Origin of the sequence: Streptomyces sp. N35 (assembly GCF_016464295.1) — a bacterium.
In the GTDB taxonomy this organism is placed as follows: Bacteria; Actinomycetota; Actinomycetes; order Streptomycetales; family Streptomycetaceae; genus Streptomyces.
In genome coordinates, this window is record NZ_JAEIMH010000050.1 from 1 (window position 1) to 56,881 (window position 56,881).

At 67.7% G+C, this 56,881-nt stretch carries 57 protein-coding genes and 1 pseudogene; 8 read left to right on the plus strand and 50 right to left on the minus strand.

All coding sequences use genetic code 11. From position 1 onward, the window contains the following. The first annotated feature begins 1,543 nt into the window (after positions 1-1,543). Positions 1,544-2,074, plus strand: a complete 531-nt coding sequence (locus JAO81_RS25455; protein ID WP_199550255.1) for a hypothetical protein — start codon at positions 1,544-1,546, stop codon at positions 2,072-2,074. A gap of 312 nt (positions 2,075-2,386) precedes the next feature. On the opposite strand, the gene JAO81_RS25460 is transcribed toward JAO81_RS25455, so the two are convergent. Next, positions 2,387-3,622: a hypothetical protein gene (locus JAO81_RS25460; protein ID WP_199550256.1), complete on the minus strand. Its 1,236-nt coding sequence runs from the start codon at positions 3,620-3,622 to the stop codon at positions 2,387-2,389. Between the two features lie 729 nt (positions 3,623-4,351). On the opposite strand from JAO81_RS25460, the gene JAO81_RS25465 reads away from it, so the two are divergent. Beyond that, positions 4,352-4,741, plus strand: a complete 390-nt coding sequence (locus JAO81_RS25465) for a hypothetical protein (RefSeq protein ID WP_199550257.1) — start codon at positions 4,352-4,354, stop codon at positions 4,739-4,741. Positions 4,742-5,377: 636 nt separating this feature from the next. On the opposite strand, the gene JAO81_RS43440 is transcribed toward JAO81_RS25465, so the two are convergent. The 5 genes from JAO81_RS43440 to JAO81_RS25490 form a co-directional block, all read right to left on the minus strand. Continuing rightward, entirely contained in the window at positions 5,378-5,914 is a 537-nt protein-coding gene (locus JAO81_RS43440; RefSeq protein ID WP_199550258.1) for an NUDIX hydrolase, read from the minus strand. Between the two features lie 18 nt (positions 5,915-5,932). Further along, complete coding sequence (locus tag JAO81_RS25475) at positions 5,933-7,054, minus strand: adenosylhomocysteinase (protein ID WP_199550259.1); 1,122 nt, start codon at positions 7,052-7,054, stop codon at positions 5,933-5,935. A gap of 100 nt (positions 7,055-7,154) precedes the next feature. Next, positions 7,155-7,511, minus strand: coding sequence for a hypothetical protein (locus JAO81_RS25480; RefSeq protein WP_199550260.1), 357 nt, complete (start codon positions 7,509-7,511; stop codon positions 7,155-7,157). Further along, complete coding sequence (locus JAO81_RS25485) at positions 7,508-8,512, minus strand: serine/threonine dehydratase (protein WP_199550261.1); 1,005 nt, start codon at positions 8,510-8,512, stop codon at positions 7,508-7,510. The genes JAO81_RS25480 and JAO81_RS25485 overlap by 4 nt, the downstream gene beginning before the upstream one ends. 23 nt (positions 8,513-8,535) lie before the next feature. Beyond that, positions 8,536-9,327: a proline hydroxylase gene (locus tag JAO81_RS25490; protein ID WP_199550262.1), complete on the minus strand. Its 792-nt coding sequence runs from the start codon at positions 9,325-9,327 to the stop codon at positions 8,536-8,538. A 147-nt stretch (positions 9,328-9,474) separates the two neighbouring features. On the opposite strand from JAO81_RS25490, the gene JAO81_RS25495 reads away from it, so the two are divergent. Next, entirely contained in the window at positions 9,475-10,071 is a 597-nt protein-coding gene (locus JAO81_RS25495; RefSeq protein WP_307813679.1) for a TetR/AcrR family transcriptional regulator C-terminal domain-containing protein, read from the plus strand. Positions 10,072-10,273: 202 nt separating this feature from the next. Here JAO81_RS25495 and JAO81_RS25500 read toward each other — a convergent pair whose 3' ends face one another. After that, the gene (locus JAO81_RS25500) at positions 10,274-10,825 is read right to left on the minus strand and encodes a DNA-binding protein (RefSeq protein WP_199550264.1); all 552 of its coding nucleotides are present in this window, start codon (positions 10,823-10,825) and stop codon (positions 10,274-10,276) included. Between the two features lie 524 nt (positions 10,826-11,349). Between JAO81_RS25500 and JAO81_RS25505 the strand changes: the two genes are divergently transcribed. Next, positions 11,350-11,691, plus strand: coding sequence for an STAS domain-containing protein (locus JAO81_RS25505; RefSeq protein ID WP_199550265.1), 342 nt, complete (start codon positions 11,350-11,352; stop codon positions 11,689-11,691). A gap of 4 nt (positions 11,692-11,695) precedes the next feature. Here JAO81_RS25505 and JAO81_RS25510 read toward each other — a convergent pair whose 3' ends face one another. The 17 genes from JAO81_RS25510 to JAO81_RS25590 form a co-directional block, all read right to left on the minus strand. Continuing rightward, on the minus strand, positions 11,696-12,067 hold the full coding sequence (locus JAO81_RS25510; RefSeq protein ID WP_199550266.1) for a hypothetical protein: 372 nt from the start codon (positions 12,065-12,067) through the stop codon (positions 11,696-11,698). A gap of 412 nt (positions 12,068-12,479) precedes the next feature. Next, complete coding sequence (locus JAO81_RS25515) at positions 12,480-12,728, minus strand: hypothetical protein (protein ID WP_199550267.1); 249 nt, start codon at positions 12,726-12,728, stop codon at positions 12,480-12,482. Positions 12,729-12,744: 16 nt separating this feature from the next. Then, on the minus strand, positions 12,745-13,323 hold the full coding sequence (locus JAO81_RS25520; RefSeq protein WP_199550268.1) for a hypothetical protein: 579 nt from the start codon (positions 13,321-13,323) through the stop codon (positions 12,745-12,747). After that, positions 13,313-15,049, minus strand: coding sequence for a hypothetical protein (locus JAO81_RS25525; protein ID WP_199550269.1), 1,737 nt, complete (start codon positions 15,047-15,049; stop codon positions 13,313-13,315). Before JAO81_RS25525 ends, JAO81_RS25520 begins: the two co-directional genes overlap by 11 nt. A gap of 529 nt (positions 15,050-15,578) precedes the next feature. Further along, the gene (locus JAO81_RS25530) at positions 15,579-15,977 is read right to left on the minus strand and encodes a hypothetical protein (RefSeq protein WP_199550270.1); all 399 of its coding nucleotides are present in this window, start codon (positions 15,975-15,977) and stop codon (positions 15,579-15,581) included. Then, entirely contained in the window at positions 15,974-16,258 is a 285-nt protein-coding gene (locus JAO81_RS25535) for a hypothetical protein (RefSeq protein ID WP_199550271.1), read from the minus strand. Before JAO81_RS25535 ends, JAO81_RS25530 begins: the two co-directional genes overlap by 4 nt. A 242-nt stretch (positions 16,259-16,500) precedes the next feature. Beyond that, positions 16,501-18,216, minus strand: coding sequence for a DEAD/DEAH box helicase (locus JAO81_RS25540; RefSeq protein WP_199550272.1), 1,716 nt, complete (start codon positions 18,214-18,216; stop codon positions 16,501-16,503). Positions 18,217-18,533: 317 nt separating this feature from the next. Continuing rightward, positions 18,534-19,022, minus strand: coding sequence for a WhiB family transcriptional regulator (locus JAO81_RS44070; protein ID WP_199550273.1), 489 nt, complete (start codon positions 19,020-19,022; stop codon positions 18,534-18,536). Then, positions 19,019-19,465, minus strand: coding sequence for a hypothetical protein (locus JAO81_RS25550; protein ID WP_199550274.1), 447 nt, complete (start codon positions 19,463-19,465; stop codon positions 19,019-19,021). The genes JAO81_RS44070 and JAO81_RS25550 overlap by 4 nt, the downstream gene beginning before the upstream one ends. A gap of 48 nt (positions 19,466-19,513) precedes the next feature. Beyond that, positions 19,514-20,089 (minus strand): DUF721 domain-containing protein, encoded by a 576-nt coding sequence (locus tag JAO81_RS25555; protein WP_307813682.1) that lies wholly within the window; start codon positions 20,087-20,089, stop codon positions 19,514-19,516. 159 nt (positions 20,090-20,248) lie between these two features. Continuing rightward, positions 20,249-21,526 (minus strand): transcriptional regulator, encoded by a 1,278-nt coding sequence (locus JAO81_RS25560; protein ID WP_307813684.1) that lies wholly within the window; start codon positions 21,524-21,526, stop codon positions 20,249-20,251. A gap of 435 nt (positions 21,527-21,961) precedes the next feature. Then, positions 21,962-22,336, minus strand: a complete 375-nt coding sequence (locus JAO81_RS25565; protein WP_199550277.1) for a hypothetical protein — start codon at positions 22,334-22,336, stop codon at positions 21,962-21,964. Further along, positions 22,333-22,656 carry a hypothetical protein gene (locus tag JAO81_RS25570; protein WP_199550278.1) on the minus strand — a complete coding sequence of 108 codons (324 nt, stop codon included), beginning with the start codon at positions 22,654-22,656 and terminating at the stop codon, positions 22,333-22,335. The genes JAO81_RS25565 and JAO81_RS25570 overlap by 4 nt, the downstream gene beginning before the upstream one ends. Before the next feature lie 56 nt (positions 22,657-22,712). Beyond that, complete coding sequence (locus JAO81_RS25575; protein WP_199550279.1) at positions 22,713-23,582, minus strand: sortase; 870 nt, start codon at positions 23,580-23,582, stop codon at positions 22,713-22,715. Then, positions 23,579-24,019 carry a hypothetical protein gene (locus JAO81_RS25580; RefSeq protein WP_199550280.1) on the minus strand — a complete coding sequence of 147 codons (441 nt, stop codon included), beginning with the start codon at positions 24,017-24,019 and terminating at the stop codon, positions 23,579-23,581. The genes JAO81_RS25575 and JAO81_RS25580 overlap by 4 nt, the downstream gene beginning before the upstream one ends. A 214-nt stretch (positions 24,020-24,233) precedes the next feature. Next, positions 24,234-24,617, minus strand: coding sequence for an Lsr2 family protein (locus tag JAO81_RS25585; protein ID WP_199550281.1), 384 nt, complete (start codon positions 24,615-24,617; stop codon positions 24,234-24,236). A gap of 198 nt (positions 24,618-24,815) precedes the next feature. Next, positions 24,816-26,030: a SpaA isopeptide-forming pilin-related protein gene (locus JAO81_RS25590; RefSeq protein ID WP_199550282.1), complete on the minus strand. Its 1,215-nt coding sequence runs from the start codon at positions 26,028-26,030 to the stop codon at positions 24,816-24,818. Between the two features lie 361 nt (positions 26,031-26,391). Here JAO81_RS25590 and JAO81_RS25595 point away from each other — a divergent pair, with 361 nt between their 5' ends. Continuing rightward, positions 26,392-27,210, plus strand: coding sequence for a helix-turn-helix transcriptional regulator (locus JAO81_RS25595; protein ID WP_307813691.1), 819 nt, complete (start codon positions 26,392-26,394; stop codon positions 27,208-27,210). A gap of 125 nt (positions 27,211-27,335) precedes the next feature. Here JAO81_RS25595 and JAO81_RS25600 read toward each other — a convergent pair whose 3' ends face one another. The 6 genes from JAO81_RS25600 to JAO81_RS25625 all read right to left on the minus strand — a co-directional run bounded on the left by JAO81_RS25600 (position 27,336) and on the right by JAO81_RS25625 (position 32,142). Beyond that, entirely contained in the window at positions 27,336-27,965 is a 630-nt protein-coding gene (locus tag JAO81_RS25600; protein WP_199550284.1) for an HAD-IA family hydrolase, read from the minus strand. Between the two features lie 67 nt (positions 27,966-28,032). Further along, positions 28,033-29,259, minus strand: a complete 1,227-nt coding sequence (locus JAO81_RS25605) for an MAB_1171c family putative transporter (protein ID WP_199550285.1) — start codon at positions 29,257-29,259, stop codon at positions 28,033-28,035. Positions 29,260-29,263: 4 nt separating this feature from the next. After that, positions 29,264-29,767 carry a hypothetical protein gene (locus JAO81_RS25610; protein WP_307813685.1) on the minus strand — a complete coding sequence of 168 codons (504 nt, stop codon included), beginning with the start codon at positions 29,765-29,767 and terminating at the stop codon, positions 29,264-29,266. 346 nt (positions 29,768-30,113) lie between these two features. Further along, positions 30,114-30,692, minus strand: coding sequence for a Secondary metabolite protein (locus JAO81_RS25615; protein WP_199550287.1), 579 nt, complete (start codon positions 30,690-30,692; stop codon positions 30,114-30,116). Between the two features lie 707 nt (positions 30,693-31,399). Next, positions 31,400-31,768 (minus strand): helix-turn-helix domain-containing protein, encoded by a 369-nt coding sequence (locus JAO81_RS25620; RefSeq protein WP_199550288.1) that lies wholly within the window; start codon positions 31,766-31,768, stop codon positions 31,400-31,402. After that, a complete protein-coding gene (locus JAO81_RS25625) occupies positions 31,765-32,142 on the minus strand; it encodes a type II toxin-antitoxin system RelE/ParE family toxin (protein WP_307813686.1) in 378 nt (125 codons plus the stop codon). The genes JAO81_RS25620 and JAO81_RS25625 overlap by 4 nt, the downstream gene beginning before the upstream one ends. Positions 32,143-32,333: 191 nt before the next feature. On the opposite strand from JAO81_RS25625, the gene JAO81_RS25630 reads away from it, so the two are divergent. Beyond that, complete coding sequence (locus JAO81_RS25630; RefSeq protein ID WP_199550290.1) at positions 32,334-33,131, plus strand: helix-turn-helix domain-containing protein; 798 nt, start codon at positions 32,334-32,336, stop codon at positions 33,129-33,131. A gap of 49 nt (positions 33,132-33,180) precedes the next feature. Here the strand turns inward: JAO81_RS25630 and JAO81_RS25635 are convergent, their stop codons facing one another. The 9 genes and pseudogenes from JAO81_RS25635 to JAO81_RS25675 form a co-directional block, all read right to left on the minus strand. Continuing rightward, positions 33,181-33,417, minus strand: a complete 237-nt coding sequence (locus JAO81_RS25635) for a hypothetical protein (RefSeq protein WP_199550291.1) — start codon at positions 33,415-33,417, stop codon at positions 33,181-33,183. A gap of 12 nt (positions 33,418-33,429) precedes the next feature. Next, complete coding sequence (locus tag JAO81_RS25640; RefSeq protein WP_199550292.1) at positions 33,430-34,320, minus strand: LysM peptidoglycan-binding domain-containing protein; 891 nt, start codon at positions 34,318-34,320, stop codon at positions 33,430-33,432. A gap of 487 nt (positions 34,321-34,807) precedes the next feature. Then, positions 34,808-35,020, minus strand: a complete 213-nt coding sequence (locus JAO81_RS25645) for a hypothetical protein (RefSeq protein WP_199550293.1) — start codon at positions 35,018-35,020, stop codon at positions 34,808-34,810. Between the two features lie 16 nt (positions 35,021-35,036). Next, a pseudogene (locus JAO81_RS25650) lies at positions 35,037-35,432 on the minus strand (HNH endonuclease family protein); the annotation flags it as partial. Then, the gene (locus tag JAO81_RS25655; RefSeq protein ID WP_199550294.1) at positions 35,431-36,186 is read right to left on the minus strand and encodes a helix-turn-helix domain-containing protein; all 756 of its coding nucleotides are present in this window, start codon (positions 36,184-36,186) and stop codon (positions 35,431-35,433) included. The pseudogene JAO81_RS25650 and the gene JAO81_RS25655, both read right to left, overlap by 2 nt. Before the next feature lie 221 nt (positions 36,187-36,407). Beyond that, positions 36,408-36,827: a PIN domain nuclease gene (locus JAO81_RS25660; RefSeq protein WP_199550295.1), complete on the minus strand. Its 420-nt coding sequence runs from the start codon at positions 36,825-36,827 to the stop codon at positions 36,408-36,410. Continuing rightward, a complete protein-coding gene (locus JAO81_RS25665; RefSeq protein WP_199550296.1) occupies positions 36,824-37,072 on the minus strand; it encodes a type II toxin-antitoxin system VapB family antitoxin in 249 nt (82 codons plus the stop codon). Before JAO81_RS25665 ends, JAO81_RS25660 begins: the two co-directional genes overlap by 4 nt. A gap of 108 nt (positions 37,073-37,180) precedes the next feature. Continuing rightward, complete coding sequence (locus JAO81_RS25670; RefSeq protein WP_199550297.1) at positions 37,181-37,531, minus strand: hypothetical protein; 351 nt, start codon at positions 37,529-37,531, stop codon at positions 37,181-37,183. Further along, a complete protein-coding gene (locus JAO81_RS25675; protein ID WP_199550298.1) occupies positions 37,528-37,986 on the minus strand; it encodes a hypothetical protein in 459 nt (152 codons plus the stop codon). Before JAO81_RS25675 ends, JAO81_RS25670 begins: the two co-directional genes overlap by 4 nt. A gap of 1,473 nt (positions 37,987-39,459) precedes the next feature. On the opposite strand from JAO81_RS25675, the gene JAO81_RS25680 reads away from it, so the two are divergent. Then, positions 39,460-39,657 (plus strand): hypothetical protein, encoded by a 198-nt coding sequence (locus JAO81_RS25680; RefSeq protein WP_199550299.1) that lies wholly within the window; start codon positions 39,460-39,462, stop codon positions 39,655-39,657. A gap of 49 nt (positions 39,658-39,706) precedes the next feature. On the opposite strand, the gene JAO81_RS25685 is transcribed toward JAO81_RS25680, so the two are convergent. From JAO81_RS25685 to JAO81_RS42745, 11 genes are all read right to left on the minus strand, one after another. Continuing rightward, positions 39,707-40,843 carry a peptidase M23 gene (locus JAO81_RS25685; RefSeq protein ID WP_307813688.1) on the minus strand — a complete coding sequence of 379 codons (1,137 nt, stop codon included), beginning with the start codon at positions 40,841-40,843 and terminating at the stop codon, positions 39,707-39,709. Between the two features lie 44 nt (positions 40,844-40,887). Further along, complete coding sequence (locus JAO81_RS25690; RefSeq protein ID WP_199550301.1) at positions 40,888-41,796, minus strand: hypothetical protein; 909 nt, start codon at positions 41,794-41,796, stop codon at positions 40,888-40,890. Between the two features lie 162 nt (positions 41,797-41,958). Continuing rightward, positions 41,959-43,950 (minus strand): hypothetical protein, encoded by a 1,992-nt coding sequence (locus tag JAO81_RS25695; protein ID WP_199550302.1) that lies wholly within the window; start codon positions 43,948-43,950, stop codon positions 41,959-41,961. Beyond that, entirely contained in the window at positions 43,911-44,663 is a 753-nt protein-coding gene (locus JAO81_RS25700; RefSeq protein WP_199550303.1) for a hypothetical protein, read from the minus strand. The genes JAO81_RS25695 and JAO81_RS25700 overlap by 40 nt, the downstream gene beginning before the upstream one ends. A 227-nt stretch (positions 44,664-44,890) precedes the next feature. Next, positions 44,891-47,470 (minus strand): ATP-binding protein, encoded by a 2,580-nt coding sequence (locus JAO81_RS25705; RefSeq protein ID WP_199550304.1) that lies wholly within the window; start codon positions 47,468-47,470, stop codon positions 44,891-44,893. Continuing rightward, positions 47,470-48,390, minus strand: coding sequence for a hypothetical protein (locus JAO81_RS25710; protein WP_199550305.1), 921 nt, complete (start codon positions 48,388-48,390; stop codon positions 47,470-47,472). Before JAO81_RS25710 ends, JAO81_RS25705 begins: the two co-directional genes overlap by 1 nt. After that, on the minus strand, positions 48,387-48,968 hold the full coding sequence (locus JAO81_RS25715; protein WP_199550306.1) for a hypothetical protein: 582 nt from the start codon (positions 48,966-48,968) through the stop codon (positions 48,387-48,389). The genes JAO81_RS25710 and JAO81_RS25715 overlap by 4 nt, the downstream gene beginning before the upstream one ends. A gap of 14 nt (positions 48,969-48,982) precedes the next feature. Next, entirely contained in the window at positions 48,983-49,201 is a 219-nt protein-coding gene (locus JAO81_RS25720) for a TcpD family membrane protein (RefSeq protein WP_199550307.1), read from the minus strand. A gap of 104 nt (positions 49,202-49,305) precedes the next feature. Further along, positions 49,306-50,337, minus strand: a complete 1,032-nt coding sequence (locus JAO81_RS25725; RefSeq protein ID WP_199550308.1) for a conjugal transfer protein — start codon at positions 50,335-50,337, stop codon at positions 49,306-49,308. A 238-nt stretch (positions 50,338-50,575) separates the two neighbouring features. Further along, the gene (locus JAO81_RS25730) at positions 50,576-52,669 is read right to left on the minus strand and encodes a pRL2-11 (RefSeq protein WP_199550309.1); all 2,094 of its coding nucleotides are present in this window, start codon (positions 52,667-52,669) and stop codon (positions 50,576-50,578) included. 1,095 nt (positions 52,670-53,764) lie between these two features. Beyond that, positions 53,765-55,183 (minus strand): DUF2637 domain-containing protein, encoded by a 1,419-nt coding sequence (locus tag JAO81_RS42745; RefSeq protein WP_307813694.1) that lies wholly within the window; start codon positions 55,181-55,183, stop codon positions 53,765-53,767. Between the two features lie 327 nt (positions 55,184-55,510). Between JAO81_RS42745 and JAO81_RS25740 the strand changes: the two genes are divergently transcribed. Then, entirely contained in the window at positions 55,511-55,753 is a 243-nt protein-coding gene (locus JAO81_RS25740; RefSeq protein ID WP_199550310.1) for a hypothetical protein, read from the plus strand. Positions 55,754-56,881 lie beyond the last annotated feature (1,128 nt).

The window sequence follows — 56,881 nt, forward strand, 5'->3', positions numbered from 1 at the left end:
CACTTGCGCCCCTTTCGGGGCGCCGGCGCGCTGCTTCGCAGCCCGCCCCAGGGCGTATGGCCCTGGCGGCTCCGCCGCTGCGGGCGCAGAGAATGCTCGGATCGATCCTCTCCCCTTATAGGGGTGGAGGCAGAATCCGTGCACCCCCTCCGGGGCTGCTATTTGTGCAGGTCATAGGCGGTTCCTGGGGTAGAAGGAGTTAGGTGCAGGTTTCGTGCACCCCTGCCTGAGCTAGGAATTTGAGGGTGCACGGACACTGCCAGTAGGCCCTGAAGGTAAGGGCCTTGAAGCTGAGTGGAGGGTTACAAGCAGAAGCCGTGCACCCTCTTATCCACACAGACGCTACTCCCCACAGACACCCCGTACACCCGATTCGGCACTACCCACACCCCCAGCCCTCCGGGCCGGGGGTTGTCACACATGGTTACGAGGGCAGGGCCTTGATCAGCGATCAAGGAACACGGCCCGACAAACACGCTCCGTAACAAGCGTGAGAAGAACACGGCGAAACCAAGAGAGCACAACACGGAGCAACAGACACCGCACAAGCCTGAAGAAATACCGATAATGACCCCGGCGCAGGACTGGTCATCCACCCAACGCGCCCCTCCGGGGCGGCAGAGATGCCCCACCACCCCGGAGGACCCAACAGACAGCGAACTGCGCCAAGCAAGCGGGACACACCACCAACTCACCCCCACCACACCCCACTTCCCGCAGCCAGGCACCGATACTGAACCCAGCGCGGAAGCCATCTCCTGCGGACGCGCAACCCCTCCGGGGCGGCAGGACATCCACGCCGTCGACCTACCGCCCCGGAACCCCACCTACAGCAAGGCGCAGCCGAGAGCCGGCATCGGAACAAGACTCGATGCCCACCGGAATCCCCGCGTAACGAATCGCCACAGACAGCGTTAAACCGGCGAGCAGTACCCGGGGTGCTCGCCCCCGGACACAACCGAGCACCCCGGACGCTCCCCCAGAAACAGCTAGTACAACCCACCTGCTTACTCGCATGGGCACAGGCCGTACCAGCACCCCAGGGGGCACCGCAGACACCAGGCACACGCGTGAGCAAGCGCCACGCGGATACGCCAACCAGGCACAACCCGAACGCAACCCCCCGCCACCGCACAGCACTTCCGGCAGCGACACAGATACTGACAACGCGCGGAAGCCATCTCCTGCGGACGCGCAGCCCCCTCCGGGGCGGCAGGACTTCCACGTCGGCCAGCCGCCCCGGAACCCCGACTACGCGGCACGGGACAGAGGGCACCCTCGGCGGGCGGCAAAGGTTCGGCCGGTGCGGGCCACACCAGGCCGACGGCACCACCAGGGGGAGCATCTCCACCTGCCTCGGGACAACGGTCAGCTGCGTTCTTCATCGCGGGGCGCTCGGCGACGACCCGGAGATCCGCAGCGAGTGGGAGCGGATCGCAGCCGCTCACACCGCAGGCCAGCCGTATGGAGACCGCAACTGCGAAGCGTGCTTCAACGCCGCTATCGTCTGCGGCAGGCCGCGAGCGAGACGAAGGAGCAGCGAGTGAAGGTTGCCGTACGCCTCAGCGCGCACCGTACCGCCCGTCGGGTCGGCGCTCAGGAGGCCCGCCGGCTCGCCGAGGCGCTCACCCAGCTCAACATCCCCGGGCAGGTGCCAGAGGCGGTCGGTCACGCCTTCACGCACCCCTCATGGCGCTACCAACTGGTGTACTGCGCCGCAACGGTGATCCGGGAGTGCGCAGCCGCCCACCAGCACCACCTCGACACCAGCGGTGTCGCTGGTGACAGCCTGGACGGTGTCCGTGAAACGGCCCGCCCCGCCCTGGCCGCCCTCCACCACGTCCACTGGATGCGCGGGTCCATCTCCCGCCGCAGCCACCGCAACGCCCGCGTCCGCGCCCACAGGGGCCGGGTCATGAACCGCATGGAATGGGCCGGCCGCTCCCTGGACGCCGCCCCCGCGGCCAACCTGCCCCCGTACGCACACCGCTGGCTCACCATCGCCGACCGGTACATGACCTGCACTATCGGCCGGCTCCTCGACGACGTCGCCCCCTCCACCGCCCGGACATAACCGGCAGGCCCTCGGCGAGGAGCTGGCCGAGAACAGCTCGACGCCGGGGACGCGTACGACAACACCGGGCGTGCAGCTCAACGGCGACGGTACCGGTGCCGAACACCACCGAACGATCACGGACAACCCCGTACGCCGAACACTGGCGAACACCACCGGACAAGCCATCCCTGCCAGCGACGCACAGCACCTCCACAAAGGGCGGAGGGCGCCTTCAACGCCTGGTGGGGCTGCTCCCATCAGGGAGCATCGACATCACCTCGCGCACGCGGTCAGCGGGGCGCGCAGCCCCCAGCTGGGCAGATCGCCCGTTCAGTGGGCCGTTGCCAGGCGAGGTTCCTTCGGTAGAAAGAAGGGCAGGAACGCGATCTTGATCTCGCGGCTTGTGTCACCGTTCGTGTGGAACACGAAGTCGTGCCGCTCCTCCGTCGAGTGCCGGCCTTCACGCTTGTAGTTCGGATGCTCCTGAAACTTCGCGATCGCCTTGAGCATGACATCTCCTGGGGCACCCGACCGGATGAACAACAGCAGGGCAGCCTTGGTATCCCGCCAGGTCAAATAACCGAGCAGTTGATCAAGAGTGTCCGTGATCGTCTTCGGCCCCTTCCAGATCTTGCACTCACCAATGAAGATGTGGCGGTCCTCGACCCGGATGAGGATGTCCGTCTTGCCGGAGTTGTTAAAGACCTCGCCAGCAGCTTGGCCCTCAAAGTGGCTGTTCAGCCCAATGAGGAGGAGGTTCCGGATCTCCTCCTCCCCCATCTTCGCGCTCGTGCCCGGAGCCCGCTCCAGGGCATTGCGCTGGTTCCGCAGCACTTCCAGGGCCGCTTCATAGTGCGCTTCAGCCAGGGCCGGCTCAGGCTGAAACGGCTTGGCTGGGAACACTGTCTTCTGGGGAACAATCCTCTTACGGTTGATCGGGACGCTGTACGTTTCAGCATCAGGGCGCTCCCTCACGGGGAAGCCAAGGGCTCCCTGGATGTTCCGGTTGGCCAGCAAACGAGCCTTGCGGGCCTGAACCTCACTGGCGATCCTCTGCTTGGCAGGCGCGTTGTAGGCCCTGACCTGCTTAGCACTCGAGTCGGTCCATCGCTCAATCTCGTCGAGCTGGCCATCCAGACCCTGCCGGATCTGCTGCGCATCGCTGTTGAGCGGACCCATCCACTCGAACGTCAACTCATTCCCACTAACCGCGCCGACCGGCGGGCTGCCGAAAGTGAAGCTGCTCGGCCGGAGGTTAAACAGCTGCGGGTCTCCTGCGAACGGGACCGAGACCGACACGACGGTTTGAGGGACTCGCGCATCATCACCGAACTGCCGGAGGACCGTGAAGCCCCCCTCGACCGAGTTCAACAAGATCCCCGCGCGGTCAAGGACAACGGGTTCAACCAGGAACTCCTGCTCCAGCCGCTCGCAGACGTCCCCTTCCGGTGAGGACAGCAAGCTGTCCTCATTCCAACGGGCCACTGCATCCACGATCTTCTGCCGGTTGTGTTCCAGGGAGTGCGCAAGGTCGCCGCCACTGAAAAGGGGTTTGAATCGGGCCATCGCATCAGTGTGCCGGGTAGCACTGACAGCAACCCCGAACATCCTCCAGGTGTCGACGTGCACTCCGTACGACCCCCAGGACCCCGAGCAACAGCCGGGGACTGAGTGAGGCCCTCCCCAGATGCACGCCGACTTCGATAGCGCCAGGATTGGTGTGGCGGATGGCAGGCGGTTGCAAGACCGCTGCTGCTTCGCCTGACGGGAGTCAGAGAGCATCCGGAAAACGACGAGTAGCGGTCGCCCGACCCGCGCACGGGGCCAAGCAGATCCGGACCCCTGACGCGTCAGGCTTTGAGCGCGGCGACCTGACGGGCCCGGCCAGTGAGTTCCCGCACCGGGCGGGCACTCGCGTACGGGCGCAGGCGAGTTCGCGTGGTCTGGACCAGTGGGGCGCCGAGTTCTTCCAGCCGATATGACCCCAGACTCCCTGAGGACCAGACTCATGGAGGCAGCGATGACGCATGTGACCCCGTGGCAGCAGCGGCTGGCCGCCGGCCTCATCCCTCCAAGCAGGCGATCTACCGGGCGCGCTGCCATGGTCGGATCCGCCCGACGTGTTGGACTTCGTGGTGCGCCGCCATGGTGGCCGGGGAGAGCCCGGCACACCCATTGGTTCGGATGGGGCATGAAACAGCGGCGCGCTATTCACCCACTGCCACAGTCGCAGCCTGTACGGACGTCATTGCGCTGCAGGGCGACAGGTCCAGACCACTCATAGACTCGGGTCGCATGCGGCCACCTCGTTTCCAGTCCTTCCTCCTCGACCTCGCCAAGAACCACCCCACCACCACACAGGTCACGACCCTCGCCGATGCAGGCGACACCCAGCACCCCCACGGCCTCGCCATCACCACCGCCGCCGGCACCGCCCGCTGGCAGCTCCTCGGGCAACTCGCCGAAGGCGAACGCCACGACACCGAAGAACAGCTCACCGAAGGCAACACGCTTCCTGAAGGTGAGGCGCCCACCCCGTCCGACCGGCCAGACGAGTGGCTGCTCAAAACCCTGACCAACGCCGGTCACCCACAGATTGCTTCGGTCGCGCGGTTCGACTCCCAGTCGAGCGGGATCACCGTCCAGTTCCACAACGGCGCCAGAGTCTTCGCCCGCCTCCTGTAACCCTCAGCACCTGGGGTGCGTGAGCAGGACGCCGTACACCCACACGTCACCGGCCGGCATCGGAACAGAACTTGATGCCCGCCGGAATCCCGGCGTAACGAATCGGCACAAACAGCGTTAAACCAGCGAGCAGTACCCGGGGTGCTCGCCCCCCGGACACAACCGAGCACCCCCGACGCTCAACCCCACACAGTTGGTGCGGCCCGGCTGCTTGTCTGGCAGGGGGACACGGGGCCCACCCACCCCGATGTCACCGACATCAGACAGCGAGACGCGCGCCAAACGGTTACGCCAACCAGGCACGACACCCCATGCAACTCGCCGCCACCACACAGCAATTCCGGCGCCTGGACCGATACTGACAACGCGCGGAAGCCATCTCCTGCGGACGCGCAGCCCCTCCGGGGCGGCAGGACTTCCACGTTGGCCAGCCGCCCCGGAACCCCACACCCCCTGTACAGAGGGCCAAAGAGGCGGCCGGCCGCAGCTGAACCAGCCACGGCCGGCTCACAGACACCCCATCAGCGCGCCATCACACCATGCCGGGGTGCGCATCGTGGACGGGAGCCGTTCCCAGGTACGGGCGTTGGTCGCGGCGTCACCGGTGGGCATCGGTGTCCTCCCGTATTCGGTGGGCTAGAGCTGGGCGGTGACGCGGTCGGCGAGCGTGCGGGGCTCGAGCTGGTGCAGGGGCACCCATGTGTACCCGGTGACTTCCTCCACTTGAAGGATCACTGTGCTGTCGCCGCTGGTGCGGAACAGGAACCGGAAGTCGATGTGCCGGTGTTCGGGTTCGCCCTTCGCGTCGTTGGCCGGGATGGTGTGGGCATCCACGTGCACCGGGATCTCGTCCACGAGGTGCGCGGCGGGGATCCCGGTCTCTTCGGTGAGTTCACGCAGCGCGGCGTGAGGCAGGCTCGTGTCGTCGACTTCTAGATGCCCGCCGGGGCGCAGCAGGGTGCCGAGGGCCTTGTGCCGGATGTGCAGGACCTGGCGGTGGTCGTTGACGAGGACTGCGGACGCGGTGAGGTGGCCGTCGAAGTTCTTGCGGCTGGTCGGATCGGCGCCCTGTCCGAGTAGGTCGGTGACGTGGGCGAGGTCCTTGGGCCAGGAGCCGTAGCGCTGGGCGTAGTTGGCGATGGTGTGGCGGATGTGGGATTCGCTGATCGGCACGAGCAGGGGCCTTTCAGTTCAGCGGTTGAAGTAGTCAAGCCAGGTGGCGGCGATGGCAGCGCGGTCGGGTTCGGGCACGCGGTGGAGGCCGGGTTCGGCCCCCTCGGATATGCAGCGCATCGCGGCGATGATCTCGGCCTGGACGAGGGCGATGAACGGGCCCACGGAGGCGCCGTGCAGGAAGTTGACGGCGTTCCCGTCGTTCAGGAGGAAGAAGTAGTGCCCGGTCGTCAGGTAGCGGGTGACGTGCTCGGCCACCGTCGAGCGTTCGTACAGGTCGATGAGGCCGGCGAGTTCGAGTTCGTCTTCCGAGCTGGTGACGGTGGCGACGTAGGCGCCGTTGGGCAGGTGCCCGAAGTCCTCGGCGCGCAGGCTGATGGCACCGGTTGCGCACAGGACGAGGCCTGCGTCTTTGAGGGCGGCTTCGCGGTCGCGGCACACGGTGAAGCCTTGGGAGAGGGCTTGGGCGCGGCGTACGGGGTCGATGTCGTGGACGGTGACGCGGACGCCTTTGGCGTGCAGGAGACGGGCGATCGAGGAGCCGAGCTTGCCGAATCCGATGACGAGGGCGGTGCGGCCGTGGAGGATGTCGCCGCGGCCGCGCATGAGGGCTTCGGCGGAGAACACGACGGACTGGCCGACCAGGAAGTCCTCGGGGTCCTTGAGCGGGGAGCGGGCCACGGAGAAGACGGGGCAGGGGAGCTTGTCCAGGTCTTCGTAGCGCTTGTGGCCGTTCTCTGTGTCCTCGACCACGCCGATGATGTCGCCGGAGAACTCCTGGGTGATCTCGGTCAGACAGGGGGCGAAGTAGCCGCCCACATCACACAGGACGACGCGTTCACCAGCGGCGCGGGACTCCAGGTACTCCAGGGCGCGGGCCGGGGTGGCGAACAGGTCGCGGTCGAGCGGGTCGATGGTCAGGCCGCCCGCTTCGATGTCACGGCGCGCCTGGTCGTGTACCGACTTCGGCTTGGGCAGTACGGCCTTGAGGTCCGCGACGGCCGCTATGCCGCGTACGAACGCGGGCCGTTCGGGGAGGAGGTGGGTGACCAGGAACGCGGCGGGTGCCTGGGTGGGGCGGAAGGTGGCGGCGATGCGCTGGAAGTACGAGTCGAGCCGGGCACGCTCCACGGTCTCCATCGAAATGTCCTTCCGGGCAAGGGGGAACCAGGGCAGGGGGTTGGGGGGTGTTCTCCTTGCCCGGGGGCTCGCAGGGGCAGCCCGGGCCAGGCACGGGGCCCTACTGGCGCCGTTGGCGGTACAGGGCGGCGAAGACGCGGGCGAGGCGGGCGAGGCGCTGGCAGTGCTCCCACGCCCGCACGTCGTTGAGGTCCTCCGCCTTGACGGCGAGCAGCGCATACGCGGCCCGGTAGTGGCGTCTGGCGTCCGGGTTGTCCTCGGCCAGGCCTTCCCGCACCAGGAGGTTGAGGCTGCCGGTGAGGCGCAAGGTGTGCATGTCCACGGCCGCCCGTTCGGGCAGTGCGAACGTGATCTGCAAGGCCCAACGCGTGTCCGCGTCGAGGCGGACCAGGTCGATCGGAGCCTGCTCCGACGTGCCGGAATGCTTCTCGGTCTCGGCCATCGTCTTGGGCGTCATGACAGCGGCCGCGGGGTCAGGGTGGTGGGGTCAGTGTTGGCGCCGCACAGGATCACGACCACGTTCTCCTCGCACTGCGGCACATAGCCGCCGGTGGCGGTGAGGCCGGCCAGCGCGGTGGCGGCCCCGTACTCGACCGCCAGGCGACGGTGATCCCACAGCGCTCGGCGGGCCTTGACGATCTCCTCGTCTGGGACGAGGAAGCTGGGCACGCCGGCCTGTTGGGCGGCGTGCCGGGCCATGGTCGAGGTGCGGCGGGCGCCGAGGGAGTCGGCGGCGATCGAGTCGACCGGCACGTCCACGACGTGCCCGGCCTCGATCGCGGCGTTCAGCGCGCGGCAGTTCTCCGGCTCAACCGCGACGACACGCACGCCATGGTGCCGGGCCGCGGTGGCGACGCCGGTGAACAGGCCGCCGCCGCCGACCGCGACCACGACCGTGTCGACCTGCGGCAGCTGCTGGTGGATCTCCTCCATGAGGGTTCCGGCACCGGCCGCAATCAAGGGGTGGTCGTAGGCGTGGGAGGCAAGCGCACCCGAGGTGCGGGCGAACTCGGCGCAGGCCTCGGCGGCTTCCGCGTACTCATCGCCGACCAGCTCGACATCGGCGCCATACGCGCGGAGCTTGTCCACCTTCACTGCCGGGGCGGTGGTCGGCAGAAACACCGTCGCCCTCACGCGTTGCTGGGCGGCGGCCCACGCGCACGCGAGACCGGCGTTACCGCCCGAGGCGATGGTGACCCCGGTCTGAGGGAGAGTGCCGGCTTCTTTGTGGGCCTGGATGAAGTTCTGTGCGCCGCGGGCCTTGAAGCTGCCGGTGTGCTGCATGAACTCCATCGCCGCCCACACGTTGCAGGGTGCGGGGTCGCGGTCGTCGAGCGGGTCACGGTGTGCGGTGCGGATCGCGCCGGGGTCGAAAAGGGTGAGGGTGACGGGGCGGATGTGTCCGGCGGCGCGTTCGGTGGCGGCCTTGATGTCGCCGTAGGCGAGGGGGCTGTTCACGAGGATGTTCCCGTTCCTGTTGGTTAGGACCAGTAGATGAAGCGGCCTGTGGTGGTGAGGCCGAGGAAGAACGCGGCGGCGACGCGGTGGCCGCCCTGGGAGGGGTCGACGGTGTGCAGGTTGGTGGGCGCGAAGATCAGCGCGTCCCCCTGCTCGGGTATCAGGCGCACGTGGGGGCTGTTGGCGACGGCAGCGGGCCGGTAGCCGTAGAAGTGGCGGTGCTGCGCGTCGCCGGGGTTGGGGCGGTGACGCCAGATCGTGGTGGCCCCACCTGTGGGGGGCGTCTGCAGCCACGTGTTGAAGGCGAGCTGCGCGACCACAGGTTGATCGAACAGGCCGGGCAGTTCACGGCTGACGTCGTCGTCGTGGATGAGGGTGCCCTGGCTGATCTCGCGCAGCGTGCCGCCGAACACGGGACGGCCATGGATGGTGGCCGGGGCGATGGTGGAGCCCCATGCGGCACTCAGGTGTTTGATCGCGTAGGCGACCGGGTCAGGTCGGGGACCACTGTGGCGCCAGGCGGCGCGTGCTTCGGCGGCGGCCGCCCAGTAGCGGCCCGTGTCCAGGCCGGGCGCAGTCGTCGTCTGCGGGTGAGGGCGGCGGTAGTCGTTCAGCGACGGGCCGAAGCGGACGATCGGGGTGGGGACGCGGGCCGGGTCGTAGCTGATGGTGGGCAGATTCGTGAGCGCGTCCAAAGCCGTCTGGCAGGTGGTGCGGGTGAGGAAGCCCGGTACGTGGACGGCGGCGATCGTACCGGCGGCGAGAGCGGCCAGGTGCTGCTCAGTGAAGGCCGCAGAGCGCACGACACTGAACATTTGATCTAACGCAGTGTCAGACACCGTGCCTCCAGGGGGAGTTGAACCTACCCTTTCGATACGGTGTACCGTACGCTGGCTCTCATGCCAAGGCAATCCGCTTCCACCAACTCAGCGACACCCGAACGAATCGCTGAAACCGCCCTGTTGATCGTTGACGAGGAAGGCGCCGAAGCCCTCAGCTTCCGCGCTGTCGCAGGCCGCCTCGGCGTCGCGCACGCCACCATCCAGCGCCGCTGTACCGACCTGGCCGGCCTGCTGGACCTGTGCACCGACCATCTCTCCCTGCGCCTGCCCGAGATCCCCACCTCCGACGACTGGGCCACCTCCACCGAGACCCGCTTCCGCAGCCTCTACGAACTCCTCACCGCGCACCCTGGCCTGCTCGCCTTGCGCGGCGCTCGCCCCTGGCTCGGACAGCGCCTTCTGAAACGGCTCGTGGAACCCCAGCTCGCCCACAACCTCGCCATCGGTATGAGCCCGGAAGAAGCGATCGCCGCCTACCGGCGGATGTATCTGCTCACGCTCGGATCCGCGAGCTTCGTCGACCACCGCGACCCGAAACAGGCCCAGGCCGCCACCCGCACCGCCCTGGCCGCCCTCGACCCCGAAGAGTTCCCCGCACTCACCGGCACCCTCACCGCCGTCGTCCACGGAGTCGTCTCCCACGACATCTACTACGGAGCACTGCGCCAACTCATCAACGCCGCCAACCCCACCACCCACGGCACACCATCGAGCTGAACAACTCCTCGAGGCCGGGTTCGTACGTCCAGACTTCCATCACCGACGCGGAAGAGGCGTAGCGGCCCGGCGGTACTCCACCCCCAGAGCGCAATCTCGGGGGCGCCGGGCCTCACCCACGCACACCTTGTCGGCACGGGCTGGCGAGACCCTACCGGCCATCAAGCAACCAGGGGTAGGCGCGCGGAGGAATCTTTCCTGCTCAGTCCTGGTGCAGGGTCTGGTAGTGCTCGACCGCGTCTGCGGTACGGCCTGCCCCGTAGACCCGGAGGAACTCGGCGAGTTCGGGATGGGTCTTGGCCAGCGCCTCGGCTGCGTCGAGGAGGTCGGCGGCGCGGGCGGTTGCCCTCAGGGCGTCCTGGATCTCGCGGACCGCGCGGAGCACCGTCGGCCCGGCCGGCTTCGGGGCTCTTTCGCGTGGTGCGGGCAGGAACACCTCCGACCGGTGCTGGCTGATCATCTCCAGGCGGACGGCGACCTCGCCCTCCTCCACCGCGCCTTCCCGCTTCTGCCGGGCGAGCTCGCGCACCATGGTCAGCCGGGGCACGAACGCAGCGTTGTGACTGTTGGCACGCTGACCGGATGTCAGTTGCGACAGCATCGGCGCCGACACCCCCAGCACCGGAGCGAGACGGGCCTGGTTGAGCCCGAGATCGTCGAACAGCCCCTGAAAGATGTCGCCGAGGGGCGTGCCGTACCAGAGACGCTGCTGCCCTTTCGCTTTGGCACGGGCAGCCTGCTGGGTGGTCTCCAACGCGCTCCCTCATCAGCGGCTGTGAACGGGAACTGCAGGATACGGATATACCAGGCATTGCAGCCATCACCCGAGTAGCGGATGAGAGGCGGCGGGGAGACCCTGTAGGTACGGACCGGCGCTGGTGGATGTGCCCCCGTTGCAGCCCCGCCGCCGACCCGATGGCCGAGAGCGGACGATACACGCGGTCTTCCAGACGCTGTGTCGCCGAAGTCGCCCCCGACCAACAGGACTGCGGTAGCCACGCCCCTCCAGCTACCGCAGTCCACCCCTGTCCAGCGGTGGCAGGCGGTCGTTTACACGTCGAATGCCTCGGCCATGCGGCCACAATCCGGCTGCCCTTGCCGGGGTCGCTCACTTCCTGTCGTCTTCGCACAAGTACGAAAAAGCTCCCGTTCCCCGTGTCAAAGACGAGTACGTTCGCAGTGCGGGCGCCCCTGACCCCGGTCCTCTCCGTGCACGCCCTCTCCGCGTAATAGAGGCTCTGCGCACCTGACGAATTACGCAGGAGATGAGTGGGCCCCATGCGTGTGCGCCCCGACCTGTTCGAAGAGTGCCGCCTGGTCACCGCCGAAGGCGAACTCGATCTGACGACCATCACCCCGTTCACCCAGGCCCTGCGGGACTCCCGCAACGCTGCCGGATGCCCGTTCCTCATCGTGGACTTGAGTCTGGTCTCCTTCATGGACAGCAGCGTGCTCAGCCCACTGGCCGACGCGTGGACGGACTGCTCACACCGGCACGGCTGGGTCCGCGTGATCTACCACAACAGACTTGGTCTGCTGTTCCGGGCATCAGGCGGCAACAGCCACTTCCCTCGCTACCACAATCGCCGCAACGCCTGGCAGGGCCTTGCCGGGCCGTGAGCCGCTACCAGGTCTTCTTCCAGCCCAGCCGCTTACACGCCGCGACAATCTTCTTGCCCGTGTCCGTATCCCCGTCGGCCTCGGCATAGGAACGTCCCAGCAGGGCCAGGGACGGGCGCAGGTCCCGCTGGAACATCTTCACCAGATCCGGCCTCGGCGTCGCATCACGCAGCTGGGCAGCCACCCGCAGGCAGAACCGGCGCTCCGCCACCTTCAACGCAGCCGGGTGCGCCACACGCGGCGGCCCGCTCAGGGCAGGCATCATGCCGCCTTCGATCACGATGGGCGCCTGCGCTCGGCCATTCCCGGCGGGGATCGCGGGCAGCAGGACCAGCACGGCGGCAGCAAGACCCATCACGGCCCGGCGGATGATCATGCTTGAAGCTAAGGCCCCGGAAAGCCGCCTGCCCGCCATGAGGGCTCGACGGGTGACACACCAGACCAGCCCCCCCCTCAGCCACCCCGGGACCTCGGGCGCAAGCCGCCCCTCACGCACCGCAGTCCACACATGCGGATGGTCACCGAACTGGCGCCACCCGGACAGCCCTCATGACGCGCGGCCACGTCCCCACCGGGTGAAGATCCTCTTACGGAGCCCAGTCGAATGTCCCTAGCAAACGACCCAGCCCCGATGGCCGGGAGCAAACGGTGCGGGACGGCATCCCCACACAGCGCATCCCGGCCCCTTGCGACTGCGGCACCCCACGGCCCGGACAAGTCGAGGCTGCCGCAGTCGCACCCCTGACCGGCCGGAACGGACCCCGGCATGCCGCACGCCAGGGGTCCTGCTACTGCTCCAGCGCGCGCAGCAGCTCGGTCCGTTCGGCTTCTTCCTGTTCCAGCGTCTGCCGGTACACGCTCATGTCGAACCGTTCCTCGATCGCCGTCCGAACGATATCGGCAAGCTGGTCGGGCCAGCAGCTCCAAGGTTGGCGACCTGGGCCGCCACAGCGGCTGATACCCCCGAGGACGACGATCCGGCACCCCACCACCCCCAACCCTGCGACACGGAAGGACGCCAAGACGTCCCACGGCAAGTCCAGCGCACTCCGATCACCGCAGATTGAAGTCGCCGGGGTCGAAGTCGAAGTCCTCGGCGCGGAAGCCGCCGTACATGCTGCCGCCGTTGAAGTAGTCCGCGACCGCTCCGCCGATGATCCGGCGCGCGTCGTCGTCCGAATCGGACCGCGCCAGGGCTGCGGCCTGCTCGCCGGTCAGCTCCACATCCACATCGCGCTGACGCACCGCGTCGGAGCCGCGGATGGTGAACGTGGTCGCCCGGGAGACGGTCACGGACACGCCGGAGTAGCGGCCGCGGCCCTCGAACTGCTTCGCCCGGCGTTCGCGGCCGCGCTCGGTGGTCTGCACATCCGTCGCCTCGCCCTTGAGTTTGCTGGCGTGGTCGCCCTTGGGGTGGCGGGACCCGTCGATCCAGCGCAGCACGGTGCGGGGGGCGACGCCGTAGGCGGCGGCCATCGCCTTCGTACTGCCGCCGTACTTCCGGTCCCTCACCTGCCGGGCCTGCGTCGTCGTACGCGCAGGGGCTTTGCGGGAGGAGAACATCGCGCTGCGCGCGCGAACGAAGAACCCTGCCGTGCGCGGACCACCGGAAGCTGTGGTGTCAGGCGCCATCAGTCATCTGCTCCTGGTCCTCGTACTCGACGACGCTGTCGCTGTCGCTGTCGCTGTCGACAGGGTCGCCGCTGGTGGTGAACTCGTGGGTCAGCCGGGACGGATGCTCCCGCTCGGCCATCAATGCCTGCACCTGTTCCATGGGGATGGACGCTTCGTGCTTGTGCGACCCCGGGGCGATCCCCAAGCGCAGGGCGCCCGGTACCGGTTTGCCCTCCGCCATGGTCGGAAGCAGCTCGATCGGGGACGGCTGCTGGGTGGCGTAGAGGTAGGAGTCGACGTTCACGGCGAACGGCGCCCTGCCCGTCAGCTGAAGCGTTTTGCGCATGCGGCGGTGGGCGGCGATGCGGGCGGCGGCGATGATGTGGAAGCGGATCTCCGGCCGGTAGGACCAGGAGCCGGCGATCTTCTCCGCCCAGGTGGTGTCGTCCAAGTGGCGTGCGGAGTCGGCCCACTTGCCGATACCGCCCTTGTACACATTCTTGTAGAGCGAGGCGAGGACCAGAGCGTCCGCCCGGTTCCCGTACTCACCACCCCCGGATGTCTCGACATCGAGGTCCTTGTGGGTGTCGTACGCGGCCAGGAACTCGGCCGGGCTCTGCCCGTCGAACAGACCGAGGTGGGCGTAGGCGTTCTTGTACGCGGTACGTAGACGGCCGGTCCATTCCTTCAGCAGCGGCACCGTATACGTAGACACGTACGCGTCGGTGATCGTGTCGACGTCGAAGCCGTAGGCCTGCTGCATGTACGCCACCGTCGGCGTCGCATACCAGCCAGGGCCGGTCGGGGGCATGCCATGGAACGTCGCCGGATGCGGCAACAGCTCGTCCACGGCGATATCGGTGAAGTCGCACCACCACAAGCCCGCGGCCTTGGCGTCGAAGACCGCTGCGTCGGTGAACTCGAGCGGCCCGGAAGGCAACCGCAACGATTCGGTGACCGACAGGTAGGACGCGCAGACGTCGACGGCGACCGCGAACGGCATGGCTGCTTCGGTGTCGGTGAGTTCGCGGGCCCACCATTTGTAGTCCTCTTCCTCGCAGACCGTGCCGTCCTGTTCCAGCACCTGCCGCGTCCGCGGGTGCCGGGCGCCGGCCGCGACCGGCACGCTCACATCACCCGAGGGCAGGGCCCCGTCGCGCAGATGCGCCGTCCACGCTCCCTGATCGTCCTGGACCCACTCGGTACGCGGGCGCACCGCGTCCAGCAGCAGCATGCTCGTCGAGGCCGGGGTCACGCCGGGTGTCATGCCCAGGTCCGCGGTGAAGGCACGCAGCCGCCGCGCGAGTGTCACCGCGTCCAGCTCGCCGTCGGGGGTGGTGGCGAGCTGAGTCATCAGATGCGTGGTGGCCTGCTGCTTGTCGGAGCCCTGCCCGAGCCACGGCACGATCACGATCCGCAGTGACGTCTTGGAGCCTCCGGCGGAGCCTTTGCGGCGGAAGGCGTAGAAGGTGGGGCCGAGCTCGTCGGAGAGTTCCATGCCCACGGTTGCGGCGGCCTTGGCGAACTTCTCCTGAAGCCGGGCCAACGCCTTCTCGGTGGCCGGGAGTTCCACCGGCAGACCCAGCGCCACCGCCGCGGCCGCCGACAAGCACAGGATGCCGTCCCCGTGACGCCCGGCCTGATGGACACGCTCAACACGCAACGGCAAACCCGTCCCCAGCCACGCGAAGAAGTCCGCCAGCTTCGCCCCGGCCGGCGCCGGGATCTCGGGGATGTCGAGCATCCAGGCACTGTCGGCGGTGACGTCGAGCGCGGCCGCCGGCCAACGACGCGGCGCTGTCGGGGCGGTAGCCGCCGGCTCGGGCTTCGCGCTCGGGCGGGGCGCTGCACCGCGTCGCGCGGCCACCGGGCGGCCCTGGCCATAAGCCGGGCGCGGGGCATAGGGGCTGACCGGACGGGGGCTCGCCTTCCGTGCCGGCCCGGCACCGGGCGTGGGCACAGGCGTTGCAGCAGGCGCAGCGGGAGTACTCGCGGGGGCAGCAGGGGCGGACGGCCCAGCAGGCTTCTGTGCCTGTTCGGTACGCAGTTGCTGCTGGCGGGCGATGCATTCGGCCCGTGACTGCGCCGTGCACTGCGCCGGGCAGCGACGCCACACCGACCGCATCCGGCCGCCGTCTTCGACCCAGGCGGTGATGTAACCGGGACGGGTACTGCCCGCACAGTCGGCGCAGCCCGCGAGGGGTACCGACGTATCGCTCGCCATGTTCAGCGCACCTAACGTTCGTGCCGTGGGGGTGGGTTGGGGCAGGGTCCTAGTGGAAGCCGAGCATGCCGGGCGAGTCGATGTCGACGGTCAGCACGCCGGGCGGATACGTCGCTTCTTGCGCTGTCAGCAGGATCGACATCCCGGTGAACTCCGCGCGCGGCAGGGCGCAGTACAGGGCGTGGCAGGTGTCGGGGCCGCCGTAGCCGTCGCGGATCATCGTTCCCACGGTGACGGAGGCGACCGTGTCGAGGCCGTCGACCACGACGGAGGAGAACGCAAGCGCCCGCTGGGAGAGGTTCTCGTCTTCGGATTCGGCCTGCATCAGACACAGAGCGGGGACGATCAGGCGGTCGCCTGGAGTCCTGGCCATGTTGCCGGCGAGCAGGTTGAGCGCCTTATGTCCTTCTGCGAGTGCTCTGACGGCGCTGGTGTCCAGGATGATCACGCGGCGTCGCCCCGAGCGGCCCGGGTCTTGGCTGCGGCGATCTTGTAGATATTGCCGAGGATGTCGGGGGCCTGCTCGAATTCTTCATCGCTGATGCCGATGCCGATCACGTTGCGTACGACGTCCCGGTCAGCGGCGAGCCGTTCGGCCCGCTGAGCAGCGGTCGGTGTCTGCGCAGCGAGCGTCTCGACCAGTTGGCCAATGCTTACCCCGCGCTCCTTGGCGAGCTCAGCGAGGTGGTCACGCGTTTCCCGGGGCACCTGAATCGTCGTGGAAGCCATAATCCAACTATAGCTCACCTATAGCGATGCGTGAGTGCCGTTTCCACCCTCGGGCATCGACGCCGCCGGGCGCGCTGCCCGGCCCACCTTCCCCTGGCGCGCAGACGCCGGCGATCGCAGGGCAGGGCGAGATCGTTCGGCGTATCGTCAATCCAGATGAGGACGTTTTGGCATGGAATGCCCGTTCTCCCCGATCGGCTTGGAGCACCCGGAATGCTCGGCGGCATCCGTTTCAGCTGTCTTCACCGGTTGCGCATATCCCAGACGATGTCGAGTGCTTCGAGGGCCGCGATGCGCTCCTGCGCCAAGACCCCCTTGCGGTACGCCTTCCGCTGGTCGCCGATCCAGGAGCCGAGGTGGAACCCATCCTCGGTGCGGTAGTCGTCCGGCACGCCCAGGTGGCCGTACTCGGTGTGGTAGCTGGTAGCGCGGGTGTATCCCTCCCACCAGGGGCTGGTGGTTTGGCGGACGGTGAGGAGGGTGAGTTGGTCGAGGAAGTGCGTGCTGGTGCCGGGAGGCAGCACGATGGTGATCTTTTCGGGGAGACGTGGTGTGGCGGCCGGGTTGTGGCTGCGTTGGTGGTTCAGGGCGGTGCCGAGGGGTTCGTCGTGGGCGCGTAGGGCGCGTAGGACGTGCCAGATGGTGGCGTAGTCCTTGGGGTCGAGGTCGCCAATCTCGCCCTGCTCGGCGGGGACGACGATGGGGATGATGATGGTGGAGGGGCCGGGGGTGTCCGGGTGGCGGCGCAGGGCGCGGCCGACGGCTTGGACGATGTCGACGGTGGAGCGTTTGGGGTGGGCGAACAGCACGCCGTCGACGGCCGGTACGTCGACGCCCTCGCCCAGGCAGCGCACGTTGGAGACCACGCTCCAGCCGTCTGCGGGTACCTCCCGCAGTTGGTGGAGGATCTGTTCGCGCTGGCGGTGGTCCATCTGGCCGTTGATGTGTGCGGTGGTCAGGCCGGTGGTGCTGCCGAGGCGGGCGAGGGTGGCGGGCAGGGTGGAGGCGAATTCGTGTGCGTCGGTGACGTAGTGGTGGAAGGTGAGTGCCCGGCGCAGAGTGAACTGTTCGCGGGCTTTGGCCAGGGCGGCCTGGGCGACGATGGTGTGCAGGGACGGCCCGCCGGGGTGGTCGGTGTAGTGGGCGTCGGGGTCGGTGAGCAGGTTTCGGGCCTGGGCGTCGGCGATGCCGACCACGACGACCCGGTAGTCCTCCAGGTAGCCCTCGGCGATCGCGCGGGCGAACGGGTAGTCGTACAGCACCGGCCCGAACACCGTCTGGTCGTCCATGGTGTGCCAGCCGGCCCCGTTGTGGTCGGTGCCCTCGTTGAGGCGGGGGGTGGCGGTCATGTACAGGCGCCGCCGTGCGGGCAGCCGCGCGGAGTCGACGACTTTCGCGGTGGCGGCGTCGGTGGGTCCGGCGAGGTGGTGGGCCTCGTCCGCGATCAGCAGATCCAGCGGGCGGCCGTGGCTGCGGACGGCGGCGGCCAGTTTGTCGGCCGAGGCGTAAGTTCCCACAATCAGCGACGGCTGGCCGGCCGGCTGCCCGGACAGCCATTCGGCGATCACCGGCACCTCGGTCGTGACCGGGCCGCTGCTGAGCGCGACCAGGTCATCCAGGTGGGCCGGGGCGTCGGCGACGGTGTCGTCGGAGCACACCGCCAGCGCCCGCAGCGGCTGCCCGCCCACATGGTGGCGGCGCCAGGAGGTCAGAGTCTGGGCGACCAGGGCCAGCGAGGGCACCAGCACCGCCACCGTGCCGGACCGTACGAGGCGTTGCGCCACCAGCTGAGCGATCAGCGTCTTGCCCGAACCGCAGGCCGCCCGCAGCTGGCCCCGCGCGCCTGCCTCGGCGAGTCCTCGGGCGATCGCGGTGACGGCTTCCTGCTGGTAGGGCCGCAGTGTCAGCCCCGCCTGATCGCGCAGGGCTAGGGGAACGACCGAGGTGGGCGCAGCCATACTGACACCGTGCCTTTCCTGGGAAGGATGACCAGGCCGGGCAACACGCTGCCCAGCTCCCGATGCATTGGGGGAGCGTCGGCCCCATTGGCCATCACGCACCCCGCCGCGCTCCAGCCTTGGCCGGCGCGTTGCGCAGAGACTCGTCGCCGGGCGCAGTCAGCGGGGACGCCGCCTTCCCCGGTAGGACCTCAGCGATCGTGAGGTACGGGGGCGGGGCGGGCTCTGGGGTGGCGGTGGACATGCGCATCTCCGGTTCAATCCAGACGAATGTATCCACGCAGTCCTGACCTGACAGTCGGCGAAAGAGGACCAGCTCACGCCGCTAGTGGGCGACGCTGCGCCTGCCTGCGGAGCTCGGCTTCGCGGCACCGTTCGCAGGGTTCTTCTCCGGCGCGCAGGTGGCGCCGGTAGGCGGCCGGGGTGCCGCATGGGCGGAGCTCACCGAGCGTCTTGGAGCCGCGGGGGTAGCCGGGGCGTTCGAAGTACAGGGGTGGGAAGCCGGCCGCTGCGCGTTCGCTGCTGGTCTCGCCACCCCACAATCCCCATTCCCGGTGCTGGCGCGCCCAGGTCCGGCATGCCTGCTGGAGGGGGCAGTGGGCGCACAGGGTCTTGGCGAACGTGATGGCAGTCGGAGCTGTGGAGTGGAAGACCTCGGGGTCGGTAGTCGCACACGAAGGCACCAGGCCCGTGGCCGCGCGCTGGTTCAGCGGGTTGTGATCCACCGGGATGGCGTCCGGCAGGGCGTGGGATGTGCGGTGGCGGCCGCTGGGGGCGGCAGTTTCCGGCTGCGTCAGGCAGGTCACAGCGCAACACCCCAGATCTGGCCCATGTCCGTGAGCATCGTCTCCGGCAGCTCGCTGTCGTTCCAAGCGCTCCGCAGGCGGAACCGGGAGCGCACCTGGGACAGCCGCTCGAACACGATCAGGCTCTCCGGCTGGCCGGCAAGTCGGTAGCGGCCATAGCGGCCGTGCTTGAGGGCGTGGGCGCTGGTGGGCCCGTAGTCGGCCAGGTTGCGCTCCAGGCGCGCATGGAAGTGCTCGGTGAACTCGGCGAGTTGGCTGCCGTATGCAGCGGTGTTGTCGATGGCCTGGGCCAGGGTCTCGATGACCTCGCACGACAACGCCCTGTCATAGGGGTGATCGGTGAAGGTGCGGTAGAGCGGTTCGGCCATACCGAGCAGGCGGTGGCAGCGCGTGGGTTCGCAGCACTGGTGCAGCGGGTTTCGGGCGTGGGGGGTGTGGATCATCGGGTCGGGTTCTTTCTTGGGCGGGCCGCCGGTGGGTGATGCGGGTCCTCAGGTGGTGTCTTCGGGCAGGGGACGGGCGGCGAGGCGGGCTAAGTGCCGGGCCCGGTCTTCTCGTTGAAGGAGGCTCGATACCGGGGCGGCTGGCGCGGTCCGGGAACAGGGCGTGTTGCGGTGGGCCTTCATCGCTTGCCGGGCCTGGTGCAGTCCGGCTGGTGGGGTGCTGGGCGGCCATGGAGGTGCGTCGGCTGCGTCGGGTGCAGGCGCGAGCGACTGTGGGTGGGTGTCGTGTGGGGGTGGGGGTGGTGCCCCGATAGGCAGCACGCGCACGGAGCGCACGGTTTCGGTGCCTGCGTGGTCGTTGGCCGCGTGGATGATGCGGGCGGTGAGCAGGCGCAGTTGGGTGGCGTAGGCGGCTGAGTCGGGGCGCAGGTCCAGCTGGCCGCTGTCGGGGTGGAAGGCGACAGCGGTCACGTGGTCGGCCAGAGCCGGGGTGACGCTGGCGGCGATGGCGGGCCAGTGGTTGAGCAGGCTGCCGCCGGCCACCGGGAGTTCCCAGGCCCGCTGGGCCACCAGGTGCTCGAGGACGGCGGCGAATCCGCTCGGCTCGCGACCGTCACGGCGCACCGTGCGTGCTGTGCGCCGTGCGCGTGCAGGAGGCTTGGCCTCGCTGTGCTGAGCGGCTGCGGCCCGGGCCTGATGCAACGCGACTCGAGCCAGGTCAACACCCACAAGCTCACCGGTGGGCCCCTGCGGGGGTGGGGTTGTCGCGGTCATCGGGGGCTCCTAACGGCCGTAGGTCATCAGGGCGCTGCGTGCGCCGTGGGCGAGTTGCAGGGCGCGGTGTACCAGGGCGGTGCCGTAGAGGTGTTCCGCGATGTCGTGGCCCATGGAGTCGATGGCCCCGGTGATCAGGTCGGTGTCGCCGCCCCGCAGCCGCTGCCAGGCCTCGGCACGGTCCCGAGCGATCTCTGCCGGGTCCAGGTCCTCGATGCCGGACAGCACAGGCAGCGCCTCGGTGTCAGATACAGCGGCGGGCTGCGACGGGCTGAACGCGGCAGTGAACGCCGCAGTGACCTCGCGTTGCACGGCCGGGCTGGTCGGGGCCTGCCAGGCGCCCTCCAGGCGTTCGGCCTGTTCCCGGACCTGCTGGATGCGGTGACGGCGGGCGGCTTCCTGCGCGGCATGCCACTGGGCGACCGCGTCGGCCCGCTTGGCGGGGGTGTCCCGGACGGTTTCGGCCCCGGTCAGCAGGACGGCGAGCAGACCCGAGGGGCGGCGCACACAGGCGGCCGTACCGCGCTGGTGCAGCCAGGCGCGGACCTCGGCCACCGTCCACCCGGCATCGGCAACGTGACGGGCGACCCAGGCGATCCGGGGGATCGAGCAGCCGTGGAGCCAGTCCACCTGCTCGATGAGTTCACGGGCCAGCTGGTAGCGGCGGCCGATCTTGTTCAGTCTCCGCCGGCCACCGGCCTTCGCCTTGGACTTCTTCTGGGTGGGGGACTTGCCTTCCCCGCTTGCGAAGCTGTTCTCAGGGGGGAAGTAGGTAGTACCCGCAGAAGAAGACGTTGAGGAACCACCCCCCATTGGGGTGCAACGCGGCCCCTGCGAAACAGCCGCCGCAGACGCTTCACCCGGCACCTTCGGGGACTGCTTCGTGGAGGCACTGGCGGCCGCCAGCGAGCCCCTCTTCGCGCCTGTGTTCGTGGACGGCTTCGTGCGCGGTGTGCGGACCTTGCGGGCGGCCTTCTTCGCCAGGCGGGCCATCAACTCCCGGCCGGTCTCGGCGATGCCGGTCATCCTCCGCCCGGTGCCCTCACCGACCGTACGTATGCCGAGGGCCTGGTCGAAGGCGGGCGGGATCATGCGGGCGAACTCGGAGGCCTGCGCCACACCCCTACACACCCGCGTGCCCTTCGTGACGTACGCGAGCAGGCCCGCTTCGCGCAGCATCTGCAGCTGGTACTCCACGCTGCGCTCCGACAAGCCCGTGCGGCGCACCAGAAAGCTGATGCCCGGCCGGCACGGGGAGAGCTGCGCCAGCTCCTGCGCGACGCGCACCGTCGTCACGCTGAAGGACCGCGGGCCGTGCGAGCGGTGACGGCGCGGCACGTACAGGCCCGCCCCGGCAACCCAATGCACGGCCTGCATCCACGAATAGCCATCCCCAGCGACACGGCCCGACGTCGTCGACACCCACTGCGCCGACTCCGCCACAAACAACTCGGGCAGCACGGCGGGATCCATGCCATCGGCCGCAGCGGGCGCGGGTGCAGCAACCGCGGCGGTTCCAGGACGCGATGAGCTGCTACCGGGAGCAGCGATCCGAGCGCGGTCGGTCGGGTGGGGGAACAAGGGAGGAGCGGAAGTGGTGGGGTGCATGGTCGGGTCTCGTGTTTTCGGGTAGCGCAAAACAGACCCAGCCGCATCAGCGGGACGCGGCTGGGCCGTGGCGGAGCGAAATGTGGTGGCGGGTTGGAGAGGGGCGGCCGGGGGTTACCCGTCGAGGTCGAGGGCGGTCTGCACGGGTTCTGGTGCGCGGGGCGGCCAGGACCTGGAACGGGTCAAGGGCCGGGGCAGGAAGCGGCGCATGACCGCCTGCCGGCGGGTTTCGCGCACGGTGCCGTACTGCGGGGTGTTCGCCCGCTTGCACACATTCACCGGGACCATCGGGTTGTCGGCTTCCTCAGCACACATCGTGGCCAGCTCCCGCACCCGCCGGACCGACAGGCCGGTGATGGCGCGTACTTCGTGCTCCGGCAGGCCCTGAGTGAGGAGGGTGATCGCGGTGAACTCGGTCTTGGCCCGGTCCGGGTTGTACTGCGGGAACGGACGCGACGGCACCTTCGAAGCCTGCCTGCCGGTCTTCATGACTGACCTCCCAAGAGCGTGCTGTGCGGCGTGAAAGCGGGATTGGTGTCCTTGCCGTCGATGCCGGGGTCGGGGGCGGCGGTGGTGGTCGTCTCGGCGGGCATGTGGCGGGCCACCTGCCGGTACGCGGCCGCTTCCGCCAGCCCCCAGGCAAGCTCGAAATCCGCCAGGGCCTGCCGGCGGGCCTCCATGACCCGGTGACGCAGCGCGAGGGCCTCCTCGAGCGATGCCGGTTCCGGCATGGCGAGCAGGTCGAGCGTGTGCAGGCTGGGCGCGTTCACCGCGTCGGCGAACGCAGCCAGCGAGCCCTGGCCGGTCATGGACACCTGCCTGCCAGTCAGGCACGTGGCCTGCAGACGGTGCAGGAGCCGGGCGTTCACCGCGTGCCCCCATGGCTGCTCGTGAGGTCGGCCTCGACGACGACACGGTGGCTGGAGCCGTCGGCCGGCCAGCACGTGACCAACGTGAGCTTCGCCTTCGTGGGTGTGGCGTTCGGCTTGCCGGGGACCTGCGCGATCACGTTCACGTCAGTGGGGGCGACACGGGAGATCTTGGTGACCTTGTAGGTGTAGGTGATGCGGGCATTGGTGGTCACCGTGACCGTCGCCCCCGTCTTCACCTTCTCGATCCCACGGAACGCCGGGGACGCGACACCAGAACGGTGACCGCCCAGAACATGGTTACCCACCTGGCCCGCCCGCTCAGTACCAACGAACTGGCCCACCCCTGCGCGCAGTTGCTTGTCCCCGACGCCCTGGTAGACGGGCTGCGCCCAGTCGGTGCCGAGAGCGGGAATCCGCAGAACCTCGGCGATCTTCCCGCCGGAGCCGGAAGCAGCGCTGCCACCAACCGCATGAGAGCCGGTACCAGCCGGGTTCGTCGCGGACCAGGAGGCGAGAGCCTTCGTCGCATCGGTGACGGCCGTCTTGGTGTGGTCGGGGGTGGTGGGGTCGCCGCCGAGCTGACCGGTCAACGGATCCGGCGAACCAGTCGAAGAACTGGCTGCGGCAGCGGGCGTGTGCGAGGCCGCAGAAGCCGGCGTGCTCTTGTCCGAACTCGGCTTGCTGACGACGCCATAGCCGACACCAGCCGCGACAAGAACGGCAGCCGCGGTCACGCCGATCAGGAGCGTGCGGCGGGCCGAACGCGACTCTCCGAACGGCTCGTTGGCCGGGAGGAGCAGAGGGCTGTCGGCAGGGTACGAGGAGCCCTGGGGACGGTCCGGGGTGTTGTCGCGGTGGTTCATCGGGCCGTCTCCTCGTCGTGGGTGGTGCCGTAGGAGGGCAGCGGGGCGGTGGCTAGGAAGTACACCGGCGCATCCAGCAACATGCCGTTGTTCAAGACCGCCCAGTACGAGTCGGCCAGCACGCCGGTGACCGTCAGGGCATGCGGGGCCAGGTACAGGTCGGCACGCTCGCGCAGCCAGGAGGGCATCGCATCGTGTGCGCCGGGCAGCCGGGCCTGGGAATCGCAGCGGCCGCGATAGGTCTGCCAGTCCGTGAGGGTGTACAGATCCCATGCCCCGTGCGGGCCGTCGAACGGGACGGTGCCGTCGTAGGCGCGGTGGTGGGAGGCGTTCAGCCGTGCGGTGTTCGGGCACCAGGCCAGCAAATGCGACCAGTTGGTATTGAACAGCCCGTTCAGCTCTGCCTGTTGGGCTTCGGCGCCGGACGGGGTGAACACCCCGCCCACTCCCCCACCGGCCGCCCCGGGAGCAGCAACATCGGGGGCCGGTGAAGGGGAGGCAGGCGCGGTGGCGGGCGTACTGGGGGCAGACGCGAGGGTGTCAGGGGCGGTATTCGGGGTGTTGAGGGTGTCGGACATCGCAGACTCCGAACAGGAAGGAAAGGGGGGTGAGAAAGCAGGACGGCGGGACGGCGGGACGGGCGAACGCCGGTCAGGCCACGGCCTGTTCCGGCGCGGAGACGCCGACCGCTGGCGTGTTCTGGTTGCCAGCCACGGCCGCCAGGTACGCCTCGATGACCGGACGCGGCACCCGGCCACGTGCGTTGACCGTGATGCCTTGCTCCTGCGCCCAGGTGCGGACCGCGACCGGATCCGGACCACTGACACGTGTGACCGGCCGTCCTGCGGGGGTCTTCTTCAGCCGTCGCCCGGCCGACAGGTACGGCGCCAGCGCGTCGCAAAGCTGCTCGTAGTGGCCGGCGGACAGGTCGATCTCGTAGGTGTGCCCGTCGAGGGCGAAGGTGTGGGTGGTGACATCCTCGCCACGCTCACCGTTCAGGTCATCGGTGAAGTAGCGGACAACTTGCTGAGCCATGACGTGCTCCGGAGGGTGCAGAACAAGCAGAAGAGAAGGAGGGTGTGGGGGTGGAGGGGTTCGCGCCGCGCTACGCACCACTGGTGCGGCGATGCACCGGCAAGGAGTGAAATGCCGGCGTACGGCGCGAACCCCGGCCCACAGGGGCGGCAACCCTCGAGGGCTGCCGCGCATCACAAGAAGGTCAGAGACGAGCGGTCAGATGCCGGTCTTGGGCAGCACAGGGATCGTCACCGGACGCGGCTTCGGCTTCGGCTGCTCGGGAATCTTCTCGTCGACGACCTTCGCCTCGGTCGTCTTCCCGTCTGTCACCGTGACCTTCTGGTCGGGAGCAAGCTGGAAGCCGTCGACCGCCTTGACCTCGTGCACGGTGTACTCACCGGGCGCGAGGCTGACTACAGACCACTGGCCCTTCGCGTCGGTCTTACCCGACGCGACGGTCTTCCCGGTCTTGTCCTTGACCTCGAACTCCACCCCGGCCAGGGGCTTGTTCGTGTCGGACGCCGTCTTGACGACCTTGACGCCACCCTTGAGGGCGTCCACCTGGAACCCGGTCTGCCCGGTCGCGATCGCGCTCTGCCCGACGACGAGCATCCGCTGGGCCTTGCTGTCATTCGGCTCGACCGCCGTCAGCGCAGTGCTGGGAAGATTCTTCGCCGTCGCCTTGATCGACGCAGCACCCGGGTCCTTCACCGTCAGCACGGCCTTGGCCACCCCGTCCGCGCCGGTCGTGGTCTCACCCTCCGCGCCAGCGGTGTTCGACCAGGTGTAATCCAGCGCCACGTTCGGCACCTTCGTCCCGGATGCCGAGGTCACCGTGACCTCTGCCTCGACCTTCGAGCCCGGCTTCAGCCCGCTCGTCGGCGTCTTCGGCGTCACGTTCACCTTGTAGGGGCCGGCGAACTTCGCCGCCTCCTGCATGTACGCGTTCGCCTTGGTCTTCACCTCGGCGGGCACGTTCGGGTAACTCAGACGCTCCAGCGCCCGCTTGCCGTTCGGCAGTGCGTACTCGGTGCCCGGGTTGAGGTAGGTGTAGGTGGCGGCGTCGACGGCTGCGGCCTGCGCGTCCGAGGTGGTCTGCCCGTACTTGTACAGCACGTAGGACACGCGCATCACGTTGACGGTCGGGACCTGCTTCCCCGTCATCCGGGACGTCCAGGACGTGTGCAGCTTCTCCGGCTTGTACCCGCCGGAGGCGTCAGGACCAAGGTCCAGCGGATCCGCACAGTAGAGAACCTTGGTCGCCGGCAGGTTCGGCACCTTGATATAGCCGCCGATATGCGAGGCGCCCGGGTTCCCGTCCGAATCCGGGATCCTCATGCCCGGTCCGAACGTATCCGACAGCACACCCGGCACCGTCTTCGCGTCGCTGCCGTCCGCGGCTATCGCACCCGGCGCGAGCAGGACGCCCACGCCCAGCGCAGCCGCCGTACCAGCAACAACCGAACACCGAAACCGCTGACGATGATGCGCAGGCGCCGACGATGATGCGAAACTCATGCATGTCTCCACTCTGGTGGTGATGGAGCCGGGCCCGGCCACACATCGGCCTCGGAAGCTAGGTGACCGGGTCCGGCGACCCGCCCTCTAAGGGCGGGTCATACGAGGTGGTGAAACAAAGGGGCATAAGCTCTAGCGCCCAACCACCAGCATTGATACGAAAACGTACACTAAGTACGTGGATCGATCAAGCCTCTTTGTCCCTTATAGGGCCAGTCGGCTAGACCGCCAACTAGCAGGAGTTCATGTGCCACGGCAGTTCGATGGCAGCCGGGTGCGCGCTGTCAGACGCGGTAGAGAGCTCAGCCAGAAGGAGCTGGGCGCGATGCTGGGCGTGAGCGGCCCGGCCGTTGCGCGTTGGGAGAGCGGCGAGGACTTCCCAAAGGGCGAGAAACTGCCGGGGATCGCCGCAGCGCTCCAGCAGGACCTCGACGCCCTCTTCCCCTTTGACGGACCTGCGGACTTGCAGCTCCTGCGCTGCGACGCAGGCCTCAGCGTGGCGCAGGCATCCGAGGTCATCAACGCCAGCCGCGTACCCCTGAGCAACGCAGAATCCGGTCGGCGCCGCCTCCAGGATGCTTACGTGGGCCCGCTCGCACAGGCCTACGGGGTCACGGTGGAAGTGCTGCTGACTGCACAGGATGTGTCGTTCGGACTTCGCGCTTCAGAGCCGTCCGCGCCGCGCACCGTGGGAGAGAAGATCAACTATCTGCTCAAACACGGTTACGTCGGACAGGCTCCGCCGTCCGACGAGCAGATCGCGCAGGCCGTCAACGAGCATGCAGGCATGGCAAGCATGACGGCCGACGACATCGCCGCACTCCGCACGGGTGCGACGACAGACGTCTCGGAGGCAGTGCGCGCAGGCCTGGCATATGCCCTCCAGGTCGACGTCGCCATCTTCCACGATGACGTAGAAGTAACTACTGAAGTCCGCGAGTTCCTCGAAGCCGTCCGCTTCCTCGGGTCTATTCACCAAGGCCAGATCCTTGGCCTGGCTGCACGTGGTAACCACAAGGGCTTGTCAGCAGACCTAATGGCGAAGATCAACGATGTCGTCGGAGAGCTGAAGCACAAGCTGCCGGACGCATAGGCCCCAGCGAGACCAGCCTTGGGACAGGCGTCCGCCAGCCTCAACCGACCCCACATCCCCGGCCTCTGGCCTCCTCATGCAAGCCAAGGCTCGGGGATGTCCCTCCGGCCTGCCGCAGCAGCTGACTACGACACAGCGGACAAGTCCACTCCGAGCAGGCTCGAGAGGGCGGCCACCGTCTGCCTGGGGTCGTTGTTGTGTACCCCTGCGAAGCCGAGCTGCTCCGCCGCCTGTACGTACGCCTCGGAGTCGTCGACGAAAACGCACTGGCTGGCTGGCATGCCCATTGCCTTGAGCGCGATCTCGAAGAGCTCGGGGTCAGGCTTGCGCATCTGGTAGTGCTCGGAAATCACAACGGCGTCGTACCGCTTCTCAAGGTCGTAGCCCTCGTAGAGGTCCCAAGGGGCAAGCCCCACAGAGTTGGACAAGATGCCCACCTTGATCCCGGCGCGCCTCGCCTCGGCGGCAGCATTGATCAGCAGCGGTTCAGGGCGCAGGTCGCCGAAGATCCTGCCCATCAGGTTGTCAGGAGCAACTCCGAGCTTCTTACCCGCAATCTCGTTCCACTCTGTCTGGCTGACCGCTCCGCGCTCGAGATCGCTGGTGATCCGGACACCCTCTTCGTCCTGGTAGAGAGCAGAGATGCATGCCCCCTGGGTTAGTCCTTCACGCTGCTCAAAGGCGAGAACCACGGGCAGGAGCGGCGTGGTGAGAACTCCACCAAAATCGAGGATGAGGCCGGTGCGGTGAGACATGCAGGAACTCCAGTGATGAGAAATTGAGGGGGAATGTCGTGTTCTAGGTTTCGGTGCTTCATGCGCGCTACTCGAGCCCCAGCTTTTCGGACTGCCGAAGAAGCCCTTCTACATCGGCCTTGCTGATCTGCGCATATACCGCACTGACCCTCATCAGCCAGGCTGCCTCGCTGTCCGTGTCAACGAACGGCTTCGCCGGCAGCGCCACTGTGGCGTACGGGCTGGCCTGGGCGAAGGCAACGGATCGAAGCGCTGCTGCAATCCAGTACGCCTCGGCTGCCGGTTCGGGGTCAGAGTGCGCTGCGGTGGCTTCTTCAGCAGCCCACAGCAGCGTCTCCGGTGCGTAATACCGGAGCTTGTCGCAGGCATCGGCGATGTCCTGGGTCCATCGGTCCAGGCGGACATCGCTGGGGGCATGCATGTGAAGCATCTCCGCCAGGCGCGACCCTGGCGGGTAAAGACTCGTCCCGGGGAAGGCCTTCACCAGGTCGAGCCACATTGGGTACAGGCGGTAGAGCGTTCTCCATGTTTTCCAACGAGCAGCGGCCGCGCTGGTGGTGGGGATACTCGCGCCCGCCGCCACCATTAGGAACAGCAGGTTCATCCACATCGCCGTGAGATCGACGAGCGTCGTCATCGTGGAAGGACTCATCGGGAAAAGCACTGCTGCCCACACGATGCCGATTCGGGCCGTCGTGTGGAGGAGCCCCATCCACATCGAGATCCCCATCACTCCGAGCCCGATGCGCATGCTGGTTGTCTCGGCTTCCCGGGCCGCGCGCGTCCATTGATAGCCACAGACAGCACTAGTGACGAGCGGAAAGAAGTAGAAGACGGTCATGTAGGCCGCGGCGCCCCACTCCCCGGCATGATCGCTGATGAAGTTTTCGCTCTGACGCTGACGGTCCACCACAGTGAAGAAGAGGATGACGAGCAGGGTCACGCCTATCGCACCTGCACGATAGGAAGCACGGGCGATCCAGCGTGACACCGCGACGTAGCGAGGCACCGCGGCCTCAGTGCTCTTGCCGTAGCTGGTTGCGACATAGGTCAAGGACGCGATGATGGCCGCGGTGCTGGCGAAATGCCTCAGGAGAGCACTCAGGTCAACCACGGGGATGCGGTCCACAGCCTGCGCCACAGCCGGCGTGTAGAGCCATAGAGCCACGGCGAACCCGGCGTAACCACCCCACAGGGCACGCCGGTGGGCGTCTCCGTAGTGCACTGCGGGAGATCGCCAAACGGCAATAGCGGTCATCACCACCGCCGTTAGGTATTGGAAGTAGGCGAGCATGCCGTCACTCCGAGCTGGATCCGCGCCGCGGCGGGGCAACAGGGTGGGCCAGCGATGACTCCAGAAGGCTGACCATGTCATTGCCAGTGACCGGCTGGCGGCGGGCCAACCGCTTGATCAAAGAAGCCGACATCTCAGCCTGCTTCTCCTCAGGACTGTCGTAGTTGACTCGCCCCTGGACGACGGCCGACGGGAACCGCCGAAGGACTTCCTCCCGGATGTGTTCAGGGACGTACCGCTCAATCTCTTCAGCCGACAGGTTGCTTCCGTGGTCCAGCCACTCGTGCACGAGCTCATGCAGGATGATGTGCACGGTCTGGTTACGACTGGGCCGTCGGCGGTAGAGCACGATCGTGAACTCCGGCGTCCTGACCCGAAGTCCGCACGCAGTGCCCGGCCCCCCGTCATGCTCGTCAAATGGCACCAGCCGGATCTGGCGATTCAGCGCATGCTCCATGTTCCGCACCAGCGCCTCGACGCTGAAGGGCGTGGGAATGGGCAGATCCACAAGTAGCCTCTCGCATTCCTTCACGAGAGCGCGCCTCGAAGGGTCCCGCCGCCACAGCCACCCCCAACGCGTGGCCGCTCCAGGGAAGCAAAACGAGCGCCACCCTGGGCGCAGAGGAAGGTCGCCGTTTGTCGAATTCCGCCACCACATTGGACTGGACCCTCTCCGTGCGTGTGCTGCTGTCGCGCGTCGTGCCGTCGCATCAGTGACTGCAGGCGGCGCAAGATTCAGGATTCGAACATGTTCCCTATTTAGGGAGTCGCAGAAGGTCGTTCTCTGACGGGGTCGGCGAGGCGAAATTTCTTCGGTACGCACGCAGCCGTGCAGCAGCTGACCGGCAAGGGTGTCAGTGGTCCAGGTCCAGGCCGTGATCAGGAAGTTCCGAGTCGGGTAGCCCTTCCAGCCGCTGGGTTTCCCGGATCGTCTTGGTGAGCTCCCGTACCCCTTCAGTGGACAAAGGGCCCGCGCTCTGGCACACGTTGAGCCCTGCGCCTTTGGCGTCGCGCATCGCCTCAAGGAGTTCGATCTGCGCCCGAACCCGCTCGGCTACCTCACTGTCGGAGAAGTAGGCCGTCTGGATGCCGAAGTAGCCGGCCACTGCCTCAACGACGGCCGAAGACGGATCCCACACCTCGCCAGTGCGCAGCTGCTGAAGCAGAGCGGAAGAGACCGGCCCACCGGACGCCTGGATTTCCTGTGCGACTTCAGCGTTGGTGTACGGGCCGCGGGATACCGGGTGGACCTTGGTAAACAGGTACTCCAGCCGCTCGGCGAAGGCCTCCCGGTCTACAGGCCCGGCCGGGGGCGGCTCTGGGACCGGAGGCGGGAAGGGCCACTCCTGCGCCGCCCGTTGTGCACCGATGTGGGCATCCTCGTTGGGCAGTGCGCGGGGTGACGACCGCTTTTGCTTACTCCTCCACCACATGGGGATCCCTCTGTTTCGTGCTGTTACCCCCGTCGTGCAGTCGCGTCGGCGGCTGTGTAGGTCACGCCAAGGGGGAAGGTTGCAATGTCGAGCACGCTCCCTTTTCGCGGGGGCGCGGAAGGCCATTCGCTGACGCGGCCGGCGACCGCTTCGCTTATGCGAGTGCGAGGGGGCGGTCGGCCCATCGGAACTGCGGGCCGGGCATCAGGTCGGGAGCGTTTGTTCCGCCCGGCCAGGAGAGGAGCGACGCGCACCGGCCGGCGATGGCTCGTCGCTCGAGCGTCGAGCGCGCATGGAGGAGCATGGGGTGCATGGGCGTCACCTCCTCAAGGGGGCCGTAGGCAGGAAGATTCGGAGCCTTCGGACGGAGTGAAAGGGTCGCGCGTCAGGCGTATTTGGAAGGTACGGCACCCGCCCTCACTGACGGGCTGTCCGCCTTGGCTCCGAGTGGTCACTCAAAGAACACTCTTACTCTCCGTGTCGGCCGCTCGCCGGGGGAGCGCCGTGGCAATGTCGGCGAGAAGTGCCCTGACCTGGGGAATTGGCATGCAGTCAGGCGCCTCTGTCGGGTCTTTAGGCCTGCCGTCAGACGGGCCGAAAGTCCCGACATGGCGCGTTATATGTTCGTTAGCGAATGTCCAGCTTTTGAGACAGCCAGGCACGTCGAGGTCCGCGTGCGCGGCATCCCAGCTTCCTCAGGTGGGGTGTCAGGCGGCGCCCTGCTTGGTGTTGGGCCGCGGGTCCGTCTTGCCGTGCGGCAGGAAGTCGAACGAGGGTTGGTCTGTGTCCAGATCGATCACCAGGCGCGCTTCGAGCGCATGGGCGATGCGGTAGAGCAGCTGCAGTTTCGGAAGGGTGCCGCCGCCTTCGATGCTGGAGATCTGCGACTGCCCCATCTCGGCTCGGTCGGCCACGTCCTTCTGAGACAGGCCCAGTTCCGTGCGCCGGTCGTAGACAGCCTGGCCGAGAGCGAACTGGGCGGCGATCTCAGCCCGCAGCGCGGATTCCTTGGGGCCTTCGCTGTAGCCCTCGGTGAGCTTGCGTTCCCTGGTGGTCTTCCAGCGACTGTGGCTCATAGTTCCTCCTCGATGCTGCGGCTGTACGCCTCGTGCGCTTCGTCGTGTTCGGCCTCGCACAGCTTCAAGGCGCGCTCAGCACGCTCGACCTCGGCGCTCTCTCGCATCTTCGTCTTACGGAACACCGTCAGCAGCACGATCCGCCGGCCGGGGGCCAGCCAGTACGTGAGGCGGATCGCGTTGCCGTCCAAGTCGAAGCGCAGCTCCCGGAGCTTGCCGCCCAGGTGGCGAGACCATTGGCCGCCGAGAGTGGTGGGCATTACCTGGAGGCGTTCGGTCGCGAACTCCGCCGTCTTGTAGTGGCGAGGTGGCAGGGTGTCGAGCCATTGCCGTACTTCCGGCTCGATCTCGACGGTCCACAGCTCTTCGCTCACACAGCTCAGGCTATCAAGAAAATCTGATACTGGCTTCCGGGTCGTAAACCCTGGATAGCAGCGCAGCTCCCGGGCCAGCACCATCTGCCGTGGCCGCTGCGCCGCTCCGGTGACCTGCCCGCGCGCCGCAATCCCCCGCTCCCCGGGCCCTCTTACCGTGGCCCGGTCATCGAGATCTGAGGATGGTGTTGGTGCCGTACAGCCAGGTCGTGGCCCGACTCGTACGCCGCGCCCGCGAGCGACGCGACCCGAACGCCGTCGCCGGCTTCACCGCCCACTACGGTCCCCGCACCGGCCGCGGCCTCAGCCAAAAAGAGGTCGCCGCCCTCGCCGACGTCTCCTACAGCACCTACCGGCGCCTCGAATCCGGCAAGATCCAGGAATACAGCGACCTCTTCCTGGAAGCCGTCCGCCGCGTCTTGGATCTCGACTACGCCGAGTGGACGATCCTCTACCGCCTCACCCACGACCACCCCCCGCCAATGCGCACGTGGACTCAACGCCACGACCTGACCGAGCACATGCGGCGCCTGGTGCAACACCTCGGCCTGCCGGCCTGCATCGAAGACCAGTGCTTCGACATCGTCACCGTAAACGCCGCGATGCTGCGCTACTTCCCCTACATGGGCGACGGCATCAACACCATGGTCTGGGCCCTCACCTCCCCCGAGGCGCGCATCCAGCTCATCGACTGGGAACACGCCTGGGCGCGCCCCTTGATCGCCCAACTGCGGGTCCAGGCCGAGCAGAACCGCACCGCCGAACGCCTGCGCGAGGTCGTGGCCACGGTCCGCGCGAACCCCACCATCGCCGACCTGTGGGACACCGACCTGCCCGTCATGGCCCACCCGCCACGCAACGACCGGCGCCGCATGTACCTCGCCGGCCACGGCACCACCCCGTACACCATCACCCTGGTGCCGTTCACCCCCGACAACGAACCCCGCTGGCGCCTCCTCATCGTCACCGAAGCCGACGAGACGGAATAGCGCCCACGGCGCTGCGCTACAGGCCCGGCGGTCGGCGTCCGCAGTGCCGTCAGGCACTCCGGTCGCCTGTGCGCTCGGAGCGGATGACCGTGTACACGACCCGGGCGAGCAGCAGCACGGCCGCTGTGGCGGCCAGGACGGTGACGGGGCCCGGCACATGGCCCCAGATCCCCTTCCAGGCCGCCGCAGCCAGCAGGAACATGGCGAGTTCCGGGAACAGCCGGTCCAGCAGTCCACCATTGCGCAACGGATTCTTCATCCCGGCCAGGCCCTTCAGGTTCGTCATTGCGCCCCTTCTTCAGTACCGGGTGATGGCGGTGGTGCCACTGGTGGTGCCGATCGCGATGTGCGGTGTGGCGTTCGGCTTGAGCCATGCGGTCAGCTTCGCCATCGCCGCCGCCGGTACGGACACGCAACCGGCCGTTGCACCACGCCCGTTGACGTGCAGAAAGATTCCCGCGCCCCGATGTTTCACGGGCTTGGCGTAGTTGTAGTCGATCACGACCGCGTGCGCGTACTGCCCGGTGTAGTCGGCGAGATGCTCGGCCTCGCTCGCCCGGCAGTCCTTCGGCAGCGGGGCCACCCACCGGTTCAATGAAGTGGACTTGTTGTCCTGGCACCACCATGACGCGTTGGTGACCTTCTTATACGGCAGGCTGGTGCCCTTGGGGGCCGGCTTGGTGCCGAACGCGAACGGCATCCCGAACAGCCCGGTCGGTGTCGTCCAGGTGCCCTGCTTACGCGTCGCACCGTCGGCCAGGCCGTTCGCGCCGAATCGGGCCGGAGCCGTCCCGGCCTGCTTCCACACCTTCCCGGACTTCGTCCACCAGGTCAGGGTGCCGGTGGTCGACTTCAACGACGCAGCCGTCACGGTGATCAGTTGTGTGCCGCCGCCGGTGGACTTCATCGTCGCGGGCAGCAGCTTGCCGGTCGCCTTGGGGGCGGTGAGGGTCAGCTTCTGCCCGACCCGGATGGTGTTCGGATCGGGCAGGTTGTTCCAGGCGGCGAGGGTCTTCCACCCACCCTTGATCCTGTACATGGCGGCGATGCCTGCGAGGGTCTCGCCGCGCTTGACGGTATGACTCGCCGGCGCCGTGGCGGCGTTCGCGGCCGGGGCGATGACGGTCATCGGAGCGACGGCCGCGGTGGACAGGGCCACGGCGGCAAGCACGCTGCGCAGGCGGGTCATCGATACCTCCCAAGACGTGCGGGGCAGGACGGTAAGGGGCAGGCGGGAAAAGGGATCCGCAGGTCAGCCGATCGCGATGCGGGGCTGGGCTGTGGGGTCGATCCACCGCATGAGCTCGGTGGGCTATGACCACGGTGCGGGTGCGGTGGGTGTGCGGCGGTGCATGGTCCAGTTCCTGACGTTTCAACAGTTAAGGGTGAGTTAAGGCCACTTCGAGGCCCGGGCGGCAGAGCCGAAAGACCCTGACCTGCATCGCCCCCGCGCACGCGGGGCGGGGTGAGCCAAGCGGGCGACAGACCGGCGTGCCGGGGGCACCAGCACGACCGGTACGGGCGGGAGTTCGGGGATGCTGCACCGGTGCGAGGGGTTCGCGTCTGACCTAGCTCGTCACCAGCCGGGACTGCGGATCTGAACCGCCGTCCCGGCCCCAGAAGCCCAGGGCGGCGACTTCCTCCCCGACGCCGCCCCGGCTACCCGGCCCCGGCCGCTACGACCGGCGCCGGTAGCGGTCCCGCAGCCGGGCCAGATCTTCCGCCCCCACCTCGTCCTCCATGGCCCGTTGCGGTCGCAGGCCGGCCACGGCGCCAAGGTCGTGGGGTTCGACAAACAGGTTCTGCCACTGAGGTTTCGGAGCCCGTGGCCGGCCGGCTGTGTCGGCACGTGCGGTGAGGACCGTGGACGAGGTCATACCATGACGCATACGTACGCTTCTCCTTCTACGACTTCAACGCCACGCCGGGACTCTGCTCACCGGGCAGGGTCTGGTCGGGGCAGGTGTTCAGCACCCGGGTCATGGCGTCCTTTTCGGCAGCTGTGATCCACAGCTTGTAGGTGGCTTTCACCGCGATCTGCCGCGCCACGTAGATACACCGGTACGACTTGTTCGCGGGCAGCCAACTGGCGGCATCAGCATCGGACTTCTGCTGGTTGGCCGGCCCGTCCGCAGCAAGCAGGTTCAGCGGATCGTTCGCAAGGGCCTCACGCTGGGACTGCGAGATCCGCTGGGCGCCCTTCTGCCACGCGTCAGACAACGCCACCACATGATCGATCTGCACGGCCATCGACGTGGCGCGGCCGCGCACGAAGTCGATGCGCTTACCGGTGTACGGATCAGCAGCCCGGGGTCATCCCCATCAGCGCAGTGACAGGGGTGGTGCCTGCCTCGGTGTGCCATTGCAGCGAAAGGCCGGATGGGGTTCCGACGTCGGTGGAGGCGTGCTCCCACACATCCTGGTCGATGGTGTCGCGGATCGCGACGAACTCGGCATCTGCGGGAGCGACTTCCAGGGCCCGGCGCAGATAGCCGGCGAAGCCGCGGGCTACAGCATCATGGTTGAGCAGCAGGCGGGGCGCGGTGTCGTCGAGGAGCACCCAGCGCATGAGGCTCCCACCCGGTCGGCACGCCTGAGCGGGCAGGAGGCCGCGGGCAGCGTCGTTGACCTCGATGGTGCGCCAGGCATAGTCGACGATCATCACTGCGCCGGTGGAGCCGGTGAGGAGGATACGTTCGCGGTCACTCGGCGGCGTGCCGAAGAACGCGAACGGCTCCCGTTCACTGTCGGGCACGGCCAGCAGGTCAAGGACTGCGTCCAGCACATCCTGGCCAGGCCAGAAGGATCCTGATTCCAGTGCGCTGTACTGCTCAAGGCTGATGTCGGCGCGTGTGGCGGCGTCCTGCGCCGATAGTCCGGCGCGCAGCCGACGGGAGATCAGCGCGTCACCGACGGTGGCAGCGTGGCCTGCCCCCGGGGCGAGGATCGGCACGGCCAAGGATCGTTGCGCTGCCTGGTAGGTCTGGCCGGTGGCCTCCGCATGCCGACGGATGCGGCTGCGGCGGGCGCGGTCGTGGTTCGGGTGGCGGGGCATCTCAAGCCTTGCTTTCCGGCGCGGCCCCGTGAGCCGGCACGTCTCGAGCCAAGGCGAGCACAGCAAGGAGATCAACGCGGTGAGCAGAGCTCTTCGAGCCGTGGAGGCTCTCGATCACGGGGCGAGAACCAAGCTGGGGCCGCCAACGAAGTCCGGCCGAGCAGCATCGTATGTCCGGAACGCTCGTCGCTCTACTCAATCCGACCTGTCGGCGCGGTGTCTCAAGGGGATGGCCGGGTGCTGTCGGTGAGCATGATCGTGGGTTGGCCGGTGTGCCGGGCGATCGCTTCGAAGTCACGGTCGCAGTGCAGCAGTTGGAGGCCGGAGAGTTCGGCCACTGCCGCGACCATCAGGTCGACCGGTCCGGCGCTGCGATGCTCACCGTGATCGACAAGAAGCTGCTGGACCTGCAGGGCTCTGCGCAGAGTGTCGTCCGGGATCGGTACCCAGCTGTAGAACCCTCCCAGGTACTGCTGCATCTGCTTGTGGTGCGCGGCAGAGCGTGCGGAGCGAAGAATCTCCAGTTCCGTGATCTCGCACATGCCGACCAGCCCGGCATCCAGTGCTTCTCCCCATCCCCAGGCGTCTGCGCCGTGCAGCAGGAACCGTGCCGCTGCTGAGGTGTCGGCCAGATACTTCACGCAGCCTGGTCCCGGTCTTCACCAGCAGTGGGGCTGGGACGGTAGGCCGTCTTGTCCGTCAGGACGTCGAGATCCAGGGCTTCGGCAGCGATGCGCTCGGCCGCGATCCGGGCTTCGTGGCGCTTGACTCTCTCACTGACCTCACGCAGGGCACGGTTGACGGTGTCCTTCTTCGTCTTGGTTCCGAACGCGTCCTGCGCCACAGCCAGTGCGTCCTCGTCAATCTCGATCAACGTCTTACCCATACCGCCACTCCTCTTCGTATATCTAAAATCTAGCATGGATATACGAAGTGGTTGGGCATCGCGCCCAAGGCTTGCCAGCGTGCGCCTGCCAGGGGATGGCCTGTGGGATCAGGCCTCGTCGCCCTGATGATCCAGAGTGAGTGTCATCGTCGCGCCGGCCGCCGGCAGGGGAATGTTCCAGGCCCGGCACAGCGCGGCGGCGAGTCGGCCGAGGCGCCGGGTGTCTGTCGAGCGGGTGCGGTGGGTGTGGCGTGTGGTGGGCTCGGCGAGCCAGCCTGCCCGGTCGTGCACGGCCACCGGATCCAGCCGGAGCCCGCCCCGATAGGCGTCACTGTCCCAGCCGGGGGTGGTCACGGCCCGGAAGATGATCTGCGCGGGTGCGTGGTAGAGCTGGCTGGCGATCTCACGGGCCTCGTTCAGGAGTTCGCGGCGCACCTGATCTCTCAGGTCCCGGTTCATCGCCACACCAGGATCAGTTGGACGCCGAGGAGCAGGCCGGCCAGGGCCAGGCCGACGGACTCAAGCAGGGACCTCGGCCGCGGCGCCCTCAACGATTCTTCTCCCGCTCGATCACCGTGGTCGCTCGCCGCGTCTTTGGCGCTCTCGCGGTCTCGTTTCAGGTCGGCCTTCAGCCTGTCCAGGCCGGTGATGGTGGCACGCGTCTGCTCGTACAGCGCTTGCTGCCCAAGGTCAGTGAGCATCACCCGCACCAGGCCCGAGCCCTTGGGGATCTCACGGCTGATCACATGCCCCTCAGCCGCCAACTGATGCAGCTGCCAGGCCAGGGCCCGCCTGCGGATGCGCACCTGGATCCAGAGTTCATCGGAGGCCAGCTCGCCGCCCGCTTTCGCCAACGCTATGTAGATCCGTAGGCGTTCCAAGGACACCTTGTTCAGCATGTCCTTGCGCGCCACGTCAACACCCAATGCTCCCGCCTCGTCTCCTCATATCTGGACAGCACACAGGGCGGGCGGAGCCGCGGTCAGGGCACGGTCCCGCCCGCCCTCACGTGCTGGGAGGGCGGGACCGCACCGTGATGACGCGATCAGCCTGTTGCGCCCCGGGTGTCGGTGGCGGGGCGGGCGTGGCGGCCGCGCCGCCGGCCGAACCCGGCAACGCCCAGGGCGGCAGCCCCGGCCGCGAGCAGACCACCGGCGGCGAGGGCTACCGGCGCAGAACCCTCAGCACCGGTAGAGGCCAGACTCCCGGCCGGTGTCGAACTGTCACCGTTGTTGGTGTGGGGCAGGGATGCGGCGACCGGCGCGATCGCGTCGCCGCCCGTCTGAGACCCGCTGCCCGACCCGGACCTACCGGTGCCGGAGCCAGTGGAGTTCGTACCTCCACCGGACTGGCCCCCGCCCGAACCGCCGCTACCGGTGCCGGGCTTGGTTCCCGAACCGGGAGCAGGGTCAGGCTTCGGATCCTTCCCGTCGCCCGGGCTCGGGCTCGGCGTCGGATCCGGGTCCGGGCTCGGGTCTCCCCCATCACCAGGCTCCTGTCCGTCACCCGGGTCGCCAGGGTCTCCCCCGTCACCGGGGTCACCGGGGTCGCCGGGGTCGCCGCCGTCACCGGGATCCCCGCCATCGCCTGGATCCCCGCCATCGCCTGGATCCCCGCCATCGCCTGGATCGCCGCCGTCACCGGGATCCCCACCGTTGCCAGGGTCGCCACCGTCACCCGGGTCAGTGCCATCCCCCGGATCGCTGCCGTCGCCGGGGTCGGTGCCGTCGCCCGGCTCAGTCTCATCCCCAGCCGCCGGATCAGTCTCCGGGGCCGGCGTCCCGTCGTCGTCGGCGCGTTCCTTGTCGCCGGTTTCGGTATCGGCCAGGTCATCAGAGACAGCAGCGACCGGGCGGCTGCCCGTGGCAGGCTCGGCGGCCTGCGCGCTCGTGGCACCGAAGACACCGACAGCAGCGGCGGCCATCGTGGACGCCGTGACCCGCTTCAGCGTCCGTATACGCGAATTCTTTGTCCACATGAACCAGACAACTCCCTTGCACAAGAATCGAGATGGGCAAAACTTGAGGCCCTGGCCGTCACCGGTGTGACAGCCAGGGCCTGGAGCATGCAACACATTGCCTGTGGACAGAGACCAGCGAAATTCGACACCACTCCCGGCCCTGTGGACAGATATGCAGAAATTCCCAGATTGGCACGGCTGCAATCCAAGTAGCCGACCTGGAACGAGAGTTGAACCCATTCCGCATCGAGATACGCCACTCTGTATGGACTGCATTCGTTGCGCGCATCAGCATCTGCGACATGGGCGCGGCCGGTCAGCACGAGCCTTTGAGGATGTAGAGGTCGTGCGTCCGCACTGGTGACAATGGGCCAGTGTTCCCTGTGGTGGCAGTCTCAGAGCTAGTCGGTGGGGAATCATTTCGGCTGTGCTGAATCTCGTGCAGTTGGCGTTGCTCTGTCTGCCGCTTGCTCTGCTGATCGTCGCGGTGTGGGCCATGGTCAGGGCGCATCACACCCCGCAGGGCGATACTGCTGCGACCGCAGTCGCCGACGCAATTCTGCTCGCCCTGTGGTCCGCTGCGCTCGCCATGTGCGCCCTGGCCTTCGCGTACTTCTACTTCTGACCCCACCCCGCAAACCCGGGAACAGGCCGCGCCGAAAGCGCATTGCCTGCTACCCGCCTTTGGGGAAGAAGGGCGGAGTCCAGCCGATGTATTTCGCGCGCCATTTCGTCTCGAACATTTCGATGTCGACGACGTCGATATAGCCCGGGCGCAGGATGTCGTTGGAGGCGACCTGTCCGTTGCCGAGGTAGACGGCGATGTGCCCGGCGCGATGTCCGGTGTCCCAGTAGAGGAGGGCGCCGGGGGGTGGGTGGCGGTCGCCGCGGTGCTGCATGTCCTTCGGCACCACGGAGAAGTGGTCGATGGCGTAGGTGACGCCGGAGAACTGCCAGCCGTAGACGATCGCGGTGAAGGCGAGGCAGCGCTGGTACCAGTCGCCGGTGGAGTTCGCTCCGGCATGGGCTTTCGCCCAGGCGATCGCATCCTCCACGGAGCGCGGGTTGTTCAGGGTCCAGGTGGCGGTGCCGTCGGTGAACTTCCCGCCCGCGCTGCCTCCCGGGGTGCCGGCGGTGTCGGGGCACTCTCCCGATGCGGCGTCATCGCCGCTGCCGGAGCCATCGCTGGAGCCGCCTTCGGTGGAGTTCGGTTTGCCGGTGTTGGTGCCGGCGCGCTCGAGGTCGATCCCCGCCTTCTCGGCGAGGGCGCGCATCGCGGACTCGTGCCCGGCATACAGGTCGGGGAAGGCGGAGCGCTGCACCTTCTGGGCCGCGACACCCGGGGGCATGGTCTGCCATCCCGCGATGTCGACCAGACCCGGGTTCGTGCCCCGGCCGAGAAAGAACGATTCAGCAGCGTAGGAGGGGGTGCGGATCTGGGCGGGTGTGCCCCAGGCCTGTGAGGGGCGTTGCTGGAACAGGCCGAGGCTGTCGCGGTCCCCGTAGTTGAGGTTTTGCAGGGTGGATTCCTGCATCGCCGTCATCAACGCGATCAGGGTGGCCTGCCCCGGCAGCCCCAGCTTGACCGCAACCTGGTCGATGACTTTGGCGTTGGCGAGCTGCTGCGCGCCGACCGGCCCGCTCGTCTGCCCGCCGCCACTGATGGGGGAACTGGCGGCGGTGCCGGGGCCGGTGTCCTCGCAGGAGGAAGCCTGCGCCGGAGAAGGGACCAGGGCGCCGAGGAACAGCAGCGCGATCAGAAACAGAACAGCGCCGATGACCCCGGCTTTCAGCATCACCCCCTTCTTCACCACGCCGGTGGCGCGCAGGGTGAACCCGGCCGCCTGGCGGGAGTTCACTGCTCGACCCCCAGGACGCGGGTGACCATCCACGCATTGCCAGGTGTGGTGTCCGCGCGGGAGATTTCCAGGGTGAGGCGGCGGGTGTAGGTGTAGTCGGTGGTCCCCTTCACGGCGATCTTCACCGTCGCGTTGCGCCACACCCGCACGCTCGTGTCCGGAGCGGGCCGCTCCTTCCCGGCCGGACTCGTAATGGTGACCTTCACGGGTTTGGCTTCGGAGGCCTGAGCGGCGACGAGCTGGTTGAAGTCCAGGTCGTCGTAGCGCTTCAAGTTCTCCACCAACGGCTGCGACATATACGCCGCAGCGCGCTCCACCGCCGCCTCATGCGTGCCGTCCTGGAACGGAAACCGCGTGGAGTACGCCGTGGCGAAGCCCTTCGCCGTCCTCTCCGGATCCTGGCCAGCCTGCGGATCCTCGGATGCTGCGCTGGGGGTGGGCAGCGGCGGAATGTCTGAGGCGAACGGCGCCGGCGTCGAAGACGAGGAAGCGCTGGGCGAGGGCTTCGCCGTCGCCTGGCTGTTCCCGCTGTTGTCGGGCCAGAGCCAGGCGGCGCCGGCCACCACTCCGGCCAGGACCAGCGCGATGACGGGTATCGCGGGCCCGGTGGGGGTGTTGCGGCGCTCGGCTCGGATGGCTGCCGTGCGGTCGGTGCGCTGCGCCGTACGCCACGCCTTCTTCGCTCGGCGCCGTTGCCTGCGTGGCAGGGCCGCCATCTCGGGCGGGAGTGGCTGATTGCGCAGCACTTCCCGCCACTCGGCAGCGGTCTGCGGCACTGCCGGCTGCCGGTTGCCTGCACCAGGCTCGGTGGCTTCCTCAGCGGAGGCAGGTGCGCCGTCGTGGTCCTGGTCGTGGCGGGCGGAGTCGTCGTGATCGTCGTGGTGGTCGTTGGTGTGGTGGGGCATGGCGGAGCCTTCGGGACGGGGCCAAATGGGGGCGGGCGCACTGGTTTTGGGCGTGCGGGGGTAGCGGACGGTCCCCGGCCCGCCCGAGTTGGGGGCGTGGCCGGGAGACCGTCCGAACGCAGTGGTGCGAGAGAAGAGAAGGGCTGGGTCAGCCGGCGGTGGTTATGCGGAACCGTTTCCGCTGACGGGCGGCAAGGGGCCAAGGGGCTGGCCGGTGAGTGCGGTGTTCACCGCCGTACGCGCCGCCGTGGATGCGACCGTGCGGGCAACGGTCTGGGTGCGGGGCGGCGGCGGATACGTACGGAACCGGGTCTCCGGAGCAACGCGCTTGACCACCCGCCCCTCGATCACAGGCCGGCCCGTACCCGGGGTGACAGGCGGGGGCGGGGTGCTGTGGGACATATACCGGGGAGCACCCGACCGCACCGCATACCCACCCGCGCCAGCGCCCGTGGCAGGCAGCGGAGTTGTGGGCCCGCCGTGCACGGCGGGCGCGGTGTGCCGGCGCTGACCAAGCTCGCTCTTCGACACCCCACCAGGCACAGGCACGTGCGCTCCCGTCGTCGCGTACGCACCGTGCGCTGCCGGCGTAGGACCACTGGCCGTACTGGGCACGGGGCCACTGGGCGGCGGGAAGGTGCGAACCTTCGCCACCCTTGCGCTGCTCACGCCACCCCAGGCCCCGCCACCCACGCCGCCTGCCATCCCGGCACCGTTGGGCGTGGAGTTGGCCATCTTGTTCAACGCGTTGCCGGGTGCGGCGGCGGCCTTGCCGCCGAAGCGGGCCAGCGGCTTGGCGACCTTGGTGGTGGTGTTCAACAGGGAGCGGCCCATCAATGCTGCGCCCGAGGTGGAGACGATGCCTTCGAGCTTGCCCTTGAGCTGGAACGCCATGACAGCAGCCGCGATGTTCAAGGCCGAGACCATCAGCCAGCCATACGTGGGCAGCAGGCTCATCATCGCGGTGGACACCGTCATCACCGCGCCGAGCAGCATCGTCACCACGAAGCTCACGAGGGTGAGGCCGACGAGGGTCTCGAACCACTGCACACCCCAGGAGCGGGGCCTGCCAGGAATGCACCACAGACAGGCGAAGACGACGCCGCAGAACAGCAGCATCAACGAGCCGATCAGGGTGGCGAGGGTGGTGAACGCAAGCATCAGCACCAGGGCAGCGAAGATCGCTGCAGAGACCAAGGCAGCGATCAGAACACCGATCCTGCCGCCCGGGTTGTGTCCCTCCATCCATTTGTCCGCGTCGTCGCCGACCTTCGCCTTCTCTGTCTCAGTCTTGATGAAAGATTCGCGGGCATCCCGGTCGAGGCCCTTCTTCAGCACGTTCTCGCCCCACTGCTGGCAGGCGTTGATGGAGCCGAAGTTGGCGATGCACCAGGGCGTGGCGGCGTAGGTGCGCCAGACGGCGTCGGAGGCCTTGCGGATGGTGTCGTCCTTCGCCTTGCCCGAGAACGACGCCGGCTGCTTGGTCTTGAACGGCATCGCGTAGTTGCCATCGCCTGCCAGTGCCCCGTTGACCGCGGTCATCGACACCGAGGCGCCGGCCTGGCGGGCCTCGTCCACGCCCTTGACCCAGGTCGTCGGCGCGGTCAGGAACGTGGTGGCCAGGGCAGCTGAGGCCATGACCCAGGCGATCTGGGTGAACGGACTCGCTTCCGCCCGCCGCATCCAGGCGATGAACATCCCCACCGCCAAAGCGGCCGGGAGGATCCCCTGGACCATGGGGGCCGCGGCCGCGCCCATGGCCTTGCCCAGAGGCTGCTCGATCTCCGGCAGCGAGATGGCATTGAAGCACCACTGGGTCGCCACCACCGTGGCGCGCACGATCAGGGTGAGGATGCTCATCAGCATCTCGGCGATCCCGTTCAAGGTGCCGTCGATCAGATCGCCGCCCAGGAGCTTCTCGGACAGCTGGTTGTCGAGCTGGTAGGCGCCCGGGTCATACGACTCGAACAGCGTCCGTCCCGCACCGGGCGGTGTGACCGGGGAGGGCATCATGTCGCCGATCCCGCCCGGCTTGTACTTACCGCTGTCATCAGCAGCCGTCGCGGCCGGCGCGAGCACACCCATCGTGGCCAGGACCCCGGTGAACCACAGCATCAGGGTCCGTATGCGCGGCAGTTTGGGGCGCCTGAGCACACGCGCACCGGCTCCATGGTGGTCGGTGCGGGAATGGTGGGCGAGTTGCTTGGGGCTGGGCAGTCGAGGAAGGCGAGATGCGGACTTTCGGCGCACGGAAGGTCACCTGGCTTCAGAGTCGGTCCCCCTCGCTCCCCCCCCGGCGGGGGCGGGGGGCGGGGGGAGGGGGGGGAGGGGAGAAGCGGGGGGGAAAGGGCCCGGGTGTCCTGGGGCTTTGCCCGGTCGTCGGTCCACTGCTGCACCCTCCACGCGCCGTCGTCCTGTTTGATCAGGCGCAGTGCGTAGCGGTTCTGGTCGCCGCCGTGGGGTGACACGAGAGTGGCGAGCAGACCTTTGCCGGCGGGGTGTTCGTCGCTGGCGGGCACGTCCTGAACATGGCTGATGGTGACCTTGTCTGCCGGACGCGTCTCGGTGGTAGTGCCGTTGCGCTTGTCGTCCTCGCGTTTCTCCTCAAGCCGGGCCTTGCCCGCGGCAATGCAGTCCTTGAGGGTGCCGTCGCGGTGGACGGACGCATCCAGGTCGCACAGAGTCTTTTCATCGGTGGGCGCGATAGTGATGGCCTGCATGTAGCGGGTGGCTGCTTTGGTGATCTGCTCGTCCTCGCTGGGCCCGTCGGGCTTGCTGCTGCACGCGGTCGCCAGCGTGCCGAGCAGCACGAGCGCAGTGACGGCCAGGGCGCGGTGCCGGGCGGCGGCCGGGGTGTTCATGTTCATGATCAAGTCCTCCTTTCCTGCGGGGAGAGCGGGCTGGGCGGTGCATGACACAACTCGCCCAGCCCACGCGCGTTTTGGGGTGTTCTGGGAATGTTCAGCGGAGTATGACCCGGCTTGCCTGTGGACAGAGACCACGCATGTGAGGGCGGCTGCGGGGGTCCTGTGGACGGCCTTCGTCGCGTACGCCGACCCGCCCCCGGCTCGTACGGGCCGCCCTGGCCCGTGGCCTAGGCGGCCTGTCCCTCGAGGGCGGCTTCGCTCGGACTGTTGGTGTGGTCTTTGGCGTTGGTGGACAGCAGGCGGAGCAGGTCGGTGTGGGGGGCGTCGAATTGGAGGGTGGCGAGGCGGTCTTGGTGGTCGCGGATGATGCAGTGGCCGTGCCGTACGCTCCCGTCGCCGCTTTTGCCGAGGCCGTGGATGAGGTCGCGGCTGGCTTGTCCTGGGGGCAGGTGGAGCAGCTCGATGAGGGCGTCTTGCTGTTCTTTGGTGGACAGTTCGAAGGCGAAGAGGGTGGTGATGGCTTCGAGGACGCCGTCGAGGCCTTTGAAGCTGCCGGAGTCCTGGGTGTCGAGGCCGAAGGAGGTGTCGAGGGCGCGGCCGGTGCGGGCGACGTAGTCGAGGAACTGCCGTCCGTCCGAGGTGGAGGTCAGGACGTGGACTTCGGGGATGCAGATGAGTTTGGGCAGTTGGCGCAGGTCGAGTCGGGCGCTGGTGTTGAGGCCGTAGGCGATCAGGCCGCGCATCAGGGCGAGGGAGACGCGTTGGGCGGGGCTCATGTCGCGGGGCGCCGTGCCGGGCTGGGGGAGGTTCAGGCCGGGGATCTGCACCAGCCACAAGCCCGGTTCCGGGCGCAGGACTGCAGTGTCCGTGCTGGGTTTACCGAGGACGGGGGCACCGAGCGGAGTCTGCGCCAGCTGCGCCAGAGCCTGGCCCGCCTCCCGCGCAAGCGGGTCGTGTGACGCTTCGAGGAGTTCGATGACGCGCCACGATCCTGGATCGGGATGCGTGGCGATCTGGTTGCAGGCAGCAGTGAGCTGCACCTCGACGCCAGCCTCCCGCATCCGCTCCGGCAGCATGATCAGCATCTGAGAGACCACGTCCAGGACCGCGTCACGTTCCGGCAGGTCCATCCGGAACAGATCAGCAACACCCGGGGTGTCGATCCCGCAGCGCACCTGGTGCGAAGCAATGCCGAGGTATTCACCGGCGCGGATGAGGCCGGCTTCATCGCCCTTGAAGCCGAGCATCAGCGCGAACGCACCCTTGAGCGCCGCGTTCAACGTGGTGAGCATCATCGCGGTGGTCTTGCCACGCCCCGAGCGGCCGATGAACGCGGTGGTCGTGCCGTCACCACGGGAGGGTCCGGCGGTGATGTCGAACCGGCACACCCCCGGCGTCGTCCCGGTCAGCAGACCGACGATCGGCCCCGAACGGTCGCCGGCCTCCGAACCGCCCCAGAACATAGAAGCGGCCAATGCTTCGGTGGTGCGGATATGGCCGAGATCCGCCACCCGCAGCTGATCACCGATCTGGGTTTCCAGCCATAGTTCGCGCTGCTCGTCGACGGCGACACACACGTCGATGCCGATGCCGGCGTAGTGGGCGATCACCGCGTCGCAGCGGGCATGCAGGTCCTCCAGCGACAGTGTCGAGGTGACGATCAGGCGGGGGTGGTCTTCCAGGAGCGTGAGGTCGCCGCGGACCATCTGGTGGCGCAGGTCGATCATCGCCGCTTCGGTCTCCTCCGTCTCCGCCAAGGTTTCCCCCGCCGACCCCTCCCCCGCGCTCTTCCGCTGTTCCTTGGCCTTCTTGCGCTGCTTGTCGACGTCCTTGATGGCCTGGCCCTTGGGCCACACCTCGAACCGCACCGACGCCTCAGGACAGACGGGAATGTCCCGGGAGAGCTCCCGGCCTGTCACGGGGTCGATCGGGGGTTGGGGGTCGGGGTAGTGGATGTCGGACAGGCAGCGCAGCCATTCCTGCTCCCCGGGGGTAACCATCTGCGCGGGGAACGACGGCATCGCCAATACCGCCACCCACGCAGCAATCTCGCCTCGGTTGCCCATCAACTGCAGGTGGTCCGAATACGGCAGCGCCCGGGAAGCTGTGAGCCGGCGCAGCGCGGCACCGGTGATTTCCGGCAGACGCGGCGGCGCCGGCAGGGGCCGGTGCGACTCCCGCGAGATCGCCCATGCGAGGAGTTCGACCGGCGCGACGGTGGCGCGCCACGGGGACTCGAGCTTGCGCTCCACACGCCGTACCTGACCGGCGAGCTGCGCCAGTTCGGCTGTCGTGATGCCGGTGTGGGCGGTGCCCAGGGCGTGGGTGGTGGCGTTCTTGACGGTCGCGTTGGTGGTGCTGTCCCGCTCCGCGATCCGCACACCGAGCAGCAGGTGGCGCTGGGGCAGGTCGAGATCGTTCAGGCGCTCGGCCCACAGGCCGGCGGCCTTCTCCACGTCGCCCGCGGTGAACAGTTCGCGGGCCTCGGCCCGGTAGACCTCGCCGTCCAGCCGCGTCCACAGCACCTTGAGGTGGCACTGGTAGCCGGGCAGCGCCTTCGCCAACGTGAGCGCGGCCGTGACCTGTTCGCGGTCCTGATCACTCTCGGCCATCAGATCGGTGTTGGACGCCTGCAGTACGAACCAGGCCTCGGCGGCGGTGTCGGTGACCACGAGGCCGTCGGCCAGAGCGACCAGCTGCGGGGGCTTTTGGAACCGTTCGGTGCCCAGGCCCAGCAGCTTCCCGATCCGGGAGGTGCCCTTGCGGGCCGTCTTCGACGCAACAGCAGCAGTAGCGGTGGTGCTCATCAGGAGGCGTCCTTTGCGGTGGTACGGGCAGCTGTGGCCGGCAGGCGTGAGAGGTTCTCGGTGGCCTGGCCGCGCGCGAGCGCGCGGGCCTGTACGTCGGTGACGTACAAGGCCTGCACTGCTTGGGCTGGTTGGCCGGGGCGGACGGCGTGCACACGGCCCCGGGTCGTGGACGACCGGGGAGCAGGGTGAATGTGGGGGGCGAGGCGCTGCCACACGATGGGCGGCGCGTAACCGACCACACACAGGCCGAACTGATCGCGTAGAGAGCCGCGCAGGCCCTGCAGTCGGCCGCTCTGGGTGGACAGCAGGATGTGGATGCCGTGCGCGCGTCCGAGGAAGAGCAGTGCGGCCAACGCTTCGATGGCCGGGCTCTCTTGAGAGCTGAGGCTGGGGTGGGTGTGCTGCCAGAACTGCTCTAGCGCTGCCAGGGTGTGGTCGGCCTCATCGATGACCAGGAGGCGCCTGCCTGCCCACGTGCCGGCACCACCGCATTGGTGGGGCGTGTGTGCAGGGGTGTCCGTGAGGACGAGGTCGCGGGCTTCGTTGAGGTAGTCGTGGATCGCCTCCACGTCATCGAAGCGGCGGGCCTGTGCAAGGCCGTTTGTCCAACGGTGCTCTCGGCGCAGTGTCAGGACATCGACCCGGGCTCCGTGGGCGAGGGCCTGGGCGGCGAGGGAGCACAGCACGGAGGACTTGCCCGCTCCCGTGGCGCCGGCCACCAGGACGTGTCCGTCGCCAGCATGGAGGGTGATGGGCTGGTCGCCGTTGGCGAGGCCGACCAGCAAGGCGCCGGTCGCAGCAGCGTGGTCGAGGGCGATGCGAGTGTGGCCTTGGTCGGGGGTGACGAGGCTGCGCAGGGCGGTGATCGGCAGCAGCGACTGATCACCGCCCATCTGGTGCTCGGGTATCGAGGTCATCGGCTGCTCCTGGCCTTGTGGTGACGGGACGTACGGGTCTTGGTGTGTTTGGTGATCGCTTTGTGGAGGGCGTCGGGCCCATACGCGCGCACCTTCGGTGCGGTGGTGATGGGCGGGCCGTAGCTGTGGGCCGGATCGGTGCTGGCACCGTCCTGGCCGAGGGCGTGCAGGCCGGGCAGTTGCCCGAGGCCGGGAAAACGCTCCGCGAGGCGGTGGGTGCGCAGGCGCCTGCCGAGGCGTGGTGGAGGGATGAGGCCGCGGGAGATGAGGGGCCGGCAGCCGGGGATGAGGTAGCTGGCGGTGATGCCCCACAGCAGGAAGTTGCGGCGTCGCCAGTAGCGCGTGGAGCGCTGGGTGCCGTAGAAGGCGAGCAGGACCGGGGGCAGGAAGTACAGGGTCAGCGAGTACATCGACGGCGGGCCGAAGATGAGGGTGAGCAGCCCGGCCCAGAGCATGACGGTGATGAAGCCCTGCACCATTGCTTTGCGGGAGTAGCCCTCGCCGAGGTCGACGAACAGCTCGTACTGCTTCGTTTCCAGGTCCCAGTGCCGGGTCAAGGTGTGCGAGACGCGTGCCATGACAGGTCGCCGCCTCAGCCGATGAGCTTGTTGCCGAGCGACTTGAGCAGATTCACGGCGCTCTCCGGCGCCCACACCACGAATGCAACCAGCGCGGCTCCGGCCAAAGTGGTGACGAGCTTGCCCCACTCCGACTTCATCCAGTGCCCGATCACCCGCACGGCCAGCATGGCGACGAACAGATTGCCCAGGACCAGCAGCACCAGGGTCTTGATGGGACTTCCAGTGATCATGACGATGGCTCACTTTCGAAGAGGAGGGTTGGGGTCGGACAGGGCAGCACGTGGCATGCGGCCGCGCCCGTGTCGGGGCAGGCGGGGGTGAGGGCCGGGGGGGGTTAGTTGGTTTGTGCGGTGGCGTCGGTGACCTGCCACCGGGTCGCATCGCCTGCGCTGACCTGGGTGAGGGTGATGGCGTAGGTCTGGGTGAGCTGGGCGCCGGCCAGCTGCCAGCGCACCGAAGCCGTGCCGGTCCGCGTGTCGCCGTGACCGGTGTGAACGGTCCACTCCTCCAGCCCCACAAGGCGCATCCCGCTCGCGAGCGGGGAGATGTCGGAGCCGGGAGCAGCAGCCTGACCGGGCTTCCCAGCAGCCCATGCAGTGAGGAAGTCCTTCACCGTCGACTGCGTCTTCGACGCCAGGTCGGCATCGGATTCCGGGGCCGGCTTCTCCTCGAACGCGACGGGGGTGGGCAGGCCGACCAGCGCGGGCTGCCCGGTCACGATCACCCGCCCCGACGCCTCGGCAACCGGAACGTCCAGGCCGCGCCAGGAGGACACCGTCTGGTTCTTGCTGGTAGCAGAGACCCGGACATCCACCCGGACCCGCGCCCGCTGGCCGCCGCTTTGGACGACGGTGCCGGGGATGGTCTGGGCGACGAGCTGGTTGCCGTGTCCGTCCCAGCCCATCTTCGGATCCGCACCCGTCGGCAAATCCACCGCAAGTTCCTTCTCCCTCACCTCAGGAGTCTTTTCACTCCACGTCAGATAGGAACGGGCGAACCGGGCAGCAACCTGCTGCGCCTCCAACTCCGGAACATCGTCCTTCGCCGCCGCAACACCCGGATCGACTGCCGATTTCCCGGTATCCGTGTCCGGCGGGAAAAACCAGGTCCGTACTCCGGTGAAGGCAGCCAGCCCGATCACACCCCAGACCACGATCCGCCCGGCCTTGCGGCCGAACTTGCGGCCCGAGGTTTCCTCTTCCTCGGCCCACTCCCCCGGCAGCATCGAATGCGTACGAGACGTCCCGGATTCCTTTGCAGCAACATCTACTTGGCCAGGGGAACGGCGGGTAAGGGCATCGGCGAACGGATCTCCGGGCCCGGTTTCCTTTTCAGGAAGGTTGAGTATCTTCCGCAACGCACTCATGCATCACTCCATCCAACAACTGACGGCACAGCAAACGAGAACCGCTTCCCGGCTCCGTGGAGCGAGGCGATGAAGGGACGCTAAACCCATTGCCCTGTGGACAGAGACCAGCGATCCGCGAGACCCTGTGGAAAACAAATTGCGTCAGGGACCTGTCGCACCTTCCGTCAGCGGCGGAATGCAGTAAGGGCCCGCACCACCGGAGCGGTGCGGGCCCTGCGAATTTTTCCAATTGAGGTCAGGGAGCGTCGGGATCGTCTTCAATGGTGCGGATTGGATTGCGGGGCCGGTTACGTTCCCAGCGGATCAGGTCCGATGCCCGGTACAGCATTTCGGCGCCTCGCTTCTCAACGCCGGGCGGGAATTCCGGGTCATCGGCGCGGGCCCTGCGCAGTGCAGCCAAAGTGATGCCGGGCAGGTGCTTCTCCTGGATCGCGCGAAGCCCCAGCAGCTCCTCGCCGTCGGCTGTGGCCGGTCCCGGGGCAGGCTGTGCGGCCGGCCCCGTTGAAGTTGGCGGCGCGGCCGGGGTTAGCAGGCGTGGCGGCTCGCCTGGACCGTGCTGGCCAGCTTCTTCAGGGTGCGCAGGGGGTTTGGTGGGGGGTGTGGCGTGGGGCTGTGAGGGCTGTGAGGCTGCCTCACAACCAGCGGGCAAATTGTCTGTTATGCCCTGTGAGGCTGTGAGACTCACAGGCTGTTTCCCCAGGTAGACAGGTGAGGCTGTGAGGCTGTGAGGTTGCCTGTGAGGCTGTGAGGCCGGGTCCTTGCCGAGGTCCACCCGGGCCTCGGCCGCGACGTTTGGTGTGGCCGCAGGCGGGGTGGTGGCGGGGGCGTCGGAGCTGACCGGTTCGGGGGTGTGGGGGCCGGCCATGGCGTGGGCTCGGGCTTCGGCGTCGGTCATGAACATCACCTGCGTCTCGTGTGCGACGCCGCCCAGGACGACCTGGGCGCGGCCGACGTGGCGGGTCGACTTCGGGGCCGGGGCCACTTCGGGCACGAGCATCCGCCAGGCGTTTTGGGTGTAACGGGCGAGAATACGGGTGGCGAAATTCTCGCGCATTTCCGGACCGCCCAGTGCGCGTGCGGTCGCTGACTGCGCCACCAGCAGCACATTCAGCCGCACGGCGCGTCCCATGAAAAGAATTTCGGCGAGCGCGTCTACGGCCGGGGAGTCTTTCGGGTCACCCTTTTCCTTGTTCTTCTCCCAGTATCTGGTGAGCTGCTTCATTGTGGCGTTGATCTCTTCAAGGAGGATCACGATACGCGGGCCGATCGCGGCAGGGTCGGCGTCGTCGCCGAGCTCCTCTGCCGCAAGAATTCTGCGCCGCCCCTCCACGCCCAGGGCTACGAGAGCGTCGTGAATATCTTCGATATCACGGCAGTACTTCGTGTTCGGCACACCGCGCGCCCACTGATGGGAAACACGCTTGAAGTCTAGAATGTAGGCACGGGCGCCATTGCGGATCAGCTGGGACGCAATCCCCCGCAAGATTACGGATTTGCCGCCGCCGGTTCCGGCCGAGACGAGAACATGTGGGGACTCGGTGTCAAGGTCGACCGATACCGGTTTGCCTTGGCGATTGAGTCCGATCAGCGGAGCTGATTCTTTCGATTTCGCCACCAGTTCCCGGACTGCCTGGTCCGCATAGACCACCTTCGACGGCGGTTTCGCTACTTTCTGTGCCACCAGATACGGCGCCCGGCCGCGTCCGTCCCAGGTGAAACTGAATCCGGTCAGCGCGAGCTTTTCGCGGATTTTTGCTTCCACTTCCTGCTTGTTGAAATCCATACGCACCGGCAGATCCACCCGGATCAGTCCGTCATCGCCGTTGAAATCGACAGGCACATGCAGATAGCGGCGCGGATTGGTGGCCTCCGGGATACCAAGGAGCGGGGCGATCGTCTGGTGCAGCGGCACCACCCACTCCCTCATCAGCTCCCGCTGCTCGCGGCCGCGCACCGCGTGCACCACCCCGCCCACCGCCACTGTTCCAGCGACCGCGGGGCCGCCGTACTGCAGCACCGCCTGGGCAAGGTGCGGATCCTGCACGTAGCCGTACGTGCCGCCGCTCAGCGCGGCCAGACTGCCCAGGCGGATACCGGCCCGCTTCCAGTACGGCAGATACGACCAGACGCCCAGCAGCTGCTGCCGAGCTGCACGGCCGCTGTCATCGGCCTCGAGCTCCAGCACCCGGCGCCCCGGGGTGAAGAACGTGGCATCGGTACGCCGCCGGCCGTCCATCTCCCGCCCCGACAGAAACCTCCCCACCCCCGCCACGGCCGAGCCGACCGCCTCCTCAATCTCCTTGTCCACCGCCGACTGACCCACCGCCACCACCCGCATTCCACGCATAGACGATCACTGGAGGCGGCACCCTGACACGGATCACCTGTGGACAGAGACCAAGGAAATTCCATACCTCCGAACGACACGGAGAGTGACTGATCGGCGAGGCCAGCATCGGAAGTAGCAAGGCAGCGTCAGGCGGGCGCTACTCCGCTACCCACAGGCGCTACATGCAGCACCCGGGGGTAGCGCACAACGCGCTACCCACAGGGCCCAGCCGCCGCGACGAGCCGCCCGGTGCTACCTCCCGCTACTGGTGTAGCGGCCGAGTAGCACCGACCGTGCTACCCCGACGCCACCCGCGCTACATACTGTGACCTGCGGCTTCTTCACGTCGTGCTACTCGCCTGCTATGTGTGCGTGCTACAGCAGCATCCGAGTAGCGCCCATGTAGCAGCCCAGGAAGCCGGCCGGTGCTACTTGCTGCCGTCTGGCTCGCTACGAGTAGCGCCCATCCCTGCTACCTGTACGGGCTGGCAGCACCGACAGGCGCACATCGCTGCTGCGGGCGCTACTCGCAACGCCGCCACGTCGCACGAGCACCTACGACAAGTTGCGCACGCTGCGTGACAGTAGCGGGCGGGGAGCACGGGGAGCGGCTCCCCGCCCGTCCGGGGTGTGCGTCCTGGGTGCAAGGCTGGACGTGCCCGGCGGCGCCCATCAACCGAAGCCGATGCTGCCGCCGCCGGGCAGCCTTCCATGTATGCCGGCTCAGTCGCTGCCGACCGTTCTCGGGCCGATTCCGTCACCCAGGAATCGCGGCGTCCTCCCCCCAGCTCAAAGGGCCCATTCATTACAGACGCTTCCGGCGCGGATACCGCCGCGTCAGCCGTGGAGGTGAGCGATGACCGCAGCACAGCAGATTCGTTGGGGTGTCTTGGCCGTAGCAGCCGTGTCGGTGGCAATGGTGTTCGCCGGGCTTGGAGTCGCCAGCCCTGTGGCGTGGAGCGTCTATGCGGCAGTGGTCGTGCTCTGGGGTGCTGCGGTAGTCGTTTGGAACCGCGCGCGTCCTGGGGGGAACGGCTCGTACTGGCGTTGGTGGATCGGCTAGGAACGACTTCTCCCCGCCTCTGACACCTCACCTCAACCGCCCGGGGGGCCCGGCCCCGGAGGGGGGGGGGCCCCGGGGGGCGGCCCCCTGGGTTTGGGGGGGGGGGGCGGGGGGTCGCGCCGGGGCTCGGCCTGCGCCTCGGAGGCCTTCGTGCTCACGGTGTAGATCTGTCCCCGGTTCACGGTGCGCCCATGTGCGGTCAGCCACTCCCCCAGCCTCGGCACATGAAAGGTGTCCAGCTCAGCGATCGCGTAGCGGATCGCTTGAGCGTTGTTGAGGCCTTCGAGCACGGCGACGTGCTCGCACTCCCGCGCATCGTGGCCTTCCGGGAAAGCCGGGTCCTCGAGCACGAGCTGCTCCTGGTCCTCGTCGACGACCTGCTGCACGGGGATGGCCACCGGCTCCGACTCCGGCTCAGTGGTCCGCTCGCCGGCCGAAGGCTGGTCGGGCAGTCCGGGCTGGGAGGCCTGCAGCGTCGCCACGGGAGCAGCGGGGGTCGGGTGTCCGCCACCGTGAGGTCCGTCCGGGTCCGGCTCGGGCTCGAGCTCGTCCCCCAGCGACATGGCAGATGTGGCCTGTTCAGCGGCAGACCCCCGCTGCTCGTACGTGTCGTACGGATGCCCGTCCTGCAGCGGCTGGCGCGGCAGGGGCGTCACGAACCAAGGGCTGTCGTGGTTCGCCGGCCACTCCTGCAAGCTCTCCCCCACCTGTTCCACGGACGGCACAGCCTGCATGAGCTCCATCTCAGGTGCGGGTGCGGGCAGTTGCGGTGATGCGATGCCGGCGGCGGCGAGTCCGGCCGGGGCGGTCTCGGCGAGCGGGACGCCGTAGCGGGCCAGGCGTAGCGGCATCAGGGACTCGACGGGGGCCTTGCGGCGCCAGGCGCGGCCGTAGCGGGAGCGCAGGCGCGCTTGGTAGACGAGGCGTTCCTGTTCGAGCTTGATGACCGCGTCGTAGGAGCGGAGTTCCCACAGCTTCATTCGGCGCCAGAGCAGGAAGGTGGGCACCGGTGAGAGCAGCCAGCGGGTGAGGCGGACGCCCTCCATGTGCTTGTCGGCGGTGATGTCCGCGATCCGGCCGATCGCATGGCGCGCGGCCTCGACGGTGATGATGAAGAGCACAGGAATCGTGCCGTGCATTGCGGTACCGAGCGGGTCAGGCCACGCTGCCGCGCCGTTGAACGCGATCGTCGCCGCCGTGAGCAGCCACGCGGTCTGGCGAAGCAGCGGGAACGGTATCCGGATCCACGTCAGCAGCAGATCCAGGGCAAGCAGGACCGCGATGCCCGCATCAATGCCTATCGGGAAGACCATCGCGAACTCACCGAAGCCCTTGCGTTCGGCGAGCTCGCGGACTGCGGCATAGGAGCCGGCGAAGCCGATGGCGGCGATGATGAGCGCTCCGGCGACCACGACGGTGATCAGCACGCGGTGAGTGCGGGTGAGATGGATGCTCGGCTTGCGATGGTTCACGGCCTGCTCCTCCTTCTGGTGCTGGGAGGAGTGTGAGGCCAGTGGGCTGTGGACAGAGACCACCGACCCGGGGGCGGGTATCGCGGTCGTTGAGGGCGCCACGGTGTGGGGCGCGGGGAGCATAGGATCCTTCACGGATCACCCTCCAGGTATCAGCTGGGCGGTGGTTCAAGGCCTCGTCCGGTGTTGCGAGCACTGGGCGAGGCCGCCTTCGTTTGGCCTGAGTGTCAGTCAGTTGATCTTGTGTTGCTACGCTAGCACGTGGTTGCCTTGACGCAACTCGTGCCACCTACCGAGGAGATCGTCATGACGGAGAAGCAGCAGGACACCGAACCGCTCCCCCTCTACGTCAACTTCAAGACCGGCGCCAACCTGCTCGTCAAACTCGGACTCGTCGAGCACATGACGCGCCAAGGCCTGCGAAAGATCTCCCTCACCGACCCCAACTGGCCCTTCGGCGAGAACGATTACCTCCCCATGGGTCGCGCTCTAGCCATGCAAACAGATCGGCTCATCGAGTTCTTCGAATCCCGCACGGAGAGGAACTAGGCATGCGTGCGGCCAAGCGCACTGCCGCACGCATGCTTGCTTGAGGTATCGAGTGCTTGCGTGAACGGGTAAAGGTGTGGGCACTTGAATCGGCGAGTGAAGCGGACTCTGCAGGGCTGGGCGAGCGTTCGATCTGCGGCACGAATGCATGACCGTACGAGCCTCCAAGTGTGCACTGACCCGGACGATGGCACGCACAGATGCGTTGCGCCAAGACAACGTACTCCGCCCTCCATCGCAAGCCCTGGATCGGGAAAGTTGCACCTCTCACCTGCGGTTATACCTATAGGTATCGCTATAGATGGCCGCTTAGCTAGCGTTATGTAGATACATACAGATACACTTTGGCAAGTCCAGCTAAGAATCTTCTTGGAAAGCCAAACAGTCAGCCTCTCTCTTAGGACGATACTGCGCGCCTATAAATGTTCAGACAGCTACACCCTTAGGAAGACCGATGGCAATACCGTTAGAGAGATCGATAGCTAGACCGTACGTACGACCGAACCGCCCTAGCTTGGTACCTACTTGCGATCCTCCGAACGTACGGAACGTCTATCGACTCTCCGTTACTCCGCTTCCACTTCTCTACCTCTGAGCTTCGGTCCCTTAGGACTAACTACGGTTCGCACGATCTTCTGAACTACCCTCCTCACCTACCTCTGCACGTATGGACCTCCGACGGCCCTGCCTACCTTCCGACCGGTTCACCTCAACTACGAACGCTTCTGTCACCGCTTGTCCGTACTTCATGCCGCACCTACCTAGGTGCTTCCACCCGTAGCTACGCGCCTACTTCCGGAACTCCCAGCAGACCAAAGCCCGTACTAGCGGCAGCTCGATCCAAGGAGCGACCACCCGCTCCTACCTATCGACCGAAGAAGGTGCGATCCGCCGTCCCAGCTCTGCCACCTACTGCCGCACCACCGGAGCGACGCCTCTAGCCGGCGTACCGCGCCGCACAGGTGCAGCTCGCGGCTGACGACCACGGGGACTCGGCAGGGTCGTGTTGCATCCCAATCCCTCTCGGCAGCAACGACACGCCGCTCCTGAGACTTGCGCACCAAAACTGTTATGGTCACCCCGTCACGCGAACTCGCTGACAGCAACATGAATGACGCTCTTCGGGGT

Bases quoted from the DNA above. Each gene is read 5' to 3' on its own strand.
- JAO81_RS25690 (WP_199550301.1), bottom strand. From the start codon at position 41,796: ATGCCCCACCACACCAACGACCACCACGACGATCACGACGACTCCGCC.
- JAO81_RS25465 (WP_199550257.1), top strand. From the start codon at position 4,352: ATGCGGCCACCTCGTTTCCAGTCCTTCCTCCTCGACCTCGCCAAGAAC.
- JAO81_RS25575 (WP_199550279.1), bottom strand. From the start codon at position 23,582: ATGAACCACCGCGACAACACCCCGGACCGTCCCCAGGGCTCCTCGTAC.
- JAO81_RS25510 (WP_199550266.1), bottom strand. From the start codon at position 12,067: ATGATCATCCGCCGGGCCGTGATGGGTCTTGCTGCCGCCGTGCTGGTC.
- JAO81_RS25640 (WP_199550292.1), bottom strand. From the start codon at position 34,320: ATGACCCGCCTGCGCAGCGTGCTTGCCGCCGTGGCCCTGTCCACCGCG.
- JAO81_RS25605 (WP_199550285.1), bottom strand. From the start codon at position 29,259: ATGCTCGCCTACTTCCAATACCTAACGGCGGTGGTGATGACCGCTATT.
- JAO81_RS25670 (WP_199550297.1), bottom strand. From the start codon at position 37,531: ATGAACCGGGACCTGAGAGATCAGGTGCGCCGCGAACTCCTGAACGAG.
- JAO81_RS25620 (WP_199550288.1), bottom strand. From the start codon at position 31,768: ATGAGCCACAGTCGCTGGAAGACCACCAGGGAACGCAAGCTCACCGAG.
- JAO81_RS25720 (WP_199550307.1), bottom strand. From the start codon at position 49,201: ATGATCACTGGAAGTCCCATCAAGACCCTGGTGCTGCTGGTCCTGGGC.
- JAO81_RS25585 (WP_199550281.1), bottom strand. From the start codon at position 24,617: ATGGCTCAGCAAGTTGTCCGCTACTTCACCGATGACCTGAACGGTGAG.
- JAO81_RS25460 (WP_199550256.1), bottom strand. From the start codon at position 3,622: ATGGCCCGATTCAAACCCCTTTTCAGTGGCGGCGACCTTGCGCACTCC.
- JAO81_RS25490 (WP_199550262.1), bottom strand. From the start codon at position 9,327: ATGTTCAGTGTCGTGCGCTCTGCGGCCTTCACTGAGCAGCACCTGGCC.
- JAO81_RS25665 (WP_199550296.1), bottom strand. From the start codon at position 37,072: ATGGGTAAGACGTTGATCGAGATTGACGAGGACGCACTGGCTGTGGCG.
- JAO81_RS25600 (WP_199550284.1), bottom strand. From the start codon at position 27,965: ATGTCTCACCGCACCGGCCTCATCCTCGATTTTGGTGGAGTTCTCACC.
- JAO81_RS25635 (WP_199550291.1), bottom strand. From the start codon at position 33,417: ATGACGAACCTGAAGGGCCTGGCCGGGATGAAGAATCCGTTGCGCAAT.
- JAO81_RS25715 (WP_199550306.1), bottom strand. From the start codon at position 48,968: ATGGCACGCGTCTCGCACACCTTGACCCGGCACTGGGACCTGGAAACG.
- JAO81_RS25740 (WP_199550310.1), top strand. From the start codon at position 55,511: ATGACGGAGAAGCAGCAGGACACCGAACCGCTCCCCCTCTACGTCAAC.
- JAO81_RS25520 (WP_199550268.1), bottom strand. From the start codon at position 13,323: ATGGCGCCTGACACCACAGCTTCCGGTGGTCCGCGCACGGCAGGGTTC.
- JAO81_RS25645 (WP_199550293.1), bottom strand. From the start codon at position 35,020: ATGCGTCATGGTATGACCTCGTCCACGGTCCTCACCGCACGTGCCGAC.
- JAO81_RS25565 (WP_199550277.1), bottom strand. From the start codon at position 22,336: ATGAAGACCGGCAGGCAGGCTTCGAAGGTGCCGTCGCGTCCGTTCCCG.
- JAO81_RS25475 (WP_199550259.1), bottom strand. From the start codon at position 7,054: ATGGAGACCGTGGAGCGTGCCCGGCTCGACTCGTACTTCCAGCGCATC.
- JAO81_RS25505 (WP_199550265.1), top strand. From the start codon at position 11,350: ATGCGTGTGCGCCCCGACCTGTTCGAAGAGTGCCGCCTGGTCACCGCC.
- JAO81_RS25525 (WP_199550269.1), bottom strand. From the start codon at position 15,049: ATGCTCGACATCCCCGAGATCCCGGCGCCGGCCGGGGCGAAGCTGGCG.
- JAO81_RS25710 (WP_199550305.1), bottom strand. From the start codon at position 48,390: ATGACCTCGATACCCGAGCACCAGATGGGCGGTGATCAGTCGCTGCTG.
- JAO81_RS25725 (WP_199550308.1), bottom strand. From the start codon at position 50,337: ATGAGTGCGTTGCGGAAGATACTCAACCTTCCTGAAAAGGAAACCGGG.
- JAO81_RS25705 (WP_199550304.1), bottom strand. From the start codon at position 47,470: ATGAGCACCACCGCTACTGCTGCTGTTGCGTCGAAGACGGCCCGCAAG.
- JAO81_RS25550 (WP_199550274.1), bottom strand. From the start codon at position 19,465: ATGATCCACACCCCCCACGCCCGAAACCCGCTGCACCAGTGCTGCGAA.
- JAO81_RS25615 (WP_199550287.1), bottom strand. From the start codon at position 30,692: ATGTGGTGGAGGAGTAAGCAAAAGCGGTCGTCACCCCGCGCACTGCCC.
- JAO81_RS25570 (WP_199550278.1), bottom strand. From the start codon at position 22,656: ATGACCGGCCAGGGCTCGCTGGCTGCGTTCGCCGACGCGGTGAACGCG.
- JAO81_RS25535 (WP_199550271.1), bottom strand. From the start codon at position 16,258: ATGGCTTCCACGACGATTCAGGTGCCCCGGGAAACGCGTGACCACCTC.
- JAO81_RS25655 (WP_199550294.1), bottom strand. From the start codon at position 36,186: ATGCCCCGCCACCCGAACCACGACCGCGCCCGCCGCAGCCGCATCCGT.
- JAO81_RS25700 (WP_199550303.1), bottom strand. From the start codon at position 44,663: ATGAACATGAACACCCCGGCCGCCGCCCGGCACCGCGCCCTGGCCGTC.
- JAO81_RS25480 (WP_199550260.1), bottom strand. From the start codon at position 7,511: ATGACGCCCAAGACGATGGCCGAGACCGAGAAGCATTCCGGCACGTCG.
- JAO81_RS25540 (WP_199550272.1), bottom strand. From the start codon at position 18,216: ATGGCTGCGCCCACCTCGGTCGTTCCCCTAGCCCTGCGCGATCAGGCG.